Here is a 57671-nt window from a genome sequence, read left to right on the forward strand (position 1 = left end):
TCCTTCATGGCGCCGGGGAACATTCCGGACAATACTCGCATTTGGGCGTCGAATGTTTACAACGGCATATTACATTCATTGCTCCCGATCTGCGCGGATTCGGCAAGTCGGAAGGAATCCGGGGTTATGTCCGGCATTTCAAGGATTATCTAGATGACTTGGATGAATTGGTTATTCAACTGCAGCATCAGTTCTCGGATCTGCCGCTTTATTTGTTCGGCAACAGCTTGGGTGGTCTTGTTGCCGTCCGGTACGCCCAGCAGTTCTGCGACAAAGTGACCGGAGTCATATTGTCGTCTCCTGCACTGGGGCTTCGCATTAAACTTCCGTATTTCATTAAAAAAACCATTGATCTCGTTTCATTTGTGGCTCCCTCTTTGACGTTTGAACTTGTCAAGTGGAATGAATCTTTGAGAAAAATGAAATGGTTTCCACGGGGTTTGCCGGATTGGACGAACGAATTGCTAGAAGATCCGCTGTCAACGGATCGGTATACTCCCCGATGGTTCACAGAACTGCTGAATAACGGAACAGAGGCGTTAACGGAAGTGGGCAGGTTTCGTTCTCCGATCTTGTGCCTTTACGATAGATATGACAGTGTTGTCAACTCCAATCTGATTGAGCAATTTATCGAAAACATCGCCTCCAACGAAAAAGATTGCTTCGTGTTAACCGAAGGAAATCATCACATTCTGCAGGACGGAGAAGTGCTGCGGTATCTTTTTCGATGGCTGGACACACGATTAGGAGACCGGAAATGCCCGATAGGAAGCTCATAACCCGCGATATAGCCTGCGCCATTAAAGATGAGTTGAACTTGGTGCTGCTTTTTCATTTTCACGATCTCTCCTTATATGGCGGATAATTTTTGCTCAAAGGCAAAGACGGCTTGTGCCGCAATGTGATATTGCGGTACAAGCCGTTGTCTTGCATAAGGTACCGGCAAGGCCGTATTAGTGATTAGGCCAGCTGTCCGTCAGCCGCTTCCGGACTCGCCGGTTCCAAAGCGGCAACTTGAGAGACTCCGTAGCGCCGGGCCATTTCCTTCATTGACATTGCGATCCGTTTAGGCACGAGCATCTCCGGCCGTTCGCCGAGACGCTCCACCCCTTGCGGGTGTAAGACCGAGAGCAGGATACGCAAATACACGCGTGTAGCGGAAGCGAACCAGCTCTTGGGCAGCTCCGACACGGTAAATCCGAATTGCTCCACTCCCCGGTGAACCATGGTGATCCCCATGACCGCTTTGATGGATGCCGCATCGGCACGGGATAGAAGAACGGAAGCAAGCTGCGGCATCGTTTGCTCCATCGCTCGAATGAGCTGTATGGCCAGCTGCACCGGTGAACGCGACTTTTTGCCTAGGTCGTACAATAATGCGTTATCCATATGAAGCTCGACAACGCGATCGCCTTTCTTAAGGGTCTCGCCTTCATTCAAACGGATCTTTTCCCCATGATAGTCCGTCAACCGGAAATGCAAAAAGCTCCGGTTCCCCGCAGGATTTACCGGCTGCAAACGGAACAACGCGTGGAAACAGCGTTCCCAGACAAGCCAAGCGCCCACTATCAAACGTCTGCCTAAATCGACTTTCTTCTTTACCATGCGTGCTGTCACCTGCATTATATCGTCTACTCGCACAAAACGGAAACCTTTGTCCAAAGCGGCCGTCAAAAACTGTTCAAGCGCGGCGATCATATTTTTCGGCGCATCGGCGTTCGCCCCGAACGAGTTGCCGGAATCATGAAGCAAGTATATTTGGCCGCCCTTTAACCGCTTGAGCATCCGGTTTCTTATTTTTTCCGCGCCGGTCGACCTTCTCCAATCGTTGACCATCACGGACCATAAAATAATGTGAAGGTCGTTGCCGCTGGTGTAGTCGAATAAATTCAATACCCCCCAAGGCGGGCGGTATAATTGAGGCCTCTGGCCGGTTACTCCCTCGATAAATTTCGAGGTGCGGTGTACGTGTTTGATCACGGTTTGAGGCCGCATGAGCCAGTTCGAACGGTGGCGATAGTTATGTATTCCTATCGCATGTCCTTCGCGATGCATTCTGCGGATGATGTCCGGATGCTCTTCGGCATGCTTGCCGACAATAAAGAACGTAGCCTTGACATTGTAACGCTGTAGCAAATCCAGCAATTGAGGCGTATAAACCGGGTCCGGCCCGTCATCGAACGTCAAACATACGTCGGATGGCGATCGTCCTCTCTTGAATACCCGAAACCCGAACATTCCGCTGACCAACCCCGGAAGGAACGCGTACAACGAAAAAAAATAAAACAACCATAGCAGCAGGTTGCCCATCGCTCTCCCCCTAATTCCGTGTTCTATCCCTATTAATTTANGTACAACGAAAAAAAATAAAACAACCATAGCAGCAGGTTGCCCATCGCTCTCCCCCTAATTCCGTGTTCTATCCCTATTAATTTAAGAATCTGCCTTGAATAAGTTTCGGTTATTTTGCCTTTGCTTGTTCCGACTAAAATGATGGATAAGTAATATTTTGGTATTCCACATCAATCGATATTGCTGTTTTTGCGTAAATCGGTGAGTGTGATCGAGAGAGCAATTCCTGAAATTAAAAATTTTTTGTTTAACACAATAACCCTCCGTTATCAAACCTCCGTACTCCTACTTTAGGTTGCGCTGTTCAATGAACTTTTATTAATCTTTTCAAGATGTCCCATAACCAACCGGAAACAGCATGGCGTCGTCATGAACAGACCGCTCTATTGTGAATGAGGAAAGAAAATAATTGAAGTTTCTTGCGGGCAGGCGGTCTTCCGAATGAGGAATGAAATGCCGACGCTATCGATACCTGCTCATTGCAAAAAAATCGCACTTCGTTATGATTAACTCATTGTTCATCGTGAAATATTAGAAATTGGGGGTTACACGATGAGGCGATGGGTTTCTTTTTGTTCAAATTTAATTAAATGTTCCTTTAACGGAGTTCTTGCCTTAAAACACATACTTCGGAGAGGTTTTTTTAATACTCCCTTTTTTCTGTTTACGTTGTTTCTTACCATTAAATATTACGGCTTGCAATTCATTGTTTTCGACAACTTTAATCCGTTTCAGTGCCTCGCCGTCGCACTGCCGTCGCTTCTATTGTTTTTGATTCCGGTGGAGCTCAGCTTCCGGCGTAAAAAAACCGAAGCGTACCTGATGCTAAATGCGCTGCTTTCGGCGGCAATGCTGTCGGTTGTCGTGTACTACCGTCAATTCGGCATCGTCGTCACGTACCGCGCGTTCTCGCAAGCGCACCACGTGATCGACGTGAGAGACAGTATTTTGGATTTGCTGCAACCTCTTCATTTGTTGTTTTTCTTGGATATCATCGTTTGGATCATATTGAAAATATGGAAAGCGGCGCCGAGATTGTCCGGATTGCGCTTCAGCCGTTCCGGCTTGTCCTCCTTCTGGGCGCTCTCCCTCGCGACGCTCATATTGTTCGCGTATTGTTACGACGGCGTGCTTAACGAATTGAAGCAAGTGGAACGGATGGGTCTTGTAAGCTATCAAGCGCATACGCTTCTTGACGGCATGCGCGCCGAAACGGCTAATGCGGCGGCACAGCCGGTGACCCCGGACATCGTGCGCTCCGTTAAGAACTTGCAAGAACCTGAAGCGCTTCAATGGTTCGGAGCGGCAAAGGGGCGCAACCTTATTGTCGTGCAGCTGGAATCGTTCGAAAATTTTCTTATCGGGATGGAGGTCGGCGGGAAAGCGGTGACGCCGGTCTTGAACGAGTTGCTGAAAGACAGCTTCTATTTCTCCAACGTATATCATCAGACGAGCCAAGGAAACACGTCGGATGCGGAATTCATAATGAACACATCGTTCTACCCTCCGGCGAACGGAGCGGCCTCGCAAACTTACGGGTCGAAGCGGCTCCCGAGCTTGCCGCGAATATTGAAGAGCCTGGGCTATACTTCGATCACGCTGCATACGAATGATGTAAAATTTTGGAACCGAAATGAGATGTATCCTGCGCTCGGATTCGACAATTATTATGACAAACGGTTTTTCGGCGAAGAAGATAAAATTGCATTCTCAGCTTCTGATGAAGTGTTATACAGGAAAACGTCGGAACAGTTAATACAATTGAAGGAGCAAAACAAGCCGTTCTATGCTCACGTGATTTCAATGAGTTCCCACCATCCGTTCCTCCCTCCGCCGGAGAAAGAGATGCTCCGGCTGCCCGAGGAATGGGAAGGAACGGATGTTGGAAATTACCTCAAGATGACGAATTACGCGGACCGGGCGCTTGGGCAATTCATTGAACAACTGAAAGCGGCCGGCATATGGGATATATCGATGCTCGTCGTCTACGGCGACCACTTCGGTTTATCGTCCCACTCCTTAAAAGCAAACGAGCTCGAGCTGTTGGAAACGCAGTTCGGCCAAGAGTATGATTTGCGCACGGTGCATAACATCCCGATCATTATTGCGATCCCAGGTGTTACGGACGGCGGGAAACAGTTCGACAACGTCGGCGGTCAAGTCGATTTTATGCCGACCGTAGCGAATTTGCTCGGCATATCGCTTAAAAATCACGTATATTTCGGACAAGATTTGTTGAACTTCCGCAAAAACGTTCTCGGCGGCCGCCATTATTTGCCGACGGGCTCATTTATCAATAACGAAATCATGTACATCTCCGGCGAGACGTTCGGGGAAGGAACCGTACTACCGCTCCATGGCACCCATCCCGCGAATAAAGGGGATCCGCAACGGTACAAAGACGATTTCATTGAAGGCATTAAATTATTGCAGCTGAACGACGCTTATTTGGAGTCGCTCCCCGAGCGCCGCTCTTCGTTCTGACGGATACAGCAGATGCAAGCAAAAAAGGCGCGAAAAATCGCAGGCACGAAAACTAGCTGGCGCGAAAATTCGCGCCTTTTGCTGTCTGCCGGGTATACAACAAACGAGTAAAAAATCGTTTTATGGAAATACTTTTCAGAGAGAATGGGCCCCGGCAACTCTTACGCCGCACGTTTGTCGCCTTTCCTGACTATTAAGCTTACTTTCCTCAACTTATTGCACGGATTGGCTGACTAATGGACGATATTTGCGTGCAGATAGCCATAATAAGCAACTTTCCCCTGCTAATAAAACGAGTCAACCTGTCGATACCCAAATCAATAGTGACCACCGAGCGAATATGGGATTTCGATTTCAGGAACATTAAGTGCGGAAGGAAGGAGATCGGATCTAAATGAACACAAAAAATGAAATTAATCAATGTATTGAGGAGTGTGAACGAGCATTTGCGAATCTCCGGAATGCTTTAGGTCAGCTTCCTGATGGCCCGGGGAAAATAGCATTGGGGAGTGCTGCCGATCATTTAGGTGCTTGCATTCAGGAATGTCGCAATTCGCTGAATCAAATGTAATTCAACTCTGATCAAAGGAGCGGAGCATTTAGAAAATGCCCACAGGATCAATACCGTGGTCTTGGATAAAACAGGACGATTACGAAGGGCAAGCCGGAGGTAACCGATATCGTATGGAGCTGGGTGAGGTTTTTAGTAACCGAATGATAAAAAATGCGACCCTTATTAATATGAGGGTCCTTTCCGTTTTGAAGGGCATAAATTATATGGCAAAAAAGCGTTAAAAATAAGGGTTGTTATAACGAATGCAACGCATGATATCTCCCGCATAAGGCGATTTTCAAATAGATGACCCTTTTTGCCATAACGTTTCTGTTTTGATAAACAGTAGGAGGTGTCGCTTCATGGCTCAAGGATATACTGGACGAAATACACCTTGGGAGGGATTTTACGGTCCCAATCTCGGATATGTCCATCAATTGTACGACCAGTACCTCAATGATCCGGATTCGGTTGATCAGGAAACGAAAAATCTGTTCCACAGATGGGGACCCCCTCCATTTTACAACAGACGGGCCGATAATAATACGGCAGCATACGGTCCTGATACTGACGGAAAGATAGAGGATATGGCTAGCATGAAAAAAGTCGTAGCAGCTGAAAAACTGGCGCAGAGTATCCGTACTTACGGCCATCTGGCGGCACGAGTTAACCCATTCACCGAGGAAAATGAGCTGGATGACCGCCTGCTTGATCCGGCGGCATACGGGCTGAAAGAGAATGATTTACAGGCGATTCCAGCGGATATTATATGGCCGGAGGCGCCCAACCATATCCGTAACGGGTTGGATGTGATACGACATCTACGGGAGATTTACACCCGATCTATTGCGTTTCAGTTCACCCATGTGAATGATGTAGAAGAGCGCAGATGGTTAAACCGGATGGTGGAATTTGGCGGCATGAACCGTTCGATATCCGCCGAGGAGCGCATCGCTTTGCTCGGTCGTTTGACTCAAGTGGAAAGATTTGAAACATTTCTTCACCGCACCTTTACGGGACAAAAACGATTTTCCATCGAAGGGTTGGATATGATGGTGCCGATATTGGACCAAATCATTCGCCAAGGGGTGAGTGACGGTGCCGACCATGTAATGATAGGAATGGCCCATCGCGGCCGACTCAATGTACTGGCCCACGTGTTAGGTAAACCTTACGAAATCATTCTTTCCGAATTCCACCATTCCCCTAACAAAGAACTGGTTCCGTCGGAAGGATCGATAGGGATTAATTACGGTTGGACCGGAGATGTAAAATATCATTTGGGTGCGAACCGGGAGATTGAAGGCGAGGGAGGAGGAGTCCGTGCGCGGATTAATCTGGCCAATAATCCCAGTCATCTGGAATTTGTCAATCCTGTGGTACTAGGTTTCACCCGGGCTGCCCAGGAAGATCGCAATGTGAGCGGTCCTCCGATACAAGATGTGAGCAAAGCCTTCGCCATTATGATTCATGGGGATGCCGCATTCCCGGGGGAAGGAATTGTCGCAGAATCGCTTAATTTAAGCGGCCTGAGGGGATACCGGACGGGAGGCAGCCTTCATGTCATTGCCAACAACCAAATCGGCTTTACCACAGGAAGTTCGGATGCCCGCACAACTAAGTACGCCAGCGATCTGGCCAAAGGATTTGAGATTCCCGTTGTCCATGTGAATGCCGATGATCCGGAAGCGTGCCTTCAGGCAGCGTATCTTGCCTACGAATACCGGAAACGTTTTAAAAAAGATTTTCTGATCGATCTGATCGGTTATCGCCGTTTCGGTCATAACGAGATGGATGACCCGGCAGTGACCCAGCCGATCATGTACAGCAAAGTGGCGAAACACCCGAGTGTGCGCGCCCGATATGCCGAGACACTTAAATCAGAAGGGGTTGTCACCGGCGAACAAACTGAAGAAATGGAAAAAACATATGAGGATCAATTGAAGAATGCATACGAAAAACTGAAAGGCATTAGTCAACAGAGTGTGGAAGACAACTCCGTCCACGAGACGTCGGTTCACGCACTGCCGCCAATAAAAACCGCTATCCCCCTCGAAATCCTTCACAAGATCAACACTGATCTGCTGAAATGGCCGAAAGGGTTTAATGTCTATCCAAAATTGGAACGAATTTTAAAACGTCGAACCGAGGCATTTCAGGAAGGTGGAAAAGTGGATTGGGCATTGGCGGAAACTCTCGCTTTCGCTACTCTTTTACGGGATGGGACACCGATCCGCATCACCGGTCAGGATACGGAACGCGGGACCTTTGCGCATCGCAACCTGATTTTGCATGATGCACAAACCGGGGAGCCTTTTGCCCCACTTCAACACCTACCTGATGCCCGTGCTTCTTTTGCCATTTACAACAGCCCGCTTTCGGAGGCCTCCGTATTAGGATTTGAGTACGGCTATGATGTTTTCGCCCGCGATTCGCTTGTGCTCTGGGAGGCCCAATACGGTGACTTCGCCAATGCCGCCCAGGTTATTATCGATGCGTTTATTGCCGCAGGACAGGCGAAGTGGGGGCAAAAATCAAACCTCATACTGCTTCTCCCTCACGGATACGAAGGGCAGGGCCCAGAGCATTCCAATGCCCGGCCGGAACGATTTTTACAGCTGGCTGCGGAAAACAATTGGACTATTGCGAACCTTTCGAGCGCGGCCCAGTACTTCCACATCATTCGCCGGCAGGCCGCCTTAGCAGGTAAAGTAGGAGCACGTCCCCTAATTATTATGACACCGAAAGGGCTGCTCCGGAATCCCCGTGCTGCTTCGCCGGGTTACGATTTCACCAATGCAGCATTTTGTCCGGTAATCGAAAGTTCATTTACGCCGGTGAGGGGGGGCCGGAGTGAAGCCGATCAAGGTGAAACCGGCCGAATAGAACGCTTGATCCTGTGTACCGGCAAAATGGCGATTGACCTGGAAACGGAACTGGAATCCGAAGAGTTCCGAACGGATAGGCTTTACATTACGCGCGTTGAACAGCTCTACCCCTTCCCGGAGCAGGAACTTACAAAAATCATCGGCCGTTTTCGCAATCTGAAGGAAATTGTTTGGGTCCAAGAGGAACCACGCAATATGGGTTTTTGGAATTATATGGAGTCCCGGATCAAAGCTGTCGCCCCAGATGGCATGCCGGTGCGCTATATCGGGCGTACTGAGCGATCCAGTCCTGCCGAGGGCCTGTCGAATGTGCATAAAAAGGAACAGCGCCGTATTTTGAAGGAAGCGCTGGTCGTAACCATAAACCGAAGGAGGTAGTCGCCGTGATTGAGGTAAAAATACCCGAACTGGCAGAATCCATTACGGAGGGAACCATCTCCAAATGGCTGAAATCGGAGGGTGATGCAGTCAAAGAGGGAGATGTTCTGTTTGAGATAGAGACGGACAAAGTAAATGTAGAAATAAATGCTGAACACAGCGGGGTGCTAAAGGAAATTTTTTCACAGCCGGGCGATACGGTTCAAGTGGGGGAAGTCGTGGCACTGCTGAATGAAAATGCAGATGTTAACAATGTCAACGGCGGAGATATCAGTGTGGAAGAGAGCCGCGGTCGTAATCAAGAAAAAGCCGTTCGTAAGGATCCCGGTGATGAGGATTCTGATCAACCGGTGGAGGAACCCAAAGAACGGCCAAAAGCCGTTCAGGCTGAACAAGATCATCGCGCCCGTCGAATCGCAACGCCTGCCGCCCGAAAGTTGGCCAGAGAACAGGGCATTGATTGGAATTCCATAGAAAGCCAGGATCCCTTAGGCCGCATCACCGCAGATGATGTCAAATCCTATAAACTATCGGTAATTGCCCCTGACCAGAAGCCGAGCCACCCGGACGCAGATCCTGACAAACCGATCGAACGCATCCGTATGTCGCGGCGTCGTCAGACAATCGCCAACCACTTGGTACAGGCACAGCAATCGGCAGCCATGCTCACCACCTTCAATGAAGTGGACATGACAGCGATTCTGGATCTGCGCCGACGCAGGAAAAACCAATTTCAGGAGAAGCATAACGTACGTCTTGGTTTTATGTCCTTTTTCACCAAAGCGGTTATAAGCGCCTTAAAGGTATTTCCCATGCTGAACGCTGAAATTCAAAAAGATGAAATAATATTGAAAAAATATTACGACATCGGTATCGCCGTTTCCACCGATGAGGGGTTGGTTGTACCCGTATTACGCCATGCGGATCGTCTCAGTTTTGCACAAATTGAACATGAAATTGCTTCCCTCGCGGAAAAAGCGAGAAATAACGAACTTCGTTTATCCGATCTGCAAGGTGGGACCTTTACCATCACCAATGGAGGGATCTTCGGATCATTATTGTCGACCCCTATTCTTAATACCCCCCAAGTCGGTATTCTTGGGATGCATAAGATTCAAACTCGTCCGATAGCTATTGACGAACATCGCACGGAAAATCGCCCAATGATGTATATCGCTCTCTCATACGATCACCGTATTGTGGATGGGAAAGAAGCTGTCAGCTTTCTCGTAAGGGTAAAAGAATTATTGGAGGACCCCGAAAATCTGCTGCTGGAAGTGTAGAAAACTCATGGTGTACCGGCAAAAAAGACAGCCAACCATCTCTTGCAGCAAAAATACCCGGATGTGCTGGTGATGAGCGGCAGGCCGGATAAGAACCCGTCTAGAAAAAACTCGACACTATCCCCGTCATTCACTCCAAACGCTTCACACAACTCCTTGGGGAGAATGATTCTACCTAACTCATCTAATTTTCGTGAAATACCGCTCCATCTCTCGATAAAAATGACAAGTTCGAACTGCTCATTATTGATAACTGAAACTAAACAGTTAAGCAAACAAAATCTTCATAGGCATGTACGTCTGTTTGTCCGGCATTCGTCAGCCATCCCTCTTTTTTGTTCATACTATCTCCTTCTTTTCCGTCCGTATTCAGGAAAAGCGTTTGAGAAAAATGTATCCGCTCGTATACAGTATGTGCGATGATGGATATGTCGGATTTTCATTGGGAGAGAACGGCGCAACCGGGAGGAGAGTTGAGAGATGAGCGCTGAACATGCGATTAAAAGCCCGCAGCACAACAAACAATCGAAGCTTAAATTGCTAAGGAGAGCTGTATTTCTGACATTGGGGGCCGCTTTAGTATCCGTCGGCCTTGAAATATTTTTGGTTCCGAATCATATTATCGACGGTGGGATTGTAGGGATATCCATCATCTTGTCCGCGCTATCCAAAGTGCCTTTGGGTGCTTTCCTGCTTCTCTTGAACATCCCGTTCTTAATTTTTGGATACAAGCAAATCGGCAAAACGTTTGCCCTGTCAACGCTGTACGGCGTACTGATCATGTCAATCGGAACGACGTTGCTTCATCATACGCCGCCTATCACGATCGATCCGCTGTTGGCGTCCGTCTTCGGGGGGATTATTTTGGGAATCGGCGTCGGTATGGTCATTCGGTCGGGCGGCTCGTTGGACGGAACGGAAATCGTCGCGATCCTGTTCAGCAAAACAACCGCATTCTCCGTCGGGGAAATCGTGATGTTCATTAACCTGTTCATTCTCGGGAGCGCGGGATTCGTGTTCGGTTGGGACCGCGCAATGTATTCGTTAATCGCTTATTACATCGCATTCAAGATGATCGACGTTACGATCGAAGGCTTTGACGAGTCGAAGGCCGTCTGGATTATTAGTGAAAACAGCGACGATATCGGAGACGCCATTCTTAGCCGTCTGGGACGAGGAGTAACGTATTTGAACGGAGAGGGCGGTTTTACGGGCGGTGCGAAGAGAGTCATTTTTTGCGTTATAACGCGTCTTGAAGAAGCGAAGCTCAAGTCGATCGTGGAGGAATTGGATCCGGCCGCATTTTTGGCGATCGGCAATATCCACGACGTACGGGGCGGGCGTTTTAAGAAGAAAGATATTCATTAGGGCTCGGATTCGATTGCCGACTTGCTGTGCCGTGAAATAAAGCCGACCGGATGACGCTTACTCCGGTCGACAGACGCTGCAGAATGCGCCGAACCGCATGAGCTCAGGGCTTGCACGACATATGGACAAGTTGATGATTGCGGGAGAAGCCGAGGTTTTCCAACAAATCGACAAGCCCTCTTTGCGATGAAGGCGCTGCAAACACCATGCGTTTCAACGACGGTGACTCCGAGCGGACGGAGAATACATACCGCAAGGCGGCGCGCAGAACCTGATCCGCGTCGCTGCCGCCGGGCGCCGCCGCGCACTGAAGCAGCGACGTGGAGACGTGCGTTCCTTCAGCGTCGAAGCTGCGGCGGTAAAGAGCATACCCGGCGGTGTCCCCTGTGCTTTGGTCGACAACAACGACCGCTTCCCCGTCTTTGGCGCTCCTCCACTGGGTTTGCCAGGCAGCGTGCCGGGGATAGAACGGAAGCAAAGACAGCTCGCGGGGCGTGACGTGCCGAATGTCGTAACGGTGGCGTTCGTACGCGATATCGTCCCACACGGGCTCCGTTTCGCCGTCCACTCTGAATCCGGTTAAAGTATCGAACGTTTCGTAACCGAAGGAACGGTACAGGGCGATCGCTTTTTCGTTTTGCACGAATGCTTCGAGAAATGCCTTCTCGACTCCTAATTTGCGGTATGTTTCCAACGCTTTAGCCATAAGCGCTTTGCCTGCGCCCAGCCTGCGGAATTCGGGAACGACCGCCGTCCCTCCGTTCCAAGCGGTTTTTACCCCGCCGTCGACTCGGATCGCGCTCAGCAGAAAACCCGCCGGCCGATCCCCGGAGAACGCGATGAACGAATGCTCCGGTTGAATGTCTTCCAAGCCGTATTTTACCGACCCGAACGTTGCAGGCGTGATGCGCATCGGCACGTAGTAATCGCTGAATCCTTCGTTCCATGCTTCGACCGCTTGGTTCATCGTGCAGTCGGCCAATGCTTCTATCCGGATATTCGCGTTCGTCATAAACGATTACTTCCCTCCAAAAGTTTGATATCCATCGAACTCTATTTCTCAATATTTATATTATGCCGTCCGCGAATTGGTGTCAATTGGTATTTAAGAATGCCGTCGGCGGTTTTTCATATTATTAAGATAATTGCAAACTTATTAATAAAAAAGTTATAAGAAAAGCTTCTATCGAAGCTGCATTGCGTGTAAAATTATGCTTAGGAGAAAAAGAAAGTGCTTACATTTGATGTATGATGCATTAGAGAGGGGAGAAGAGAGAGAGTGATAGAGATGATACGCGCGCGCGGCGTCACGCGGGTTTTCGGCAGAGGAAGCGGAGCGGTCCATGCGCTCAAGGGCGTCGATTTGGCCGTGCCTGCCGGAAAGCTGGTGGCGCTGCGCGGCCGTTCGGGATCCGGGAAGACGACGCTCATCAATTTGCTGGGCACGTTGGATCGTCCGACGGACGGCAGCATCGCAATCGACGGCGAAGAGATAACAGGCTTGTCCGACCGCAGTATGGACGAGCTGCGCCGCAAGCATATCGGCCTCATCTTTCAATCTTACGCGCTTGTTCCCTATATGTCGGGGTTGGAGAACGTGGAGTTCGGCTTGAGGCTGTCAGGCGCGCCGTCGAAGCAATCGAAAGAGGTTGCGGAGAAGGCGTTGTCGCTTGTCGGTTTGAAGAAGCGAATGCATCACCGCCCGTTCGAATTGTCCGGCGGAGAACAGCAGCGGGTCGCGATCGCCCGCGCCATCGCGCACCGCCCGAAGCTTGTTTTGGCGGACGAACCGACCGCGGAGCTGGACAGCAAGACGGGACTGCAAATCGTCGGCTTGTTCCGGGAGCTGGTGGAGCGCGAAGGGTTAACGATCGTAATGACAACGCACGACCCGGCGATGATGGAAATTGTCGATCACGTGTATGCACTGGAGGATGGAATCATTGTTTAAAAAATACGGTAGACGGATATTGAAGATTTCTTCCGGCGCGATTGCCGGAATGGTGTTGGCCGTAACGGTATCGGGCTGCTCCTTGCTGCCCGAAGAAGAACAGGCGCTCGCTCCTCCGCTTGTAAAGCCCCGCGAGGACAACGTCCAGACCGTGGCTGCGAAACGAGGCACAATCGAGAAGTATGTCAGAGGCGTCGGGACATTCGAATCGACTTCTATCGCCTATCATTCGCTTTCGGTGCCGGGTGCGTCTGTGGAGGAAGTGAAGGTCAAGTCGGGAGACACGGTTCGCAAGGGGGACGTGCTGATCCAGTTTCAGATCGGCGATTTGGATTTGGCGGTGCAAGAAGACGAGCTGAAAGTGAGATACGCTGAGAAAAACTTAAAAGATGCGTTGGCCGCAAGGGACGACGACATGATTGAAATACGCCGGATCGAGCTGAATATAGCGAAAACAAAGCTGGAGAAGACGAAGAAAAAGCTTGAAAGCAAGCAGTTGGTTGCGAAGATGGACGGAACGGTCGTCTACGTTGAGGCTTTGCAGCGAAGCGAAGTCGTAAACGACGAAAGAGTGCTTGTTTCCATAGCGGATCCTTCGCAGTTAAGGCTTGTTTATGAAGCGATCAACCGGGCTGCCCTTAACGGCGTAAAGGTCGGAATGACCGCCGCATTCGATTTCGAGGGCAAACAGTATACGGGCAAAGTGACGCAAACGCCGGATTCCGCGCCGACTACGCTTAACGAGCAGCTGGCCGAGAAGTACGGCAGAACGCTTTACATCCAAGTGGATAATGCGCCTGAAGGCGTCGGTATGGGCGCTCTCGCCGACATCCGTGTTTTGGTCGAAAAGCGGGACAACGTTGTAATTATCCCCAAAGGCGCGCTCCGAAGCTATTTCGGACGCACATACGTGCAAATTCTCGACGGTGAGAGCCGGAAAGAGATGGATGTGGAAGTCGGCATCGAGACGTCGACGGAAGTTGAAATCGTCAGCGGCGTGAAAGAAGACCAGACCGTTATCATGCAATAAAACCGGAAATGGGGTGTAGCCCTTGCTGCGCATGGTATTACAGAAGATGATCAATAACAAGTGGCTGCAGTTATGTTTGCTGGCCGGGCTTGTTGCGACGGTTGCTCTCGTCAGCAGCATTCCTGTCTACATCGATGCCGTGCTTCAGCGCATGCTGATGAAAGATATGGAATTACTGCAGCAGGATAAGAATGTATACCCCGGATCTTTATGGGCTAAGATATACGCTTCCGCTTGGAGCGAGGATGATCGGGTCATGAACGCGGTAAACAAGATTGACGGCTTTATGGACGGCGTCGAGCAGCGCATGCCCTTGCCGATCATCCATTTCGTCAAGGAACGCGAAACGATCCAGTTCGGCCTCGAACCCGCGGACCCGTCGCGCGTGGATCCGACGAAGGAGCGTTACGCGAAAATCGGCGCAATGGAAGGATTGGAACAGAACGCCGTCTTGGTTGACGGACGGTGGGCAAACCCGGGAATGACCGACGGAGTGCTGGAAGCCGTTGTGTTCGAGCCGGCCCTTACCGAATTGAAGATGGTGCTCGGCAATGAGTTTGTTATTAAAACCAAGGATCCGGCCGCTCAGCGGATTGTGATCCGCCCCGTGGGGGTTATCGATCGAAAAGACGAACGCGACTTATATTTTTACGGAGGAGGAACGGGACGCTTCAAGAACGTCTTCCTCATCCCGTATAAAACTTACAAGACCGTGTTCGAAACGAAAGCCCCTCCCGTCAGACCGTCGTCCGCCGCATGGTACTACGCCGTCGATTACACGAAGATGACGCTTGACAACGTTAAATCGTATTTGGGTCTTACCTACCAAACAGACCGTTACACGGCGCGGTTTTTCGATACGCGCGCCGTTCACAATTCCGCGGGCGCGACGCTTGAGCAGTATTTTGAGAGGGAGAAACGCTTGCGGTCGCTGCTGTGGTCGTTGAATGTGCCCGTGCTTATCATGTTGGGCTGTTACTTGTTTATGGTGTCCAACTTAATCGTGTCGAGGCAAAAGACGGAAATTGCCGTGCTGCGAAGCCGCGGTGCGAGCCGGCTGCAGATTGTGGCCGGATACGCCGTGGAGGGATTGATTCTCGGCGGGATCGCCTTCGTACTGGGGCCGCTGTTAGCTTTAGCCATCACGACATGGCTCGGCGCCTCGAACGGTTTCCTTCAATTCGTGCAGCGGGCGGCGCTGCAAGTGAAGCTGGACGCGGAAGCGTACCGGTATGCGCTGTACGCCGTTCTTGCATCCTTCGTCATGACGATGATCCCCGCGGCGATTGCGACGAGGTCTTCCATTGTGGACCGCAAGAAGGAGCAGGCCCGAACGGGAAACCGTCCGCTTTGGCAAACATTGTTTCTTGACGTCGCATTGCTTGCCGTGTCGGTTTACGTGCTCCGCAATTTCCACAAGCAGATGGAGCAATTGACCGTGCTTGGACTCGATTCGTCGCATTTCGCCCCCGATCCGATGTTGTTTTTCATTCCGGCGCTGTTCATGCTCGGTTTCGGGCTGGCGATGCTTCGCGTGTACCCATGGTTCATCCGGCTCGTATATTGGATCGGCCGCAGATGGTGGCCTCCGTCGTTATATTCGATTCTGCTGGACATCGGCCGCGGAGGCGCACGATATCATTACCTTATGATCTTCCTAGTGCTGACCGTAGGTACGGGGATGTACAGCGCCAGCGCAGCGCGCACGATAAACCAGAACATGGAAGACGCCATCAGGTACGGGGTTGGCGCCGACATGATGCTGAAGGTGCTGTGGGAGAACGATGCGCCGCCTGCGGCAGGTCCGATGGGAGGCGGTCCGGGAGGAGCACCGGCCGATGGCGGCGCAGCCGTGACGCCGTCGAAAATTCAGTACAAAGAACCGCCGTTTGCTCCGTACGAGGCGCTCCCCGGCGTGGAGAGCGCAACGAGGGTGTTTATGGAAGACGAGGCGTATATGAGCAGCGAGACCGAGAACGCCACCGTTACGCTTATGGGCATTCATACGGAAGGCTTCGGAAAGACGGCTTGGATGCGCGATTCGCTGCTGCAGCATCATCTCAACGAATACTTGAACCTGATCGCCGATGAACCGTCAGCCGTCCTCATTTCCCGAACGTTGGCCGATCAGTACGGCGTCAAGACCGGAGACTCCATTCATATCAATTGGGCAAGCCATGAGAGTGCGGCTTTCACCGTTTACGGTATTATAGATTACTTTCCGAGCTTTTCTCCGCTTCCCGGGACACCCTCGTCATCAGGCGAAAAGCCGGTGTCGCCGATGCTCGTCGTAGGACATCTGTCTTACATCCAGAACCGTATTGCGCTTGAACCTTACGATGTCTGGATAAAGCTCGCCCCCGACGCGTCAAGGCAGGAGCTGTTCGATGCCATCAGCGAGAAGCGCCTGCCTATTCTCGAGATGCAGGATACGCGGGAGAAAGTGATCCGCATGAAGAACGATCCGTTCCACCTGTCGGTGAACGGCGTCATGACGCTCGGATTTTTGATTTCCGTCGCGATCAGTTTTATCGGATTCCTGCTGTACTGGATTCTCTCATTACAGGGCAGGGCGCTCCAATTCGGGTTATTCCGGGCGCTCGGCATGTCTTTCCGCAGTCTTCTCGGACTGCTTGCCGCCGAACAACTGTTGACGACGGCAGCGGCGCTGTTGTTCGGTCTCGGAACGGGCGCGGTCGCCAGCCGGTTGTTTGTGCCGCTGTTCAAGTTGTCCTTTAACTCGGAAGCGCAGGTGCCGCCTTTCCGTGTCATCATCGACGCTCGCGATACGATCGGACTGAACGCGATTGTGTTTTTAATGATCGTGATCGGTTTTATCGCGCTCGGCTCGATGGTGTCCCGAATTAAGATGCACCAGGCGCTCAAGCTGGGGGAGGATTGAGCCGATGATCGTATGCGAAGACTTGGTAAAGATCTATAAAAGCGCGGACTTGGAAGTATTCGCTCTCCAAGGGCTCGATTTAACGGTAGCGGAAGGCGAATTGATGGCCATTATCGGAAACAGCGGAAGCGGCAAATCGACGCTGCTCAACATGCTGGGCGGGCTCGACAAGCCTTCGGCGGGAAAGCTGTTTGTGAACGGCATCGATCTGCTGAAATGTTCCGGCAAGGACCTCATTCGGTATAAGCGCGAGACCGTCGGATTCGTATGGCAAAACAACGCGCGAAATCTCATTCCGTATTTAACGGCGCTGCAAAACATCGAGCTTCCGATGCTGCTCAAGGGCAGGAGGAAGCGGCTGCGGGCGCTCGATTTGTTGGAAGCGGTCGGCTTAAGCCACCGGGCTCACAACAAGCTTACGCAGCTGTCGGGCGGCGAACAGCAGCGGGTCGCGATTGCGATCGCTCTCGCGAACGAACCGAGATTGCTGCTCGCGGACGAGCCGACCGGATCGGTCGATTCGCGGATGGCCGAACAAATTCTCGATTTGTTCCGTCAGATCAATCGGGACTTCGGAGTAACGGTGGTCATTGTCACTCACGATCCGCAGCTGGCCCGCAAAGTGGATCGCGTTGTCGCGATCCGCGACGGCAAGACGTCTTCCGAAATTATTCGGAAAGTTTCTTATGCCGACGAATTGGCGGCAATTCAGTCCGAGACGGCGGCGGATGCGGAGAATACGCACGAGGAGTACGCCGTGCTTGACCGGGCAGGACGCCTGCAGCTGCCGGAAGCGTATGTGGAGGAATTGGGCTTGCGCAAATCGAATAAGGTGCTGGTAAAGATGGAGGAAGGGTCGATCCGGCTGCTCCCTCCCGAAGAAGAGTAGAATTGTCGCCCCGGTTTTTACCGCTACTTCATTCCCCGATCAAAGAAGAGGCTATCCCCTGTCATAATGCGATGACGTAAGGGATAGCCCCAAGACGGAAACTATTAGCGAGAATTGCGTTTTTTAACTATTATGACCTTCTGTACGGGTTTTACGACGACAACAATTTTTATTTTTTTTCGAATGCGTTTCGTCATGAGATTCACCTCCTTTGAAAGAAGAGCTGACCTCATTGCATTCTATGAAAAAACATTCATAGAGTGTTGGACTATTAATCTAGTAAAAATGTTTGATTGTTTCCCGCGGCGCACGCGGGACAAATAAGAGGCGGACGGCAATTTACAATTGCCGGTCCGCCTCTTTGCCTAGCCGCTTTAATAATTCGGCGGCCAATTGTTTCTCTTCGTCGTTGAGACCCGAAAGCGCTTTATGAAGCGCCAGCGCGTGTTTCGGAAATATGCGGTCCATCAGCTCCCGGCCCTTGCCGGTCACTTCGGCATAGATTACTCTGCGGTCGGTTTCGCAGTTGCGCCTGGACACATAGCCGGCCTTCTCAAGCTTGTCGATCGTATACGTAACCCCGCCGCTTAATATGAGCAATCTTGCTCCGATTTTCTGAAGCGGTATCGGTCCTTTATGATACAGCAGCTCTAACACCGCAAATTCGGTAGAATTCAAACCGTATGATTTGATGTCCCTGACGGAGATCTCCGATATGCTGCCGAAAGCTCGAGCCAGGACCCTGAAAAGATGCAAAGAGCGTTCGACCGATTCGTTCTGTTCATGCATGGGATCACCCTGGTTCTCTTATTTCTCTTAATGATAGAAAACGGAGCCGCCGCAGTCAAACGAATAGCGGACCGCACATCCGTCCGGCCAGCTGACTAAACGCCTGGATTAGGGGGGATACTGGAAAAAAACTTCCCGAAAGGAGCGAGAAAACACCCTATGTACGAAGATGCCATTCGCTTTTCATTCCCTAATCCGGACTCGGCATACGATGCATTCGATACTTTGCAGGAACTCGGCTACGCGCCGGTGATCGACGAAGAGGGGGCGCACCCGACGCTTCATATTCATGTAGAGCGGAGCGACGTGCGGTCCGCGCTTGAGATCGCGCAGATGCACGGCGGACAACTGCTCGAATCGGCGGCTGCCGGCGAAGCCGAGCGGTTCGAAGCCGTTAACCCGGGGATCGATATCGGGGCGATCGACATTCCCGCGCATACGATCAATGAAGATTTCACCGACGATTACGCCTCGGGGTTGTCCCAAGCATATTTGGGGGATGAAGCCGAGACGTTGACACACGGTTATATGGACAGCGTTTATGAGTAGACGGAAAGCGCGGCGTTCATCCCGGCGGTGTGGCCTGTGGCGAACGCCGCCGTTATATTATAGCCGCCTGTATATCCGTGAACATCGAGAATTTCTCCGCAAAAATACAGCCCCGGCATAAGCTTCGACTCCATCGTCTTCGGATCGACTTCTTTCAAATTTACCCCGCCCCCGGTGACGAATGCTTCCTCGATGGACAGCGTGCCGGACGCCCAAAGCTCAAACCGCTTGCACCATTCAGCCAGCGTAAAGATCGCCGATTTGGGCAAGCGCTCGCAAGCCGTTTCAGGCGGTACGCCGATGCGTTCCAGCAAAAACATCAGCAGCCTTTCTTGCAGCAACGTCCGGAATGCGTTCTTCACCGATTTTTTCGCTTCGGAACGAGCCGCAGCCTCGAACCGTTCTTTCAATTCGTCCAACGATTCGTCCGGAAACAGGTCAATGCTCATTAATACATGCTTAACATCGAATTTCTTGCGCGCTTTGACGACAAACTGGCTGCAGCGCAGCGCCGCCGGACCCGAGATGCCGAAATGCGTGAAGATCATATCGCCATCATGCGTGATGATCCGCTTGCCCTTCGGATCCCATACGGTCAGCGCGATACCGCGCAAGGACAAGCCCTGCAGCACGCGATCGCGAATCCACGGCTCCGCCGACGTAATCGGGACCTCGGTCGGATACAGCTCCGTGATCGTATGTCCGGCTTCCTCCGCCCATGCATATCCGTCTCCGGTAGAACCGGTATGGGGCACGCTTTTGCCGCCGGTAGCGATAATCACCGCGCCTGCGCGGATATGCTCACCGTTTCGCAGGAGAAGCCCGGAAACAGCGCCGCCCTCGTACAATACCCGTTCCACCGGCGAATTTACGCGAATGTCGACGCCCAACGCGCGCACGCGTCCGATCAAAGCGTCCACAACCGTCTTCGCCTTATCGCTCACCGGAAACATGCGACCGCGGTCTTCTTCTTTCAGCGCTATGCCCAAATCCTCGAAAAACCGGATGATATCCAGGTTGCTGAAATTGCTGAAGGCACTGTACAAGAAGCGTCCGTTACCGGGAATATGCTTCACGATCGTATCCAAATCTCCGGCATTCGTTACGTTGCACCGTCCGCCGCCGGAGATGCCGAGCTTGCGTCCGAGCTTATCCCCTTTATCTACGAGCAATACTTTCGCGCCGTGGGAAGCCGCGGCCGCGCATGCCATCAATCCCGCCGGACCTCCGCCGATCACCGCACAATCGTACATGAATCATTCCCCGATTTTCTTGCGTCATTTTGTAAGTAGTATACCAAATCGCCGTAATCTTCCCAAACAAGCATGAGGAGAATGATGTTGGCAAATACTAACGGGGAATTTTCGCCGGAAGGAGTGGTATCAGGATGACGAATCAAAATCACGATTCTAAAGCCCAACAGCGGCATGAACGGGAAAACGACAAACGTCTCGGCAATGAAGACCGGGTACCCGGCATCGACAAAAAATTGAACGGCCCGAACCGGCCGTCCACCTGACATCTCGCGGAGCCGGCATGAAAGGAGGGGGCGGGGACGCATGACAGACAAGAAAAAGGATTTCAAAGAGCAGGCAGAGACGATCAAAGCGCTGGGGGATCCCGAGCTCGACCCGTTCGAGATCGAATTTCTGCCGAGGTTCCAGGAAGGAAGAGGACCGCGAGGCGCTTTCATCAACGATTCGGGCGTCGTCATCGGGGACCACGATTACGATTCGCCGCAGTCGCCGTTGAACCAATGGACCGAAGATACCGATCCGACCGTGATGGCGGGTGACGAATGGGTGCATCCGTACAAGGACATCGGATTCAGAACGGAAGAAAACCGGGATTATTTCGAACGGGGCATTTCGCCGAAGGCCGGAGTATTCATGCACCCGTTTAATGACGTCGCTTACGAGGACAGTTTGGAAAATGCCGACGGGGAACCGCCTGAAGGCCGCGTGACCGATGATGAATCGTAAAAAGCGACAATACGTCGCAAGCATGGTATAATAAACTTTAGCAAAGCCAAAGTTTACTAATACCGTGTATAAGGAGTGAGTTTGCAAACATGTCGATCTCATTCGAGATGTATATGAACGATTACATCCAGCCGATGCGCGACGAATTGACGCGTCTGGGCATTACGGAGCTGCGTACGCCGGAGGAAGTGGAAGCGGCGTTTAACGACATGAAGGGAACCGCGCTCGTCGTCGTCAATTCCGTGTGCGGATGCGCGGCGGGCAACGCCCGTCCGGCGGTCGCGCAATCGCTGCGCAACGATGTGAAGCCGGATCATCTGTACACCGTGTTTGCCGGTCAAGACAAGGAAGCTACGGCGAAAGCGCGCGAATATTTCGCGCCGTACCCTCCGTCGTCCCCTTCGATCGCGCTGATGAAAGACGGCAAGCTCGTGTATTTCATCGAGCGCCATCAGATTGAAGGCCGTACGGCGGAGATGATCGCGGCGGATTTAAACGGCGCGTTCAATGAATACTGCAAGTAATTGTCGCGTAGTACCGGGCGAACTAAGCAGACCGCTTTTCGCCGACACCTAAAAATAAGTACATCGATTTTCCTTAATTGTCCGTAAACCCGGGATTAGTGCCGGTGAACGCGACTTTAGCGGAAAGACGATGTACTTATTTTGCTATATAATGCTGTTTGATGAAAATTAGCGGAAAAACGATGACCTAATCTCTTGAGAAAACGGATGCAGCCTATTTATAAATCGAAGATGCGACAATGAGTTCCATTCGATCGCGTATTTGCTTCGCGGCATCCGCGCCTGCCCGTTCCTCGACGAGCTTGTATCCGAGCGACAGGTTCGGTTTGCGCCGCAAGTTGTGCGCGTCTGTTGCCAGCGTGTGCGCCTGACCTTGATCGACGAGCGACAGCGCGAACGCCTCCGCCTCGGCGCCGTTGTTGCCGATGAGGCTGTCGACGGACACTTGCGTCCAGACGCCTATGCCAAGCAGTTCCTCAAGCAATTCCGGCTGCTGCCGGAAGAAGATGTGCCGCTCCGGGTGCGGAAGAATAACGGTGGTTCCCTGCGCGCGAAGCCGCTCGACAACGTCGGGAGTTTCCTCGTTATAACCCTCCCAAGATTGCTCCATTAGGACGTAACCCGGATTATCCGCCAAGTAACAGAACCGCTTTTCTTTCAGAGCTTCATATATGAATTGCGGTCTTTCCAACCGCAGCTCGTTGCCCGGAAGAATTGCAAGAGGAATATTCAACCGGTCGAGCTCCGCTTGCAGCTCGCTTACTTTCGCCCTCACGGTGCCGCTTTCCACCAAGAAAACACTGTTGAAGTGCGGCGTAGCTACTATCGTTCTAATGCCGTCTTCGTGCGCAAGCCGCGCCATTCCTACGGCCATGGCCATATCGATCGCGCCGTCGTCTACGCCGGGAAGGATATGGCAGTGAATGTCTATCATACGCGGTCTCCCTCCTCATGAATATTTAATTATGGACATAGTATCAGAGGGCAAAGGAAAAATCCACGCCATTAGACGAGCTTTTTTAGACGGCCGGGTTGGATTTTCCGTGCCGGAAGCGGTACAATCCTTGATAAGATAAAGTGAAGAGGTGGAGAGGATGAGCTTGCAGCAGGAAATCATTTCGCGGTTGGGCGTGAAGCCGGCGATCGATCCCGATCATGAGATTCGGCGCCGCGTCGATTTTTTGAAGGAATATGTGAAAAATTCGAAAACGACGGGGCTGCTCATTGCAATCAGCGGAGGCGTGGACAGCGCGGTCACGACGGGTCTGTGCAAGAAGGCGACCGATGAGCTCAGCCAAGAGACCGGTCTCGATTACCGCACCGTAGGCGTGCTTCAGCCATACGGGGAACAAGTCGATATTGAGGACAGCCGGTCGGTCGCCAAAGCGTTCGGCCTTCGCTACACGGTCGAGACGAACATTCTCGAAGCGGTGAACGAAATTGCGTTGGAAGCCGAATACGCCTTGAAGGCGCTCGGCATTCACCGCCATCTGAGCAAAGAAGGCAAAGGGAATGTGAAGGCGCGGACGAGAATGGTGCTGCAGTATGCGCTTGCTTTTGAAATGAATCTGCTCGTCGTCGGCACGGATCATGCATCGGAAGCGATTACCGGATTTTTCACGAAATACGGCGACGGCGCGGTCGATATCACGCCGCTGACTTCATTGAACAAGCGGCAGGTGCGAATGCTCGCGGAGCGGCTCGGCGTGCCGCAGCATATCGTTACGAAAGCGCCGACCGCCGGCCTGTGGGAAGGGCAAACGGACGAGGGGGAGCTCGGCATCACGTATGACGCGAACTCGGACTACCTCGAAGGGAAGGAGATCGATCCGGCGGTCCGGGAGAAGCTGGAGAAGCAATATTTGAAGACGGAGCATAAGCGCTCGCCGATTCCGGGAATTTAAAGCAGACGGCAGCCGGCAAAAACCCGAGATGAATCCCCTGCTGTCAGGGGGCTTCGTCTCGGGTTATGCGTGCTCGGCAAGACTTCATAAAGAGCCGAAGCGGCTCGACGTCGAAATGCAGCGATTCGTTCCGTTCGGGCCGCCTGTAAAATTGCAGCGCCATCGCAATCACTTCAATGTGAAACGGCATTGCCGCCAAACCCCATACGCCGGCTTCCTCCTTCGATACGACGGAGCCGTCCGACACGTATTTCACGACCCGGAGAAGATTGAGCACGTAATAAACCGGCTGCTTGGAAATTGCGCCGAACTCGACGTCTACATCGGACAAGATAGCGTCCAAATAATGTTCCGCCGGAACGGGAGGGAACGCTTCGGCGACCGGCCGTCCCCACATCACGATTCCCCGCTCGCGGACTACGGTGATGTGCGCCGCCAAGTCGGGGTCCTCGCCGCCGCTCATCACCGGAAGAGCTTCGGACGTTCCGGCGGATAAGCCGCTTGCCAATCTCCCGCGCCAACCCTCGCTATAATGCATGTCGAAAGGGTACGGATACTTCCACGGCTGCAGCTGATCGAACGCACATATATGAAGTTCAACCGGTATCGGATGCAATGAAAGAAGCAGAAGCTTTTCCGCGAGACGTTGTTTCACTTGAATATCCGTGCTTTCTTTCGTCACAACCAGAATATCCAGATCGCTCCGCTCCGGTTGAAAGCCGCCCAAGGCGAGGGAGCCGTGTAAATATATGCCCAACGCGTTATCTCCAAGCTCATGCAGCAGCGTCTCGACGAGCCGGCCGGCCAGATCTCTGACGTTGTCCGGCACATTCGGCCATTTCAATCCTGCCACTCTCCTTCCTTGTTACGGGAATATTGTATCCTTTTTCAAAAATGCATTTCCACTTTCATCACATTTCCGCTACACTGATAAATAATATTTTGAACAGGACGAGGGGCGTACAGGACATGATTGTCGGAATCGGTACGGATATTGCCGGAATGGACCGGATGGCGAGGCTGCTCGACGGCAGCCGCGGCGAGGCTTTCCTGAGACGGGTGTTGACGGAGGCCGAGAGGCGGATCGCTGTTGGACGAAGCGCCAACCGGAGGCGTTACGTCGAATTCATAGCGGGACGCTGGGCGGCGAAGGAAGCCGTAGTGAAGGCGCTCGGATGCGGCATTGGCGCGCTTGTCGGACTGCGCGACATCGAGATATTGCCTGGCGAATCCGGAAAGCCGGTATGCGTGTTGAGCGATTCCGCTTGGAACCGGTTGGGCTATGACGGAACGGTTCGGAGCCGTCCCGCGATACATATATCGATTACACATTCGGACGGGCTCGCCGCGGCGTTCGCCGTGGCGGAACGATTGGGGGAGTAGAGAGATGAGGCAAATCGACAAGGGCGTGCGTTGGCCGTTCGCCGATCGGGTGGAAGGCATGAAAGCGTCGGAAATTCGCGAAATATTGAAAGTGACGGAGCGGCCGGATATGATTTCGTTCGCGGGCGGCCTTCCGGATCCGGAGCTGTTTCCGATCGGGCGCATCGGCGAGATTAGCCGGTTGGTGCTCGAGCGGTTCGGGAAAGAAGCGCTCCAGTATTCGACTACGGAAGGATATGCGCCGCTTCGGCGAACGATCGCCGGGCGGATGAACCGTGTATTTGGCACACGGGCGGGAGAGAGCAACATCTTGTTAACAAGCGGCTCTCAGCAAGGGCTGGATTTAACCGGAAAGCTGTTCCTCGATAAAGGCGACACCGTTGTTTGCGAAAGTCCGACTTACCTGGGGGCCATTCAAGCGTTCAAGGCGTACGAACCGAGATTTGTAGAAGTCGTTACGGACGATGACGGGATGGACCCGGAGGCGCTGCGCAAAGCGCTCGCACGAGAACCGAATGTGAAGGTTATTTATGTCATTCCGGATTTTCAAAATCCGACGGGACGCACATGGACGCTTGAGCGCCGCAAACAATTTATGGACGTTGTTCGCTCTTCCGGAACGAACGCGGTCATTATCGAGGATAACGCATACGGAGAGCTGAGATTCGAAGGGGAGATTCTTCCTTCGCTTGCATCGATGGATGAGGAAGGCCGGGTCGTGTTTCTGGGGACGTTCTCCAAGACATTCTGCCCGGGTTATCGAGTAGGGTGGATTGTGGCTGATGAAGCATTGAGGGAAAAATACGTGCTTGCCAAGCAGGCGGCGGATTTGCATACGTCCTCGATTAATCAGCGCGAAATCAGTCTGTACTTGGAGCATTACGATACGGATGAACATATCGCGATGCTCCGCTCGGTGTACGGAAAGAGGCGCGATGCGATGGTCGGGGCGATAGCGGAGCGGTTTCCGGAAGGGATCCGGCATACGACGCCTCAAGGCGGTTTGTTCTTATGGGTGGAGCTGCCTGCCGGAGTCGATGCGAAGAAGGTGCTGCTGGACAGCGTCGGACAGGGCGTGGCGTTCGTGCCGGGAGGTCCGTTCTTCCCCTGCGGAGGGCATCAGAACACGATGCGGCTGAACTATTCCAATTGTTCCGAGGAACGAATCGCAGAGGGCATCGCGAAGTTGGGAAGCGTAATAAAGCTGCACATGCGGTAATTATTAGGGGCTGTTCCGCAAGTCATCCGAGGATGCGTGCGAAACAGCCCCTTGATGCGTCAACCCAGCCGTCCGGGCGCTTTCTTGTCGAAACCGGTCATGCTCTTCGGCGTTCCGGCGAGCTCGTTTTCGTAGTTGCCCGGTACGTCCGTTTCAAACCCTTGGTCGCCGAACCCTGCATTCGTCTCATGTGGGATAAACTCTTCACCTTGCTTAGCGGTATTTTCAGAGGGTTTTTCCATGATCGTCTCCTTTGTAATCGTTACTTGCGGCGAACATATTGTTTCCTAATAACCGGGTCGCATGCAAAAAGGAAACTTTCCGCCGGCTATCAACAATAGCTGCTCTCCTCCATTTCAAAGCGCCTATGCAGAGGCGATGATACGAGTGTACCAGTGCCGGAAAATGATAAGGTCAACTTTTGACCTTATCAACTCGCATAGGGCCAACCTTTGACCCTATCCGGCTCCGATCGGAACAATACGAAAGGTCTTAGCGATTATAAGCTCAATTTTTGACCCTATCTGGTTCAAAGTGCCGATCCCGGATTAAATAAGCTCAAAAAATGACCTTATCACATCAAATAGGGTCAGTTTTTGACCTTAAACCGGGTTTTCACGATATTTCTCCTCCAGTTAACCTTTATCGGCAATCCCCCTCGAATCAGTAGGGAAGAGGGCTGGGTGATCAGGATGATGCGCTCTTGGAAGCGGCATGAAGGCATGCTATGATCTTGTGGAGAGAGAGAGGGGAAGAGCAGGGAATGTACGAATCGGAAACTATGCGTTATTTCAGCCGGGAGCTGCTGGATTGGTACCGCGTGCAGAAACGGGATTTGCCGTGGAGACGCAGCCGCGATCCTTATCATATTTGGGTGTCTGAAATTATGCTGCAGCAGACGAGAGTGGAGACGGTCAAGCCTTACTACGAGCGGTTTCTGTCTTTATTTCCGACGGTAGGAGCGCTGGCGGCTGCTCCCGAGGAACAAGTGCTCAAGGCGTGGGAAGGGCTCGGTTACTATTCACGGGCCCGCAACCTGCAGTCTGCCGCGCGGGAAGTTGCGGAGCGGTACGGAGGTCGGGTCCCGGACAGGAAAGACGAATTTGCGGCGCTGAAGGGGATAGGCCCGTATACCGCGGGCGCGGTGATGAGCATCGCGTTCAACCGCAGGGAACCGGCGGTGGACGGCAACGTGATGCGGGTGTTTTCGCGGTTCTTCCTCATAGAAGAAGATATTGCGAAGGGCGCGACAAGGGCTTACATGGAACGACTGGCGTACGAGCTCATTCCGGAAGGGGAGGCCTCCGATTTCAATCAAGCGCTCATGGAGCTCGGCGCATTAGTGTGCGTGCCGAAATCTCCGAATTGTCTTATATGCCCTGTGATGGAACGGTGCGCAGGGCGCTTGGCGGGCAAAGAAGAATCGCTGCCGCTCAAGACGAAAGCGAAGCCGCCCCGGCCGGAGTACCGGGCATGTGCGCTCGTCATGGGCGAGGGCGAACTTCAGGGCCGCGTGCTCTTGCGTCAACGGCCTGCTGCGGGCTTGCTCGCGAGCATGTGGGAGCTGCCGCATGTGGAGTTCTCCGAGGCGGGCTGGCCGGCGGCGATCGCCGACGAACCGCTTGGGGAGCTGCTGTCCGAACGGCTCGCAGGCGACTCCGGCGTCGCAGCGTCGCCCGGGGGAACGCTGGGAGTCGCGGAGCATACGTTCAGCCACATCCATTGGCACATGCGCGTGCTGCGCTTGACCGCTTCCGGCGGCGGCGACTTGCAGCCGCAAGCGCCATACCGGTGGATAAGCGCCGGGGAGCTGGAGAACCATCCGCTGCCGAACGTGTTCATCCGCATTCTTCGCGATGCGGGGTTTATGCAGTAGGGCGCAGAACCGAAATTGCTAGGTATTACTCCATCTCCATACCGGTTCTGCGCAGCTTGATGTCATAGGAAACGTGGATATCGGCTTTCGGGAACTCCTTTTGCCAATCCACTTTCCTCCAAATATCCGGATGATACGCCTTTAACTGGCTCCCGAAGCCCAAGATGTCCGACTTATACTCTTTTTGCAGCTTGTCGAGCATCTTTCTCGTCTTTTCCTCCATATACTCCTCGGCGTCTTTCTGCAGCTGCCGGATAGCGCTTTGATCCGAAAAATTGGCGTCGACCGTTTTACCTATCAAATCTCCTTCCACAGTCACCTTCACATTGATTTTCACGCGGCCGTTTTCGTAACCGTAACGGTCTTCCAACTCAATGGTTTTCGTATTGAACGACAGGAACTGGCCGGGTTTTCCCTTATACTCGATTACGATGGGGCCGCCCTCTCTTTTTTCCTTGATGTGCATCATCTGCCATGTCAGGTTGTCGCTTAGAGTCCCGACCATGTTGTCCTGTCGAAAGACGGCGATACCGCGCCATCGGATATCGTTATTTTTCACCTCGATATAATTTAGAAATGGCTGCTCGGACGGTGAAGACAATGCGATGTAAAATTTGCCCAAATTCATATCGGGGATTCGCCCCGTTCTGCTGCCGTTCTCGATCATCGTCATAATAAACACTGTCGGGATTTGTTCGATTTCCGGTTTCGCCGTAAGGAGTTCTATGGCTTTGCCTTTTACTACAAGCGGCCATAACAGCCGGCGAAATTGAGGATTGCGGCGAAAAGTGTCCATGATGTCGTTCACTCCTTCGCGCGCCAACGGTTCGCCGATGGCGATGACCCGCGTGTGGCCGAAAAACAGCTGTTGATTCAACCGGGTTTGCAAATTTTCCAATGCCTCAACTACCGTGCGGCCGGAATCGCTCATCACTTTGACGGGATCGCCTCCGCCGCCTCCGCCGCCCGTTGAGCCGGCAATCTTGATCGGTATCGGGATTTGCACGGTTACCTGCATCAGTTTTTTTCCGTCTTTTTCAACCCGGTCTACTCCGATCGCAACGACGGAAATGCGCTCTTCAATTTCCCGCTGATCCCAACAGCCGGCCAGCAATTGAGCTGCGAGCAATAAGCATGCAATGATGAAGATCGCCCGCGCATTTCTCATGACGTCTCACCTTTCCCGCCGGATCCGCTTTCCGTTTCAAGAGGGTTGTACGGATCCCCTTTCCTTCGAATCACGGCAACGATCAACAGAATCAACGGAATAATAAGCGCTATGATCGCTCCCACAAAACTTAAATGCGTCTGATACTCGAACAAAGAGTGAATATTTTGCGGAAGCAGCGATATGTAATAATACGCAGGGAAGAGGACGAGCGCTATGATTCTGTGTCCTTTAAACCCTAACATCTGTTTAATGATTAAACATGAGGAGTAGTACAAATTTGCCGTCGTCGTAAACACCGCCGCGACCCAAACGCCGAGAAACGCCGATTCCAGCCGTTCCAATATGAGCCCGGGCACTTCCGTCACTTTAACCAGCTCCAATGTAGGCCATGCGAGGAGCCGCAGTTCGTCCACGCCGAATACGGCAATGCCGGAGAAGGCAATCAGCGTGTACACCAAGCCGGGGATGGCGATGCCGAGCAAATTTAACCGAAGCAATTTCCGGTCGGAATGCGTATGGGCCAGAAACAGCGTCAACACTTCGAAACCCAGATAAGAAAACGATGTGTACATGATCCCCGTCAAGAAGGACATCCAATCTACGCCCTCCCTCATAGGAAACAGATTGTACAGCTTCGCGCTCTGGTAGGACGAAAGGGCGATGATTAATACGGGAATGACAATAATCGGAAGCAAAATCTCGTTGACCCGGGCCAGAACTTCCACGTCTTGGAATATAAGCACCAGCGAGGTCAGCAGCATCGTAGTAATGATGACCTCAAGCGGCGTTTCCGTTAAAACCGTCGTAATGACGACTTCGCCGAAAATGCGCGCCACAATCACCGTGGTGAATCCCCAATACGCGAAATACAACAATAGAAAGGGAAAGCTGATAACCCTGCCGGCCGTTTTGTTCCTTCCTAAGCTTAATATTTCCGCGCTAAAAGCCACAATGCTTTTTCCCGGGAATCTTCTTGCCAAGGAAGTGATCACTGCGACTGCCACCATCGCGCAAATCGCCCCGAGGACGACGCTCAGCCAACCGGATTGCTTGGCGTATTCGGTTGTAGCTCTGGGCAAAGTGAGGACGCCGACCCCGATGATCGTGCTTGAGACGAGGGAGGACGATTGACGGGGGCTGATGACGGGCTTGTGCTGACTTTGTCGGTTCATCTGCTTTCCGCTCCTTTTCCGTCCTTGTCTGCGATGGCGCGCTGCTTGTCTTCAAGCTTTAAGAAGCTGGGCCTGTTCCTCAGCCTGTATAACGGAGCGCGAAAAAACGTGTCCTTCATATCTTTGCTGCGAAACGGCGTGAGCGGCGCCAAATAAGGCACGCCGAACGATTTCAACGAGCACAGATGGATAATGATAATGATGATAAGCAGCATAATGCCGTATAAGCCGAACATCGCTGCAGCCATCATCATCGGAAAACGCAGCATCCTCAATGCGATGGCGGCGCTGTAGCTGGGGGACGCGAACGAACCTATCGTCGTGAGCGCCACGACGATAACCATGATGGGACTGACGATTCCGGCTTCAACGGCAGCCTGTCCGACGACGAGCGCGCCGACAATTCCTATGGTCGGTCCGATCGGACCGGGCAGACGCACGCTCGCCTCCCGCAGCACCTCCATCGTCACTTCCATCAGGAACGCTTCGACGATAGAAGGGAACGGAACCGTGGAACGCCCGGCCGCCATTGCGATGACGAGACGGGATGGGATCATCTCGGGATGAAAGGAACTGAATGCGATATACAAAGAAGGCAGCAAGAGAGCCATAATCATGCTGATGACCCGGATGAACCGGATAAGCGTACTGATGAGAAAGCGCTCGTAATAGTCCTCCGGGCTGTGATAAAACTGGGAAAAGACGGCAGGGGCGATCAATACGAACGGCGTGCCGTCGCTGATGACGAGCACCTTGCCTTCAAGAAGATTCGCAACCGCTTTATCCGGACGCTCGGTGTTTTGAATGAGGGGAAAGGGACTCCAGTGCGAATCTTCGATAAGCTGCTCGATATAGCCGCTGTCGATGGCCGCATCGATCTTGATCGCTTCGATGCGCCGTATGACTTCATCTACGATGTCCTTGTTGGCCAAGCCCTCGATATACATAACGGCTACATCGGTGTTGCCCCGTTCTCCAACCGTCAAATTTTTCACCCGAAGATCCGGATCCTTCAATCGGAGCCGAACTTGTGCGGTATTGATTCTTAACGTTTCCGTGAATCCGTTCCGGGGGCCGCGTACGACCGCTTCCGTCCTCGGCTCTTCGACGCCGCGCTTCTCCCAACCTTTCGTATTCAGCAGCAGCGCCTGCGGCGTACCGTCGGTCAGCAGCAAAGAGTCGCCCGACAGAACGCTTTGCACCGCTTTATGAAGACGGTCGGTTTGTCCCGCTTCGTTCACCGGAACGCCGTAATTCTTTATGTACTCGATTATTTCTTGCGAGCCCGGATCGTTGCCGCTCCAGTCGATCATCGACGCTTTGAGAATAAAATGATCGATTATCGACGAATCGATCAATCCGTCAATAAACACGACGGCCGATTGACGGTTCAGGCCGCCCCCTATGTAAAATTGCCGCACCACAAAATCGTCGCTCTTGCCCAGAGTCTGTTCAAGCAATTCGAGGTTCGTCTTTAAATTGGCGGACAGCGGCAGTTCCTTTAAGGAAGAAAGCTTCTCGTTCAACTGGGACTCGATCGTTTGCCGCATTCTCGCTTTTCCGACCAGGAGCGGCGAATTTCTTTTTCTAAACATAGGCCCACCTTTCTTTCCTATGGTTAGAGATACCCTCGGCTATGAAAATTATGCATTGGAGAGCGCTTTGGAACTGATAGAAGACGAAAAAAAGGACGCTTCGTCCGAATGATCGGTCGATGCGTCCTTTGGTTGTTGGCGAGGATTACTTGCCGGCTTTCGCCGCTTGGTAGCGTTGGCCTACAGCGTTCCAGTCGATTACGTTGTAGAAGGCGTTGATGTAATCCGGGCGTTTGTTTTGATACTTCAAGTAGTATGCATGCTCCCATACGTCGAGACCGAGGATCGGAGTCATGCCTTCCATGACCGGGCTGTCTTGGTTCGGCGTGGAAGTGACGACAAGCTTGCCCGCTTTATCCACTGCAAGCCATGCCCAGCCGGAACCGAAGCGGGTCGTAGCGGCCTTAGTGAACGCTTCTTTGAATGCTGCGAAGCCGCCAAGCTCGGAATCGATCGCGGCTTTCAAAGCGCCTGTCGGTTCTCCGCCCGCGTTCGGAGCGATCGTTTCCCAGAAGAGGGAGTGGTTCGCATGACCGCCGCCGTTGTTGCGGACGACCGTGCGGATATCTTCCGGCACCGAGTTCAGGTCCGAGATCAAATCTTCCAAAGATTTATTTTGAAGTTCCGGATATTTCTCGAGCGCGGCATTCAAGTTGTTCACGTATGTCGCATGGTGGCGGTCGTGGTGAATCATCATGGTCGTCTCATCGATATGCGGTTCCAATGCATTGTTTGGATAAGGCAACGGTGGCAATTGATGTGGCATTAGCAGCAAACCTCCCAATAATATGTAATTTAGTAACACGATCATTATCCCCCATTTTCCATAATAAATCAACACTTATGTTTCGAAAGTCGGTCCGCCGATCCGCCTTTTCCGCTCGTCGATCACTTGGTGGTGAAGCGATACACCTTGCGAATTCAACCAAGGCGACACATCGCTTAATACCGAATCGTAACGCCGAAGCTCCTCGTCGGACCATTCGTTTAACACGACGTCCGTTAAATCCTGCAGCAAACGCACTTCACCCAATTCCCACCACCTCCAAAAGCGACCGTTTCGGGAGTTTTTCCTACCCAATGTATTAGGATGGCTAAAGTCATACCGTTTTATTCATGCGATTGAAAATCATATCTATCGGTAGAAAAAAGAGCATATTGGATGTAAACGCTTTAAAATAAGCGCTTTCATGAAAAAAATGAAGGTTTTCTCACTTTTTTAATGAAAATTTAAGAATTCGGGAGGAATTTGTGATTTTTTGTCGAAATTGTTACAAGCGAATTACGTGGATATGGGGAGAGAAGCAGATGAACGTTCGTACGTTTCAATTGTCGGATTGTGCTGCAGTAACGGAACTATTGCAAGCCTCTCTATCGGATCAGTGTTACCATGACACGATGGAGGCTTTCGCTCGACAGCTTTCTTGGGACAGCAGTCTTGTTTTTGTAGCCGAGAAACATTCCCAACTCGTGGGTGTGGTCATCGGAACCATCGATAAGAACGACGGTTATTACTACCGTGTCGCCGTCGCCCCCGCGCATCGCCGCCAAGGCATCGGCAAAGCCATGATCGAGGCGCTTCAAGAACGATTTCTCCAACGTAAAGTGAACCGCATATTCGTCCCGGTCGATATGCATAATGAACCGGTTCTTCCCTTGTACGAATCCCTCGGATTCGGCATTCAGCAATTCACGAAGAAATTCAATAAATTAAGCATTGTCACAGGGTCGTAATTGACGCGATCTTTATTTTAATGTACGTGTAGTGTATAATAATTTGAATCGGCTCCGAATGAAAAACTTCCTCTAACCGTCAACCGGCTACCGAAGAAGTTTTTCTTTTTTCACAAGCAACAAAGCGTATCTCCCGTTGCGGGGCCGCTTGCCGCATAAAGCGACGCCGCAAGAGGCAGCAGATATGCTTTTTGCCGCTTTGCGCACGCGAAAGGACACGGCAATGAATTCCGAGACCTATATAATGATAAAGAGTTTCAAACACGACGGCCACCTTCACAGAATGTGGTACGAGAACTGGCCGGTTCCCCGCAGCGAATTGCATCCCGATCATCAAGAGCAGGGCATGAAAGTGCTGATCAATCACGGCACCCGGATTCGCGAGGCGGACGGGAAAGAGTGGGTTTCCCGCATTCCCGGCGTGACGTATTTCATACCCGGGCAATGGTTCAACATCGTTGCGCTGTTGGAGACGGCAGGCGTCCGGTATTATTGCAATATTGCGTCACCATATTATGAATACGGCAATGTGATCACTTACATCGACTACGATTTGGATGTAATCAAGCTTTCGGACGGTTCGATCAACGTCGTGGATGAAGAGGAGTACCTTAGCCATCGGGTTTTATACCAATATCCGAATGTGGTGGAGACGAAAGTAAGGCAGGGACTGGAGCGCCTCGTGCAGTGGATGAAGGACTCCAAACCTCCGTTTCAAGACGATGAGGCACTGCGTTATTATGAATTATGGAAGAATAGGCAGTGTTAATGCCCGGACCGGCACACGGTGCGGGTTTTTATATAGAGTGTCGGATATTTGCCCGTCGGCACATAAGAAAATTGCTGCGACGAATAGACGAATCGAGCAGCAAAATCGTTAGCGGAATTTCTTGTGCTTAACCTGAACGGCATTGGATACGATTTGGAGGTTAACGGAATTTCGTGTACTCAATAGCCACTATTCGAGCGATATCCACAAGTTTCGTCACTGTTTAAGCACACAAAATTCCGCTAAGCTATTCCTGCCCCCAATCGATATGAAACTTAAGTACATGAATTTCCGTTAAGCAAATGGAAGAAGGCTTTACGGCGTGGACGGCCGGAGTATGCCGGCGCGTTAAGGTAAAAGCTACATCCAAGGGAATTCGAAGGGAGGTGCAAACATGCCGAATCGGTGGGAACTGCTGAAGGGCGAAATTCAAGAAGCCGCTCCGGAATTGGGTATCGACAAAATCGGTTTCGCTTCGGCGTATCCGTTCTTTGAATTGAAAGAGCTGCTGCAGAAGCATCGCGAAGAAGGGCGGGAGTCCGGATTCGAGGAGCCGGATCTCGATAAGCGTGTATATCCGCATCTCAGCTTCCCCGGCGGAAAGCCCCGGTCGATCGTCTCGATCGCCGTCGCGTATCCGTCAAAGATGAGCGATCCGCCGAAGTCGGAGCCGGGGGCGTACCGCGGCATATTGTCCCGGTCGGCATGGGGCGACGACTACCACGATGTGCTGCGCGACCGGCTTCGCCGGCTCGAGTCGTTCATCCGCGACCGGGTGCCGGAGGCGCGCATGGAGTCGATGGTCGACACGGGGGCGCTCGTCGACAGAGCGGTTGCGGAGCGGGCCGGCATCGGCTGGTATGGCAAAAACTGCGCCGTCATCACGCCCGAATTCGGCTCGTGGGTGTACCTCGGGGAATTGATTACGGATATTCCGTTTCCGCCCGACACCCCGGTGACCGATTCATGCGGCGATTGCACGCTGTGCATCGATGCATGTCCGACAGGGGCGCTCGTCGGACCGGGACAGCTCAATTCGTCGCGCTGCGTCTCCTTCGTTACCCAGACGAAAGGCTTCGTGGACGACGAATTGAAACGTAAAATCGGCAACCGTCTGTACGGATGCGATACGTGCCAAGTGGTATGCCCGAAAAACAGAGGGCACAACTGGACGCACCATACCGAGCTTCAGCCGGATCCTGAAATTGCGAAACCGCTCCTGAAGCCGCTGTTGACGCTTTCCAACCGCGAATTTAAGGAGCGGTTCGGCAAAAGCGCGGCATCCTGGCGGGGGAAGAAACCGATCCAACGCAACGCGATCATCGCTCTCGGCAATTTCAAAGACAAGTCTGCCGTTCCGCAGCTCATCGATTTATTGCGGCGCGACGAACGTCCGGTCATCCGCGGTACGGCGGCTTGGGCGCTCGGACGAATCGGGGGCGATGAAGGCAGGGAAGCTCTCATGGAAGCCGTGGGTCTGGAGACCGACGAAGAAGTGTTGAACGAAATAAAAAAAGCGCTAACCCCACAATCAGTTTCGTGATAATATAGTACTAACTTAAAGGGATATTTTTCCTAGTTAGACACGAGGTGCGCATCTATGAGGTACGTTTCGATAGACTCATTGGAGCCGGGGCAATTTTTAGGCAAGTCGATTTTTACAAACAACGGAACGGTCCTGTTGTCCGAAGGGGTGCAGTTGACCGTCTTCATGATCAATACGCTTCGCAGAATAGGCGTGGCGTTCGTATATGTGAAGGACGGGCATTTTGACGACATTGAAATTACGGACGTTGTGTCCGATGAGACGAAACGCGCCGTAATTAAACAAATGAGCGACTTGTTCGGTTCGGTGCGTTCGGGAAAAGAGTTCAACACGAAGCGGGTTAGCGCCGCTATCGATTCGCTGCTTGACGACATAATGAAAAACAAAGACGTTCTCATTCATCTCTCAGACATACGTTCGAGCGACAATGCCGATTACATGCATGCGTTGAACGTATGCATGATGTCCTGCGTCGTCGGCATGAACATGGGGCTCCCGTACACGCAATTGAAAGAACTTGCGATCGGCGCGCTTTTGCACGATATCGGCAAAGTAAACGCCGCGGCGGAAGACGACGAAGGTGCGGATCCGAAGCGTCACCATACGTGGATAGGATTCGAGACGCTGAAGCTGAAGCGGGAGTACAGCTTGCTGATCGCCCACGTCGCGTTCCAGCATCACGAGCACGCCGACGGTACGGGCGTTCCCCGCGGATTGACGTCGGAAGCGATTCATCCGTATGCGAAAATCGTCGCCGTAGCGAATACGTACGACAATTTGCTCTCCGGCCTTGGCGAGTCCGGGAAGCGCATGCTGCCTCATGAAGCTTGCGAACGCATAATGGCGATGGCCGGCAAGCAGCTGGATAAAGATGTCATCGTTGAATTTCTGAAGACGGTCTCGGTGTATCCGACAGGGACTTCCGTGCGCCTCACCAATAAGGAGACCGGAGTAGTCGTAGGCCAGCACCGCGGCTTGCCCGGACGTCCGGTCGTGAGGGTCGTAGCCCATGATGAAGGACAACTCGATATTAAAGAGTTCGATTTGGCGAAATTTCCGACATTGTTTATCGATGCCGTACTAACTTAGCGAATGCGATGCTTGCCCCGGACAGGGGCTTTATTTGTGGCAAAATATAGATTGACACAAACAAATGTTCCTATATAATAGATAATGCAGGTGTATTTCGTTTGTATCGGCGTGTTCCGGCATGCTATGATGGGTGGGAGTTTGCGACAATTTATTTTTGCTGAGGTGACCTCCATATGGATATTCTGATTCCGATTATTACGCTTGTCGTCGGGCTCGTCGGCGGCTTCTTTATAGGCGTGTATTATTTACGCAAACAGATGGAATCGATGCAGAACAATCCGGAAATGCTGCGCGATATGGCCAAACGGATGGGCTATAACGTGAACCAGAAACAGATGAACCAGATGCAGCAAATGCTGAAAAACCAGCAGAAGCGAAAAAGATAAGCATTGTCGGCAACCCGATCATAGATATGATGGTCGCATACAAGCAGGCAAGCAGGGAGGAAGAGAATGAGGGCGAATGAATTCGAGCCGCGGAATCCGAATGCGGATGTAAAAAACTATATCAACTCGCGGGTGAATGAAAACCGGGAACTGGTCGAGCACCATATCCGCGAAATTTTGCGGCTGATCGGAGAGGATCCCGACCGTGAAGGACTGGAGGATACTCCCAAGCGCGTCCGCCAAATGTACGAGGAAATATTCGCCGGATACGAGGTGGACCCGCGGGAAGTGCTCGGCGTCACGTTCGACGAGAATCACGAAGAGCTTGTAATCGTTAAGGACATCGTATATTACTCGCAATGCGAGCATCATATGGCCCCGTTCTTCGGGAAGGTGCATATCGGCTACATTCCGAGCGGACGTATTGCCGGATTAAGCAAGTTTGCAAGACTGGTAGAGGCGGTGTCGCGGAAGCTGCAAGTGCAGGAGCGTATAACGTCGCAGATCGCGGACATTTTCGAGGAAGTGCTCCATCCGCACGGGACGATGGTCGTCGTCGAAGGCGAGCACTTGTGCATGTGCTCGCGAGGCGTGAAGAAGCCGGGCGCCGTAACAGTCACTTCCGCCGTGCGCGGACGGTTCCGGACGGATGCGGCGCTGCGCGCGGAGTTTATGTCGCTTCTGCAGCGGGGCGGGATTTAACATGAGGAGGGCCTTCCTGGCGATAGCGGATCCTATCGGCAAGGAAGGCCCTTTATTAACGATAAAGAATTTATAAGTTTTCTGCTTCAGCAGGAAATGAGTAAATTCTTTACCAAGAAAAACTTCCTCTTACTCGCGGTCGCTCATCCTTGAATGTACTTCGATAGAAGTTTTTCTTATTTAAGCCGGAAGCTTCTCCGGGTTCAAGACTAGATAAATGTCCGCAATCTGTTCGCCCTCAAACCGGAAGGCGACGGTGCCGGTCATCGCATCGCCCTGGAAGAGCACGAGCCCGGGTTGGCCGTTGATGACGTCCGGAAGCACGCGGAAGCCTTCGGGAGTTTTCGACACGATACCCAACAAGAAAGCCATGGCTCGATCGCGTCCGATGAGAGGCTTGACGGCGGCGCGAACTTTGCCGCCTCCATCCGAGACAACGGATATGTCCTTGTTCAAGAGTTGGGACAATAACCCCACGTTGCCGCTGCCGAGCGCGTGCAGGAATCGCTCGACCAGCGCGCTCTTAGCCGGTTCGCCGGCCGCAGCCGCACCCGGTCTTGTGTCGCCGTGCGGTGCCGCGTTCCGCGCGGAATCGATGCGCAGCTTCGCTCTCCGGTATATTTGTCTGCAGTTGGGCGCCGTTTTCCCGGTTGCATCCGCGATTTCATCATAATCGAGAGCATATGCCTCTCGCAGCACGTAGACAGACCGCTCTACCGGCGAAAGCCGCTCCAGCAGCAAAAGAAACGCGATGGACAGCGTCTCTTTCATAACGGCGCTGCGCAGCGGATCTTCCGCCGCAAAGCTGTCGTCAGCGGAGTGCCGCGACTCGATCCACGGCTCCGGCAGCCACGGTCCGACATACGATTCGCGCCGTACCCGCGCCGAACGCAGCTGGTCAATGCACCGGTTTGTAACGAGTCGGCACAAGTAAGCTCTCGGATTTTGAAGTGAGGGAAGCGCCGAAGCATCCAGAGTCAGGAACACATTGTGCACTACATCTTCGGCGTCCATGACGGATGAAAGCATCCGGTAAGCGAGCGACACCAAGAACCCTTTGTGCGCCTGGTACAACTCTTCAATGCTCATTGCGGCATCCACTTCCCGTTTCGCGTTTATAATGCTTTCGCAGGTGCGAATAAGCCTCCGGTCGCCCGGACGATCGCCAATGCCGACGCCCTGCCGCTCGCAAGAGATGCGTCAGCGAGCATTCCTTCTTCGCCGACCCAATCGCCGGCCACATACAGCCCTTCGATCTCAGGGACTGACGGTCCGGGCCGGCTTAGCCGGGCGTCATCCGTCGTGTGAAGCCGATGGCTGACGGTCATATTCGGCAGAAACCGCTCATACACCGTAACTTCGCGCCAACCGGGCTGCACGCAATCCAGCATTTTCTCCAGCTCGTTTCGGACCGATTGCGGATCGGAGTCGTGATTCCGGCCAAGATACTTCATAAGATGCAATACTATTGTACCATCTTCCGAAAGCCGGGCAGCATTGGAATGGTTCGAGTAATAGAGCGGACGGTCGACACCCATGGCAAAGTGAACGTCGGGAACGGGCAGCTTCCTAACCACAACGTCGAAGCAGGCAGCCCGAACCGGCACGCTAGTTTCTTTCCATCTCCGCACCGACGCGCTTTCGGCACCGTACACAAGCCGGCACGCTTCTTCCGGACTCGCGGCAATAACCGCGGAGCGAACGTCGAACGCTTCATTATCACCGGCAATCACACTCCGAACCGCCGCCTGACCGCCGCCGCAGTCCACCCGTGTCACTTTCTTGTCCTGCACAATCGACACTCCAGCCTTCAAAGCCGTCTCCCGCAGCGCATCAACAATTGTTTGCCAGCCGCCGTCCACATAGAGCACTCCGCCTTTGAGAGCTTGCTGCATCTGCTTCACCGCCGCTTCGGCGCTTTGCAGGTCCGGGTCATTGGCGTAAGTGGAAACCCGGGAGAACGCATAGAGCACCTTGCGGACGCCTTCGTGCCGAACGCCGCGCTCCATCCATTCGCGCAGCGACAAAGAGCGCAAGGCTTTCGCATCGGTCCCCGGGATCGCGGACATCACTTTAGCCAGCTCCAGCTTTTCGGGCCAGGACAGAAGCTTCGTCTTAAAGAGCGACCCGATGTTTGCCGGAAACGGGTACACTCCGTCCGCCGTTACCGCCGTCGCCTTGTACCCGGACGGTTTCCCGCCTTTCGGACGTACGCCGAGCTCCGCCAATACTTGCGCCCCGGGGCCAGTTAAGTACAGCGCATGCGCGCCAAGATTCAACATTGCGCGTTGCTTATACTCCGTCGCCGCCCGTCCGCCGAGCCGCCCTTTCTCGAACAATACCGTCTTGCGTCCGGCCTTCGCCAAATAAATCGCCGCCGTCAGCCCAGCCAATCCGCCGCCGACAACCGCCGCATCGTAACCTTTTAATTCTCTCGTCTCACTCATCTTTTCAGCCATCCTCTCATATTGTTCTACAAGCATGACGAGATAGGATTCTTTTTTGTGACAAAAAAGCCGATCCCCGCACAAATGCGGGAAAATCGGCTTAGAGCGCCAGAGCTCCGGTTATTGCGAAACATTGTCCAAGAAAGCGAAAGTTTTCTCCAAATACTGCTCTTTCCCCGCCCGATACACAAGCTCATGAGTCGCGCCGGGAACGAGCCACATGTCCGAATAAGGCGAGCCGGTCTGCAGCTTTGCAATCGACTCGATAATTTCGTAAGGAGACCTTTCGTCCTGCGTCCCGTGGATAAAGAAGATCGGAACGTTGTAGGATGCGTTCTTCACTTTATCGTACGGCACCTCATCGATGCCGGAACCGTTGACCATAGGATATAACCACTTCAACAGCGTCAATGACGGCTCTTTCGGCAAATCGGCATACTGCTTCAAATTGTGATAGAGCGTATCGGGCTCGAGGACAAATGTGCTGTCCAATATCATTGCATCAATCTCATGCGTACGTAGAGCGGTTTGCAGCGCCGTGCCGGCTCCCATCGAAAATCCCCACACGTATACTTCTTCCGCGCCGCGGGAGCGGGCGTACTTCACGGCGCCCAATAAATCGTAGGATTCGTTGAAGCCGCCGGTAACTACTCGGCGCTCGTTGTAGACGTATCCGTAATCAAACATGAGCACATTATAGCCGTGCCGGTTCGCGTTCGATGCGAGCTCGTATATCGGAACCCATATTTCTTCCCTGTTGCCGCCGTACCCGTGAGAAAACACGATCGTCTTCGTTGAACCGGTTGAAGAGGGGATATACCAGCCCTCCAACGGTTTGGGATCGCCGAGTTCGTTCAAGAACGCCACACTCTCATAGCCGAGACCCGCGGCTTCCCGGGGGTTCGATTGCAGCGGAGCTACGGCCGGCCGTGCCAATACCCATGCGATATAACTGTACAGAGAGACCACGGTAAGTATTGCAATAATGATAACGGCAAGGCATAGGGCAATAATGACGGGCCACCAGCTTCTTCGCCCGGTTCGTTGGTCCGCAATGGGGCGGTAGGGAACGGGCAATGATATGGAAGCGGTTTCAACGGGTGTTGGCGAAAGAGGCAAACTAGATGTCGTAACGGGTTCCATGAGAAGTCCTCCTTGCTTGGCGCCGTCGCGGCTTGTCTGTCATTTGTAGATTAATTAGGTTAATTATAATAGTAAGAAAGCCCCGCAAATCCGTCAATGTCCCCCGACGTTTTGTTAACCGAATGTAATCTGGCTGTAACAATAGGGAAGATTTTATCAGGCTTTACGGCTGATAGTGGATGGGATATACTGATTTTATGAAAAATGGTTTCACTATACGAAACAGACGGGCGATGGGGGGACCAGCGATGGAGGACGGTAAACTAACGGTTCGCGCAGTGGAACGGGCGCTAGACATTTTGTTGGTGTTTACTCAGCATGGCAGCCTGGGATTGACGGAAATCGCCGAGAAGGTCGGGCTCCATAAGAGCACCGTGCACCGGCTGCTTGCGTCGTTGGAAGGGAAAGGCTTTCTAGTGCGCGATGCGGTAACGGAAAAATACCGACTCGGATTTCGCGTGTGGGAATTGTCCGCCCAGCTCGCCGGACAATCGGACGATCCCGCGACGCTCCTCCTCCCGGAGATGGAACGTCTTCGTGATCTTGTAGGCGAAACGATCTCTCTTTACATTCGCGAGGGGAGTGAGAGGATCCGCATCCAAGCGGTACAAAGCAACCAGGCAATACGAAGGGTCGCTCCGATAGGCGCGCGTCTGCCGCTCTATGTCGGAGCGTCGAGCAAAGTGCTGCTCGCGTTCGCCGACGACGAGGTGCGCGACCGTATCATGAACGACGCCGCTTGGCCGGAATCGGTCGATCGGGGCGCATTCTTGGCGCAGCTGGCGGATATACGCCGGCTCGGCTACGCAACGAGCGTGGAAGAGAGGGAGCCGGGAGCCGCGGCCGTATCGGCTCCGATTATGAACAATAGCGGGCGTCTGGCGGCGGCGCTGGCCGTATCCGGCCCTTCGAACAGGCTCCACTTGGAGATGATGCGGGACATCGCTCCGCAGGTGATGGAGACCGCCAGCCGTATGGGTAAGATGCTGAAGTGACGCTTACAAATCCTTGCGCCGAGGGCTGCGAGGCCGACATGCTTCATAATCGTGCGCTCCAAGACGAAGTTCCACTTAACAATAAACACATAATCGGGTACTTTTTCAAACGTAATTACTCTACACGCTTCACCGCGCGGGGAGAAGAGGTGCGATATACAGTTGCGAGATACAACTATATAGTTGTATAATACAACCAAATGAGGGGGTGCACGATGAGCGACACATTGCAAGAATTAGTTATACAATTCGTTCGCACATTCGGGCTGCACCAGCCGGACCGGACGCCGTGCGGTCAGCCGCTGTCGGTATCCGAAGCGCATGCGCTAAGCGAGCTGCGCAAGGCGCCAGGGTTGAGCCAAAACGAGCTCGCGGCTAAGCTCCAGCTGGAGAAAAGCACCGTCAGCCGCCTCGCAGCCTCGTTGGCAAAGCGCGGTTGGCTCACCCGGCGCAAGGACGAAACAGATTCGCGCGTGTGGAGGCTGTACCTTACCGAGCAAGGCGAGAAGACCGCGACCCGCATCGAGGAATCCCGAAAGGAGAAATTCCGCGCCGTTGCAAGCGCCTTAACGGACGAGCGGATGGAAATCGTGGAGGAAGGTCTTAGAGAATTGATTGGTGCGTTGAAAAGAGAAGGAGAGTCGGATCATGGCAAAAAATAACGTATACATCGCAGGGCTGGCGGCACTATTGTTGATTTCGGCGGGGTGCGCGGCAAACGAACAAGAAGCGGCGGCGGACCGGACGCCGTATGCCGGATACGAGGAACGGGAGATCGCCGCTCTTTCCCTCGAGAAAACCGGCGACTTGCTTGGCGGCAAAGGCGCGGGTTACGCGCTGGCCGCCGAAGTAAACGGGTATCCGGGACCGCGTCATGCGCTTGATATGGAGAAGGAATTGGAGCTGACCGCGGAACAGAAGGAAGGGACGGAGCGGTTGTTCGCCGGAATGAAACAAGAGGCTGTGGAGCTAGGGGAGAAGATCGTCGATCTCGAGCGCGAGTTGGATCACGCGTTCAAATCCGGCGAAGCGACCGATGAGCAGCTTCAGCGCCTTACCGATGAAATCGCGAAGACGGAAGGCCGTTTGCGGTATACGCATCTTACAACCCACCTTGAGATGAAGAAGCTTCTCACTGCGGAGCAGGTTGAACGGTATAACGAATTGAGAGGTTATACCGGTGAGCATGGTGCAAGCGGGGGCGGACATGATCAAAAGCATGGGGGGTATTAAGCAGCTGGCGGTGGAACAGGATATTTCTATTATAATGTGTAAAATCGGCTTCTGAGGCTGCGCAACCGAAGTTTCTTCGCTTACAGCGCATAAATCCGGCGTTCGCGACCGCTCCACGGCATCTGAATCAGACTTTCGCGGCGGCCACAAAAAAACGCCCGACCCAAGCAACTGCTTGGAATCGGGCGTTTTTTGCACTTTCTTACTGCTTACCGGCCATTATTTGGCGGAGCACCGTCTGAAGAATGCCGCCGTTGCGGTAGTAATCGACGTCGACCATCGAATCCAGACGCACGACCGCGTCCAACTCGAAGGAGGAGCCGTCGGTGCGTGTCGCTTTCACTTTCACCGTTTGACCCGGCTTCACGTCGTTGGAAAGCCCGCTAATGTCGAACGTTTCCGTACCGTTGATGCCGAGCGTGCCGGCGTTCTGCCCTTCGACGAACTGAAGCGGAAGCACTCCCATGCCGACGAGGTTCGAACGGTGAATACGCTCGAAGCTCTCCGCGATGACCGCTTTCGCGCCGAGAAGGAACGTGCCCTTCGCCGCCCAGTCGCGGGAGGAGCCTGTGCCGTACTCTTTGCCGGCGATGACGACCGTCGGTGTGCCGTCCGCTTGATACTTCATCGCCGCATCGTAGATCGGCATCACTTCGCCGGTCGGCAAATATTTCGTTACGCCGCCTTCGGTACCAGGCGCCACTTGGTTGCGGATGCGGATGTTGGCGAACGTTCCGCGCATCATGACCTCGTGGTTGCCCCGGCGGGAGCCGTACGAATTGAAGTCTTCCTTCTTCACGCCGTGCTCGATCAAGTACTTGCCTGCCGGGGAATCGGCTTTAATGTTGCCCGCCGGCGAGATGTGGTCGGTCGTTACGGAATCGCCCATCAACGCAAGCGCGCGAGCGCCCCGAATGTCGGAGACGTCGTCCAACTGCTCGCTCAAGTTCGTGAAGAACGGCGGGTTTTGGATGTACGTCGACTTGTCGTCCCATTCGTACAATTCGCCTTCGGCCACCGGGATGGCGTTCCAGCGCGGGTTGGAGCGGAATACGTCGCTGTATTTCGCCTTAAAGATCTCCGGGTTCATCGCCGCGGAAATCGTGTCTATAATTTCTTTCGAGGACGGCCAGATGTCCTTCAAGTAAACCGGCTGGCCGATCTTGTCGGTGCCGATCGGCTCGCTCGTCAAGTCGATATCTACCGTTCCCGCCAGCGCATATGCGACGACAAGCGGCGGCGAAGCAAGGTAGTTTGCTTTGACTTGCGGGTGCACGCGGCCTTCGAAGTTCCGGTTGCCGGAAAGAACCGACGCGACCGTCAAGTCGTTGTCCGCGATCGCCTTGCTGACTTCGTCCGGAAGCGGACCTGAGTTGCCGATACACGTCGCGCAGCCGTAACCCGCCACGTGGAAGCCGAGCGCTTCAAGCGGTTCGACAAGGCCTGCGTTCTTCAAGTACTCGGTAACGACGAGCGAACCCGGGGTAAGCGAGCTCTTCACGTAACCCGGTTTCGTCAATCCGCGCTCGACCGCTTTCTTAGCGAGCAAGCCGGCGCCGATCATAACGCTCGGGTTCGACGTGTTCGTACAAGAAGTGATCGCGGCGATCACGACGGCGCCGTTCTTCATCTTCGACGTTTCGCCGTTCTCATGCTTCACTTCCACGGCTTCGGCGAGCTTCTCTTCGCTCAGTCCGTAGCCGCCTTTGTCCACAGGCTGGCGGACGATCGTATTGTACGTCGACTTCATCGCGGTCAATTCTATACGGTCTTGCGGACGCTTCGGGCCTGCAAGGGACGGAACGACCGTGCCGAGATCGAGCTCGATCGTGTCGCTGAACACCGGATCCGTCATGTCGTCCGTGCGGAACATGCCTTGCGCCTTGTAGTATGCTTCAACAAGAGCCACTTGCTCATCCGTCCGGCCCGTGCCGCGGAGATAATTCAAAGTCTCGTTGTCGACCGGGAAGAAGCCGATCGTTGCGCCGTATTCCGGCGCCATGTTCGCTACCGTCGCACGGTCGGCAAGCGTGATCGCGCTCAAGCCGGAGCCGTAGAACTCGACGAATTTGCCGACGACGCCTTTCTTGCGGAGTATCTGCGTGACCGTCAAAGCCAAATCGGTCGCCGTTGCGCCTTCCGCAAGCTTGCCCGTCAGCTTGAAGCCGATGACGTCGGGCGTTACGAAATAAAGCGGCTGACCGAGCATGCCCGCTTCCGCTTCGATGCCGCCGACGCCCCAGCCTACGACGCCGAGGCCGTTGATCATCGTCGTGTGTGAGTCGGTACCGACCAAGGAATCCGGGAATACTTCGGTCTCGCCGTCAACGGCCTTCGTCGCCGCCACGGACGCCAAATATTCAAGGTTAACTTGGTGTACGATACCGGTGCCAGGAGGAACCGCGCGGAAGTTGTCGAACGCGGTTTGCGCCCAACGAAGGAAGCGGTACCGTTCTTCGTTGCGCTCGAACTCGACTTTCGTGTTATATTCAAGAGCGTTCGCCGTGCCGAATGCGTCGACCATAACGGAGTGGTCGATGACGAGGTCAACCGGTACGAGCGGGTTGATCCGTTTCGGGTCTCCGCCTTTCTTCTTCATCGTGTCGCGCATGGCGGCCAAGTCGACGACGACCGGTACGCCCGTGAAGTCCTGCAATACGATGCGCGCCGGAATGAACGGAATCTCCTTGTTATGGTCGCGTCCTTGCGCCCAACCGGCGATTTGCGCCACATGCTCCTCCGTAATCGCGCGTCCGTCGAATTGGCGCACCGCCGCTTCAAGAAGCACTTTAATGGAGAACGGAAGACGCGAAACGCCCGCAAACTTGCCCTCCAAATCGGCTAGTGAAAAATAATTGTAGTGTTGGTTGCCGACCGTCAGTGTTTTCCGCACCGAGTAATGGTCACGTCTAGCCATATTCACAACATCCTCCCTGTAAAAAATGACCTGCCAAAAAACGAAACCGCGTCTTGCTGCAGCATATTTGCCATAGCGGACAACCTTCGGTTGCCTCGGCGCACCCGAGAAACATTTTAGACCAAGCCGAAGCGAGTTTCTCTTGTTTCATGTAGTGAAACGCGATTTCATAAAATGCATCTATCATTAGTATATCCTCTCTGCGGCGGAAGGTAAAGGGCAATTTTTACTCATTGTTCCCTGTTCCGGCGCATATATATTTCGGTACAGCAAGGTGCGTCCGGGACATTAGTTCGTTCGGCGAAGGAGGATTAACAATGGACTGGAAACAGATTTTATACGAATACGTACGTGCCGCCAATGAACGGGAGACGAGTTTTTCGGCCGTGCTTGACGAACGGCTTATCGCCGATCAGAGGCACAGGCAGCTGGAGAGAAAACGGCAGAACAGGCTCTGGTCCTGGTTCGAGCAGCGCGGTGCGAAACCGCTTGAAAGCGAGACGAAATTGACGGTCCGCGAGCGCCGGGAGTCGGAAAAATCGGTCGTGGCGGATATCGATATGAGAAAGACGATTAAACTGCGTACAGGACGCCGCATCCATACGGAAGAGCGGCTGGAGCGGGAGCGTTTGACATTGGAGAACCTCGGGGACCGGTGGACGATTACGCGCGTCGAGCCGGTCACACCGGAGCTGTACGGAACCGGCGTGGCTAGCGCCGACGCCGAAGATAAAGCGGCGAACGGAAGAGGGGCATTCCGTTCCGTGCCTTATTTGAATGAGCGCGTTCTGGTGCGTCCGTATCCGGATGGTTGGGAGCGCGCGTACTTGTATGACAGAGATGCGGCCAAAGCGTATGCGGACCGTCATTGGAACGATCCGAGCCCGAATTTCATCACGTTCGACGTCGATTGCACCAACTACGTTTCACAATGCCTCTATGCAGGGGGAGCGCCTATGAACTATACTGATAGGAGGGAAACGGGCTGGTGGTACAAGGGCAAATCCGGCGGCAAGGAATTGTGGAGCTACAGCTGGAGCGTCGCCCATGCATTATTTTGGTACTTAATGAACAACCGCTCGGGGCTGCGGGCCGAGCTTGTGACGACGCCTCAAGAATTGAAGGTGGGCGACGTTATCATATACGATTTCGACGGCGACGGGAAATTTCAGCACAGCACGATCGTTACCGGAGCCGACGGGACCGGCATGCCGCTTGTGAACGCCCGCACTTCCAACAGCAAAGCGCGTTACTGGGATTACCAAGATTCATATGCCTGGACGGAGCGGACGCAATACCGGTTTTTCCGCATTCAGGATACGTTTTAGGACATCTGGGAGGTTCTAATGAAGAAGATTAAAATCGGACTTATTTACGGAGGGAAATCGGGGGAGCACGACGTGTCGTTGTCGACCGCGAAAGCGGTGATCGGAGAGTTCGACTTCGATAAATACGATATATTTCCGTTCTATATTACGAAGACAGGCGAATGGCGAGCGGGAGGGCAATTGCCCGGTCCCGTCGATGACGTTCGCCTTTTGACTTTTGAAGAAGGCGGTTTGGCGGGCGAAAACTCGAAGGCGTTGACGCCTTTGTTCGGCGCGTTGTCGGCAAAACCGGAGGAGAAGGCAGTCACCGTGTCTTCCGCGGCGTCCGGGAAAGAAGCCTCCCCGTCGGTCGACGTCGTATTCCCGCTGCTGCACGGAACGTTCGGCGAAGACGGCACGATTCAAGGCATGCTTGAGATGCTGAACGTTCCGTATGTGGGCGCAGGCGTGCTCGCGTCCGCCGTAGGCATGGACAAAGTCGCGATGAAGAAGATGTTCGCGCATGAAGGGCTTCCCCAGTGCGTGTACCGGCATTTCACGCGGAAGCAATGGGAGAAGGACCGTTCTTACTTCATCATGGAAATAGAGGTATCGCTCGGCTACCCTTGCTTCGTCAAACCGGCCAATCTCGGATCGAGCGTCGGCGTCTCCAAAGCGCGAAACCGGGAAGAGCTCATTGAAGCGGTGCGCGGCGCGTTCCGGTACGACCGGAAAGTGATCGTGGAGGAATTTGTCGACGCGCGCGAAATCGAGGTGAGCGTGCTCGGGAACGATTCGCCGAGGGCATCCGTGCCGGGTGAGATTTCGTCTTCGAGCGAGTTTTACGATTACAAAGCAAAATACGTCGACGGCAAATCCGTAATGACGATCCCGGCCGATATTCCGCTTGAGACGGCACAAGCCGCGCAAGAGATGGCGATTCGGGCTTTCCAGGCGATCGAAGGCACCGGGTTGTCGCGCGTCGATTTCTTCTTGCGGAAAGAGGACGGAAAGCTGTTGATCAACGAGATCAACACGATGCCGGGATTCACCCCGTTCTCAATGTATCCGCTGCTGTGGAAAGAGTCCGGCGTCCCTTACCGGGAGCTGCTCGACGAACTTGTTCGCCTTGCCGTCGAGCGCCACGAGGAAAAGAATGCCATCGTTTACGGTTTTGAAGCATAGCATAAAGACAATATTGTCTGCGGTCGGGGGTGCCCGGCCGCTGTTCTTTTTCATCGGGCGCAATAATATACTATCATCGACGCTAGAACCGTAAAAATATGACCTGTTCAGTGTTGAGAAAAGATGGTAACATGTTTTTAAAGCGCTTACATTTTGCAACATGACAGCACTTGGTGTTATTATCACCAATGTTGTTTTGTTTTGTTTTCAACAAACAGTTGCATACTAAAGAGACAATTCAAGGAGGAAGCTATTGAATGGAAAAACGCGAACAATGGGGCAGCAGGGCAGGCTTTATACTTGCCGCGGCCGGATCGGCCATCGGTTTGGGTAACATCTGGAGGTTTCCGTATATCGTCTATGACAATGGAGGGGGAGCATTCCTCATCCCGTATTTCTTCGCGTTATTGACGGCGGGCATTCCGATCTTGCTGCTCGAGTTCGGAATCGGCCGCTTGGGTAACGGATCCGCGCCGTTATCGTTGAGCAGGCTGTCGCGCAAGTTTGAGTGGCTCGGCTGGTGGCAGGTCATGATTTGTTTCGTAATAACCACATATTATGTTGCAGTCGTCGCCTGGGCTGTCAGTTATTTCTTTTACTCGTTCAATTTGAGTTGGGGAGAAGATACGGGATCGTTTTTATTCGGAACGTATTTGGGCGTGCCGGGTGATGTCGTAACCGCATCGGGATGGAATTTGGGCGGAATAAAGCTGCAAGTGCTGCTCCCCCTGATTGCCGTCTGGGCGGGCGTATATTTTATATTGTATCGCGGAGTACGCAAGGGCATTGAGAAGATAAGCAAGTTATTCATGCCCGTCTTGTTTGTTCTTATGATTTTGTTCGTCATTCGCGCGATAACGTTGCCGGGAGCGGCTGTAGGCCTGAATCACCTGTTAACCCCGAACTTCGGGGAAATATTGCCGGCCTTCCTCGGCGGAACGAATCCGGAATGGTTTAGCGTGTGGATGGCGGCGTACGGACAAATATTTTTCAGTCTTTCGGTAGCGTTCGCCATCATGATTACCTACAGCAGTTATATGGACAAAAAGCAGGACGTAAACAACAGCGGCTTTATAATGGCGTTCAGCAACAGCGGCTTTGAGTTTCTTGCCGCAATCGGCGTGTTCGCGGCAATCGGCTTTATGGCGGTGACTACAGGCAGCGACGTAAAGGACGTGGCTAAGGCCGGCGTCGGTCTTGCTTTCGTTGTATTCCCGCAAATTATTAACACGTTCCCTATGCTAAACGGTTTCTTTGGCGCGCTCTTTTTCTTGTCGCTCGTTATTGCCGGTTTCACGTCTCTTATCTCCATTATTGAAGTGCTGATCGCCGCTGTGATGGACAAATTCCGCTTGTCGCGCAAAGGAGCAGTCAACGCGGTAGTCGGCGTTTGCGCGGTCGTGAGCATTTTGTATACGACGGGCGCGGGTGTGGTGCTGTTGGATATCGTGGATCATTTTATCAACAACTTCGGTATCGTTATTTCCGGTCTGCTGGAACTGGTACTTGTCGGCTGGTTCTTCAAAGTATCGCGAATTCGGGAGGAAAACAATCTCGTTTCCGACTTCCGGGTGGGCGCATGGTGGAACGTAATGATCATGGGCGTAACGCCGCTTATGCTGCTCATCATGACGTATCAAAATTTCGCGCTGGAACTTACGACGGCGTATGAGGATTACCCGTTCCATGCGTTGCTTACTTTCGGGTGGATAATGGTTGCCCTCACATTGGTGATCGCTGTCACGCTTGCTTACGTGTTTAAATGGAGAACAGACATCAATCAGGAGGTGTCCCGGACATGAGCGGAGCCGCGATCGGTATGTTTCTATTTGGGGCGGTCTTATTGTGGGGCGGGCTCGCTCTTACGATTGCAATTGCAATTAAGAAAAGTAAGAAGGTGTAGCACACGACTTCCTTCAACGATTTGGGGCATGCCTGTTGTTGGGCTGCAGCTTGGAACCTATACAACGTAGCCGCCTTTCCCGACTATTAGTCAGGTCCAAGCTGCTTCTTTTTGCCATCTTTCACACGCGACAAGAGTGCAAATAGGTTCTTGCTTTTGAAGGCGTTTTCGGTTACGTTGGAAGTCGAGAGCTCGTACAAGAAAGGTGTGTCAAATGTAATGGAACCGTTGTTGACAGGGAAAAACATACTCGTCATGGGCGTTGCCAACGATCGAAGCATCGCTTGGGCGATTGCGCAAGCGCTTGCCGGACAAGGAGCGCGAATCATCTTTACATACGAAAACGAACGAGTCGAAGAACGCGTGCGAAAGCTGGCGGACACGATCCCGGGATCCGCCATCCTGCCTTGCAATGTGACGGTGGACGAAGAAATCGACCGGTTGGCGTCCGCGGTGAAGGAGCAATTCGGTATATTGCACGGGCTTGTACATAGCATCGCATTCGCGAAAACCGAAGAATTGGAAGGGATGTACGTCGACACGTCCCGCGCCGGATATGCGCTCGCGCAGGACATCAGCGCCTATTCCCTTGTAGCGGTTGCGCAAAGATTGTACCCGCTGATGACCGAGGGAGGCAGCATTATGACGATGACATACCTCGGGGCGGAGCGCGCCATGAAGAATTACAACGTAATGGGCGTAGCGAAAGCGGCGCTCGAAGCGAGCGTGCGTTACTTGGCGGCGGACCTGGGCCAATTCGGCGTACGCGTGAACGCGATCTCCGCCGGCCCGATCCGGACCCTTGCGGCGAAAGGAATTCGCGATTTCAATTCGATCCTCAGGCAAGTGGAGGAGAAAGCTCCTCTTCGCCGGACGACCGACGTGGAGGAAGTGGGGGATACGGCGGCGTTCTTAATGAGCCATTGGTCCCGCGGCATCACGGGCGAAGTCATTTACGTGGACAACGGTTACCATATCGTCGGAGTATAAAGTAAATTCGGTAAGAAGGTTCGTCGCTAATGGCGGGGAACCTTTTTGCATAATGTCAGGTTTTCTAATGACTCTACGAAAATAATTCGATAGAAACATTTCATATAGTCAAAAGTACGAAACGAAAAGAACGATTGCGGCGTATAAATGAAAAGAAGAAAAAAGAAGCGCGGAAAAAGAGAGAGTGATGAACGTCCCATGACAAACGAAACAAACGATAATTACCAGGTTGGGGGAAAAAGCTTCACCGCGGTCGCCGTCAACACGGCGTCGAAAGCGGGGGAGTGGATTCAGACCAAGTCAAATCAAGCAAACCGGTTTACGTCCAAAGGATCGGCAAGCGATTTGGTGACTGAAGTGGATAAAGGGGCGGAAAAGCTCATCCGCAATTTGATCCAGACCTATTTTCCAACACATTCGATACTTGGCGAGGAAGGCGCCGATCCCGGAGCGGAAGGAGCCGCGAAGGCGTTGCAGGCGGTAAAGGACGATGAATACGTTTGGATCGTCGATCCGATCGACGGTACGACAAACTTTATTCACGGTTTCCCATTCTATTCCGTTTCAATAGCGCTGGCTTACAGGGGCGAGGTGATCGTCGGCGTTATTTACGATCCTTCCAGGGATGAGCTGTTTGTCGCCGAGAAGGGAAAGGGCGCATACGTGAGGGGCAAACGGGTGACCGTTTCCGGTGAGGAGCGGCTCGCCGACAGTTTGTTGGCAACCGGTTTTCCGACCGAGCGCCAAGCGATGCTGCCGCTCAACATGAATCAGCTGTCCGCGATTATTCCCGGCGCGCGCAACGTGAGGGCCGGAGGATCTGCGGCACTGCATCTCGCGTACGTGGCGGCGGGACGCTTGACCGGTTTTTGGGAAATGAACTTGAACGCATGGGATATTGCGGCAGGCATGCTGCTTGTGCAGGAGGCCGGCGGACGCGTTACGGATTTGTCCGGCAAACCGTACAATCTTGCCGTCCGCAACGTTGCCGCCACAAACGGACTCATACACGACGAGCTCATAACCGAATTGAGCAAAGCCAATAAATGATCGATCGGCGCTATCAGGTAACGTATCAACGGCTATTTTTTAAGCGGTGGCAGCTTTGGGCAATGTCACGATAAAGGTCGTGCCTTCGCCCGGGCGGCTTTCCGCTTCTATAGTACCGTTATGGGCGCCCACGAATTCCTTCGCAATCGCCAGTCCCAGTCCCATTCCGCCGGTGTTGCGGGTACGCGCCTCATCCGTCCGGTAAAAGCGGTTGAAGAGAAACGGGAGATGTCCGGGGTCGATGCCGATTCCGGTATCGCTGACGGTGATGCGTACAAGCCCTCCATCTCCATCCGGCGCCGGTCGTTCGTCGACGGCAATTTTCACGGATCCGCCTTTGGGGGTATAACGGATTGCATTGACGAGCAGGTTAAGGAACACCTGCATCATTCGATTCGGGTCGACATTGAGCGTGGCGTTGCCGGTATTGCAAGTCAGCGTGACCTCTATCTCTTTGCTTTCGGCATCCGGGGCGACGCGCTCCACGATCCGGCGGAGCAGGGCGCACATATCGGTCGGTTTCCTTTCGAGCGGAAGCTTCTTCGCCTCGGCGAGCGACAATTGATGGAGGTCGTCGACAAGCCGGGATAAGCGAATCAATTCGTCCTGCAGAGGAAGCAGGCTCTCAGGCTCGATGCGTTGTCCGTGTTGTTGAACGAGATCAAGCTTCCCCCGAATAATCGTCAGCGGAGTTCTGAGCTCATGCGCAACGTCCGCAACCAAGTTTCTTCGAATTTCTTCGGAACGCTGCAATTGTATGGACATCCCGTTGAACGTTTCCGCGACTTTGCCGTATTCGTCTTTGCTGACAGCGGGGACTTGAACCCCGAATTCACCTTTCCCCAACCGGTCGATCGCGGAAATAAGCAGTTTAAGCGGCGCAGTCAACCGCTTCGACAACCAATAAGCGACCAAAAGCGAGATCAAAACGAGCGCGACGGACCCGACAGCGAGCAGGACCATAGTAGAATCAAGAATCCCCAACCGCAATTTGGACATTCGGTCAACGTCTGCGTCGTAATAGTACAGAAAACCGATTGTTTCGCCGTTTCGTAACAGCCTGCTCCGGATGCCGAAATTCATCACCGATGTGTACCTCGCATCTCCGGCTGTATATAAAACTTGGTTTTTGCGGGATTTTAAAACAAAACTCGCGTCCCGGCCGCTGCTTTCCCCAAAAATCGTTCTTGCGTCAATTTGTCCGATACCTTCCCACGAGCTGTTGTTTTTTTCATAATAGTCTGTAAAAAATGCCGACAAACCGCCGATCTCATCCCTTCTGGCCGCCTCGACCATGACATCGAGCACATCCCGGAGAACGACCTGAGTGACAAAGGTAAATACGAATCCCATTCCTATAATAAACGATGCGATTGCGATAAACAGTTTTCGCCGAACGCTCATAGACGGTCACCGAACCGGTAGCCGAATCCGTATACGGTTTGTATGTACACGGGCTTGGACGGATCATCCTCGATTTTTTTGCGAATATGGCTGATATGGGCGTCCACCGTTCGCTCGTCGTTGAGAAAGTCGTCGTCCAATGCTCCTTGCAGAAGCTGCAGCCGGCTGTATACGATGCCGGGCTTGGCGGCAAGGGTGAGGAGGAGCTTGAGCTCGGTCGGAGTAAGCTGAATTTCTTCCCCTCGTTTCCATACCCTGCACTGTGCTTCCGAGATCGTCAATTCACCGCGCCGCATCGTTTCCTCAAACTGCTGCTGCCCCTCCATCCGCCTCAGCACCGATCGAATGCGGGCCGCCAATTCGCGCAAAGAGAAAGGCTTCGTGATATAGTCGTCGGCGCCGACCTCCAAGCCGATGATTTTGTCGGTTTCATCCGTTCTGGCGGTAACCATGATAATGCCCATCCTGCTCATTTTGCGCAGCTCCCGGCATACGTCGATGCCGCTCATTTCCGGCAGCATCCAGTCGAGCACGACGAGCTCGGGCTTATTTTCTTTGGCTGCTTTTAGCGCGTCTTTTCCGGTTTTTGCCGTGACGGTTTGAAATCCTTCCTGACGTAAAAACGGCTCCATAAACTCGAGCACCTTTTCCTCATCATCCACCAACAGCAATGTATGCGGCAACGTACTTCTCTCCCTTCTCCTGCGATTGTTCCCTACATTATATCCTGTCCCGATGCGCGTAGAGAAACATTCATGGAAATCGCAACAGTAATTCACAAGTTCACAACATTCCGCTGATAAACTGAGCATGTTCCGACGTTCAACGGCTCCACACCGGGACCGGAGCTGCGCGTCCGGGAAGGTGACCGGGTCGTCGTCAAGCTGGCCAACAAGGATATTGATAAAGGTGTGACTATTCATTGGCACGGCGTCGTTCTGCCCTGCTCTCAAGACGGAGTGCCCGGCGTGACGCAGGATGCCGTATGGCCCGGCGAACGGTATACGTATGAATTTATCGCGAGACATCCCGGAACGTACTGGTATCATTCCCATCAACAAAGCTCCGAGCAAGCGAAGCGCGGATTGATCGGGCGCTTGATTGTGGAGCCGAAGGAGGACACGTTCCGGTATGACCGCGACTATGCCGTCACCCTTCAAAAGCTGAACGACCGGGATTATTTGGCCAACGGCTTGGCAGGCGGCGTTACGCTGGACGCCCAGCCCGGAGAAACGGTCCGCCTGCGGCTCATCAACTCCTATAACCGCATTCAATGGATGGGCGTCGCCGGAGCTTCCTTCCAGGTCATATCGATCGACGGACAAGGTTTGAACGGGCCGGGGGACATCCGCAACGAATGGGTGCCGGTCGGAGGAGGGCAGCGGTACGATCTGCTGTTCACAATGCCTGACAACGGTCAGGTGCAGGTGTACAGCAAAGACATTAAAGAACTGCGGATAGCATTGGGTGACGGAGGTGCGCCTGAAAAACTTCATAAGGAGGGACGGGTGTTCGATTTCACCGATTACGGCACACCGAAAGAAGACGGGATATCGCCGGATATGAAGTTTGACCGCACGTACGATTTGGTTCTCGGAGCAATTGATATTAACGGAAAACAGTCACATCACATTCCGCCGATGATCGTGAAAGAAGGAGAATGGATCAAAGTTCGCATGGAGCATAAGCTGGGCTCGGAGCATCCGATGCATCTTCACGGTCATCTGTTTAAGGTACTGACGAAAAACGGCAAGCCTTTGACGGGAAGTCCGATTTACGCCGACAGCATTTTGCTGTTCAGGGGGGATGTTTATGAAGTCGCGTTTCAAGCAAATAATCCTGGTTTGTGGATGCTGCACTGCCATAACTTGGGGCACGCGGCGAACGGCATGTCGATGATGTTGAATTACGAGGGCGTGACGACGCCGTTTCGGGTCGGGACGAAGCCGGGGAATCTCCCGGACTGATTACAAGGGAGGGTGTTGAAATGAAATCGGTTCTTTACTGCGTGCTCGGGTTAATCGTAGGCTTCATTGGCGGCCTCGTGGCGTCCGAGGCCGTCGCCGTAATCGGCGTAATGCTGTTCGACCGTCCGATCTGGCTGCGATGGCTCAGGTTCGTCCCGTTTATTGCCGCAGTCGCGTGCGCGGTCGCGGCGCCGGTCATGCTGCGTCGCAGAGTTAAATAGTTTACCGGCGGTCGGGCGGTCCTGCGGGACCGTCTTTTTTCGCCGGGAAGTACAAGTTTTACGGCAAAACGGGTTGACTCTCTTGATCGAAGCCGCCGTGACATGTGTTTCGAACTCCCTTACGAGCGCTATCCCCATAGTTCAGATTTGATTCCCTCCCCCTATTAACTCTCATGCGTGCACTATCCCTGTGGTTTAGAAAATGGCAAGGGTCGCAGCCGAAACGCAGTCAGTCGAAAAAAGTCAGGCTAGCGCGGGACAAATTTACAATACATGAGCTATGGGGAGAGTGTGCGCAAGGGGAGAATAGTAAAAAGTGAAGTCGGGGAGAGCATCAGACGCAGGATCGGACAATCTGAAGCTAAGGGAGGGACGTGCGCTTCCCCCTTGGATCATCTCTCCAAACCTGCTATAGTTGTACTAGTTTTATTGTTAACT

General features: G+C 53.2%; 54 protein-coding genes and 1 pseudogene. 36 read left to right on the forward strand and 19 right to left on the reverse strand.

The window, feature by feature from the left end; translation table 11 throughout:
• The coding region (locus JET16_RS25855; protein WP_199622272.1) for an alpha/beta fold hydrolase at window positions 1–779 on the forward strand (779 nt) is incomplete at its 5' end.
• Between the two features lie 181 nt (window positions 780–960).
• On the opposite strand, the gene JET16_RS25860 is transcribed toward JET16_RS25855, so the two are convergent.
• Window positions 961–2310: a polysaccharide deacetylase family protein gene (locus JET16_RS25860; RefSeq protein ID WP_199622275.1), complete on the reverse strand. Its 1350-nt coding sequence runs from the start codon at window positions 2308–2310 to the stop codon at window positions 961–963.
• Between the two features lie 738 nt (window positions 2311–3048).
• On the opposite strand from JET16_RS25860, the gene JET16_RS25865 reads away from it, so the two are divergent.
• From JET16_RS25865 to odhB, 4 genes are all read left to right on the forward strand, one after another.
• Window positions 3049–4836: an LTA synthase family protein gene (locus tag JET16_RS25865; protein WP_199622278.1), complete on the forward strand. Its 1788-nt coding sequence runs from the start codon at window positions 3049–3051 to the stop codon at window positions 4834–4836.
• A 394-nt stretch (window positions 4837–5230) separates the two neighbouring features.
• Window positions 5231–5407 (forward strand): hypothetical protein, encoded by a 177-nt coding sequence (locus tag JET16_RS25870; protein WP_199622281.1) that lies wholly within the window; start codon window positions 5231–5233, stop codon window positions 5405–5407.
• Between the two features lie 344 nt (window positions 5408–5751).
• A complete protein-coding gene (locus tag JET16_RS25875; protein WP_199622284.1) occupies window positions 5752–8655 on the forward strand; it encodes a 2-oxoglutarate dehydrogenase E1 component in 2904 nt (967 codons plus the stop codon).
• Between the two features lie 5 nt (window positions 8656–8660).
• Window positions 8661–9938, forward strand: coding sequence for a 2-oxoglutarate dehydrogenase complex dihydrolipoyllysine-residue succinyltransferase (odhB, locus tag JET16_RS25880; RefSeq protein ID WP_199622286.1), 1278 nt, complete (start codon window positions 8661–8663; stop codon window positions 9936–9938).
• A gap of 5 nt (window positions 9939–9943) precedes the next feature.
• Here odhB and JET16_RS31195 read toward each other — a convergent pair whose 3' ends face one another.
• Window positions 9944–10213 carry an AbrB/MazE/SpoVT family DNA-binding domain-containing protein gene (locus JET16_RS31195; protein ID WP_407673196.1) on the reverse strand — a complete coding sequence of 90 codons (270 nt, stop codon included), beginning with the start codon at window positions 10211–10213 and terminating at the stop codon, window positions 9944–9946.
• Window positions 10214–10418: 205 nt separating this feature from the next.
• On the opposite strand from JET16_RS31195, the gene JET16_RS25885 reads away from it, so the two are divergent.
• Window positions 10419–11306 (forward strand): YitT family protein, encoded by an 888-nt coding sequence (locus JET16_RS25885; protein WP_199622288.1) that lies wholly within the window; start codon window positions 10419–10421, stop codon window positions 11304–11306.
• Between the two features lie 103 nt (window positions 11307–11409).
• Here JET16_RS25885 and JET16_RS25890 read toward each other — a convergent pair whose 3' ends face one another.
• On the reverse strand, window positions 11410–12318 hold the full coding sequence (locus tag JET16_RS25890; RefSeq protein WP_199622290.1) for a GNAT family N-acetyltransferase: 909 nt from the start codon (window positions 12316–12318) through the stop codon (window positions 11410–11412).
• Window positions 12319–12594: 276 nt separating this feature from the next.
• Between JET16_RS25890 and JET16_RS25895 the strand changes: the two genes are divergently transcribed.
• The 4 genes from JET16_RS25895 to JET16_RS25910 are packed head-to-tail and all read left to right on the forward strand — an operon-like array spanning window position 12595 to window position 18078.
• Window positions 12595–13257 carry an ABC transporter ATP-binding protein gene (locus JET16_RS25895; RefSeq protein ID WP_199622431.1) on the forward strand — a complete coding sequence of 221 codons (663 nt, stop codon included), beginning with the start codon at window positions 12595–12597 and terminating at the stop codon, window positions 13255–13257.
• Window positions 13250–14287: an efflux RND transporter periplasmic adaptor subunit gene (locus tag JET16_RS25900; RefSeq protein ID WP_199622292.1), complete on the forward strand. Its 1038-nt coding sequence runs from the start codon at window positions 13250–13252 to the stop codon at window positions 14285–14287. The genes JET16_RS25895 and JET16_RS25900 overlap by 8 nt, the downstream gene beginning before the upstream one ends.
• A gap of 31 nt (window positions 14288–14318) precedes the next feature.
• Window positions 14319–17189, forward strand: a complete 2871-nt coding sequence (locus JET16_RS25905; protein WP_199622435.1) for an ABC transporter permease — start codon at window positions 14319–14321, stop codon at window positions 17187–17189.
• Between the two features lie 4 nt (window positions 17190–17193).
• Window positions 17194–18078 carry an ABC transporter ATP-binding protein gene (locus JET16_RS25910; protein ID WP_199622295.1) on the forward strand — a complete coding sequence of 295 codons (885 nt, stop codon included), beginning with the start codon at window positions 17194–17196 and terminating at the stop codon, window positions 18076–18078.
• A gap of 339 nt (window positions 18079–18417) precedes the next feature.
• Here the strand turns inward: JET16_RS25910 and JET16_RS25915 are convergent, their stop codons facing one another.
• Window positions 18418–18867, reverse strand: coding sequence for a MarR family winged helix-turn-helix transcriptional regulator (locus JET16_RS25915; RefSeq protein WP_199622298.1), 450 nt, complete (start codon window positions 18865–18867; stop codon window positions 18418–18420).
• 159 nt (window positions 18868–19026) lie between these two features.
• On the opposite strand from JET16_RS25915, the gene JET16_RS25920 reads away from it, so the two are divergent.
• The gene (locus JET16_RS25920) at window positions 19027–19416 is read left to right on the forward strand and encodes a DNA/RNA helicase (protein ID WP_199622301.1); all 390 of its coding nucleotides are present in this window, start codon (window positions 19027–19029) and stop codon (window positions 19414–19416) included.
• Here the strand turns inward: JET16_RS25920 and JET16_RS25925 are convergent.
• A complete protein-coding gene (locus JET16_RS25925) occupies window positions 19407–20669 on the reverse strand; it encodes a BaiN/RdsA family NAD(P)/FAD-dependent oxidoreductase (protein WP_199622304.1) in 1263 nt (420 codons plus the stop codon). The genes JET16_RS25920 and JET16_RS25925 overlap by 10 nt on opposite strands.
• A gap of 134 nt (window positions 20670–20803) precedes the next feature.
• Here JET16_RS25925 and JET16_RS30685 point away from each other — a divergent pair, with 134 nt between their 5' ends.
• The 3 genes from JET16_RS30685 (at window position 20804) to JET16_RS25935 (ending at window position 21922) form a co-directional block, all read left to right on the forward strand.
• On the forward strand, window positions 20804–20935 hold the full coding sequence (locus JET16_RS30685; protein WP_267908757.1) for a hypothetical protein: 132 nt from the start codon (window positions 20804–20806) through the stop codon (window positions 20933–20935).
• Between the two features lie 40 nt (window positions 20936–20975).
• On the forward strand, window positions 20976–21398 hold the full coding sequence (locus JET16_RS25930; RefSeq protein WP_199622306.1) for a DUF3905 domain-containing protein: 423 nt from the start codon (window positions 20976–20978) through the stop codon (window positions 21396–21398).
• Window positions 21399–21487: 89 nt separating this feature from the next.
• Window positions 21488–21922, forward strand: a complete 435-nt coding sequence (locus JET16_RS25935; RefSeq protein WP_199622308.1) for a BrxA/BrxB family bacilliredoxin — start codon at window positions 21488–21490, stop codon at window positions 21920–21922.
• Between the two features lie 214 nt (window positions 21923–22136).
• On the opposite strand, the gene JET16_RS25940 is transcribed toward JET16_RS25935, so the two are convergent.
• Window positions 22137–22856: a tyrosine-protein phosphatase gene (locus tag JET16_RS25940; protein WP_199622310.1), complete on the reverse strand. Its 720-nt coding sequence runs from the start codon at window positions 22854–22856 to the stop codon at window positions 22137–22139.
• A 160-nt stretch (window positions 22857–23016) separates the two neighbouring features.
• Between JET16_RS25940 and nadE the strand changes: the two genes are divergently transcribed.
• A complete protein-coding gene (gene nadE, locus JET16_RS25945) occupies window positions 23017–23826 on the forward strand; it encodes an ammonia-dependent NAD(+) synthetase (protein WP_199622320.1) in 810 nt (269 codons plus the stop codon).
• A 43-nt stretch (window positions 23827–23869) separates the two neighbouring features.
• Here the strand turns inward: nadE and JET16_RS25950 are convergent, their stop codons facing one another.
• A complete protein-coding gene (locus tag JET16_RS25950) occupies window positions 23870–24670 on the reverse strand; it encodes an aminoglycoside adenylyltransferase domain-containing protein (RefSeq protein WP_199622322.1) in 801 nt (266 codons plus the stop codon).
• A gap of 125 nt (window positions 24671–24795) precedes the next feature.
• Between JET16_RS25950 and acpS the strand changes: the two genes are divergently transcribed.
• Window positions 24796–25209, forward strand: a complete 414-nt coding sequence (acpS, locus tag JET16_RS25955) for a holo-ACP synthase (protein WP_199622324.1) — start codon at window positions 24796–24798, stop codon at window positions 25207–25209.
• A gap of 4 nt (window positions 25210–25213) precedes the next feature.
• Window positions 25214–26428, forward strand: coding sequence for an aminotransferase-like domain-containing protein (locus tag JET16_RS25960; protein WP_233532281.1), 1215 nt, complete (start codon window positions 25214–25216; stop codon window positions 26426–26428).
• Between the two features lie 59 nt (window positions 26429–26487).
• Here the strand turns inward: JET16_RS25960 and JET16_RS25965 are convergent, their stop codons facing one another.
• Window positions 26488–26670: a hypothetical protein gene (locus JET16_RS25965; RefSeq protein ID WP_199622326.1), complete on the reverse strand. Its 183-nt coding sequence runs from the start codon at window positions 26668–26670 to the stop codon at window positions 26488–26490.
• A gap of 521 nt (window positions 26671–27191) precedes the next feature.
• Between JET16_RS25965 and mutY the strand changes: the two genes are divergently transcribed.
• Window positions 27192–28304, forward strand: coding sequence for an A/G-specific adenine glycosylase (gene mutY / locus JET16_RS25970; RefSeq protein WP_199622441.1), 1113 nt, complete (start codon window positions 27192–27194; stop codon window positions 28302–28304).
• Between the two features lie 25 nt (window positions 28305–28329).
• On the opposite strand, the gene JET16_RS25975 is transcribed toward mutY, so the two are convergent.
• The 5 genes from JET16_RS25975 to JET16_RS25995 form a co-directional block, all read right to left on the reverse strand.
• Window positions 28330–29472 (reverse strand): Ger(x)C family spore germination protein, encoded by a 1143-nt coding sequence (locus JET16_RS25975; protein WP_199622329.1) that lies wholly within the window; start codon window positions 29470–29472, stop codon window positions 28330–28332.
• Complete coding sequence (locus tag JET16_RS25980) at window positions 29469–30647, reverse strand: GerAB/ArcD/ProY family transporter (protein ID WP_199622332.1); 1179 nt, start codon at window positions 30645–30647, stop codon at window positions 29469–29471. The genes JET16_RS25975 and JET16_RS25980 overlap by 4 nt, the downstream gene beginning before the upstream one ends.
• The gene (locus tag JET16_RS25985) at window positions 30644–32242 is read right to left on the reverse strand and encodes a spore germination protein (protein WP_199622334.1); all 1599 of its coding nucleotides are present in this window, start codon (window positions 32240–32242) and stop codon (window positions 30644–30646) included. Before JET16_RS25985 ends, JET16_RS25980 begins: the two co-directional genes overlap by 4 nt.
• 145 nt (window positions 32243–32387) lie before the next feature.
• Entirely contained in the window at window positions 32388–33008 is a 621-nt protein-coding gene (locus JET16_RS25990) for a superoxide dismutase (RefSeq protein WP_199622336.1), read from the reverse strand.
• A gap of 75 nt (window positions 33009–33083) precedes the next feature.
• On the reverse strand, window positions 33084–33275 hold the full coding sequence (locus tag JET16_RS25995) for a hypothetical protein (protein WP_199622338.1): 192 nt from the start codon (window positions 33273–33275) through the stop codon (window positions 33084–33086).
• Between the two features lie 275 nt (window positions 33276–33550).
• On the opposite strand from JET16_RS25995, the gene JET16_RS26000 reads away from it, so the two are divergent.
• From JET16_RS26000 to folE, 6 genes are all read left to right on the forward strand, one after another.
• Window positions 33551–33976: a GNAT family N-acetyltransferase gene (locus JET16_RS26000; RefSeq protein ID WP_199622339.1), complete on the forward strand. Its 426-nt coding sequence runs from the start codon at window positions 33551–33553 to the stop codon at window positions 33974–33976.
• A gap of 244 nt (window positions 33977–34220) precedes the next feature.
• The gene (locus JET16_RS26005; RefSeq protein WP_233532283.1) at window positions 34221–34745 is read left to right on the forward strand and encodes a DUF402 domain-containing protein; all 525 of its coding nucleotides are present in this window, start codon (window positions 34221–34223) and stop codon (window positions 34743–34745) included.
• A 394-nt stretch (window positions 34746–35139) separates the two neighbouring features.
• A complete protein-coding gene (queG, locus tag JET16_RS26010) occupies window positions 35140–36288 on the forward strand; it encodes a tRNA epoxyqueuosine(34) reductase QueG (RefSeq protein WP_199622341.1) in 1149 nt (382 codons plus the stop codon).
• Between the two features lie 57 nt (window positions 36289–36345).
• Complete coding sequence (locus JET16_RS26015; RefSeq protein ID WP_199622343.1) at window positions 36346–37380, forward strand: HD-GYP domain-containing protein; 1035 nt, start codon at window positions 36346–36348, stop codon at window positions 37378–37380.
• A gap of 176 nt (window positions 37381–37556) precedes the next feature.
• Window positions 37557–37769 (forward strand): YneF family protein, encoded by a 213-nt coding sequence (locus JET16_RS26020; RefSeq protein WP_199622345.1) that lies wholly within the window; start codon window positions 37557–37559, stop codon window positions 37767–37769.
• A 66-nt stretch (window positions 37770–37835) separates the two neighbouring features.
• Window positions 37836–38471 (forward strand): GTP cyclohydrolase I FolE, encoded by a 636-nt coding sequence (gene folE, locus JET16_RS26025; RefSeq protein ID WP_199622348.1) that lies wholly within the window; start codon window positions 37836–37838, stop codon window positions 38469–38471.
• A gap of 180 nt (window positions 38472–38651) precedes the next feature.
• Here folE and sigJ read toward each other — a convergent pair whose 3' ends face one another.
• The 3 genes from sigJ to JET16_RS26040 all read right to left on the reverse strand — a co-directional run bounded on the left by sigJ (window position 38652) and on the right by JET16_RS26040 (window position 42061).
• Complete coding sequence (gene sigJ, locus JET16_RS26030; RefSeq protein WP_199622351.1) at window positions 38652–39560, reverse strand: RNA polymerase sigma factor SigJ; 909 nt, start codon at window positions 39558–39560, stop codon at window positions 38652–38654.
• Between the two features lie 26 nt (window positions 39561–39586).
• On the reverse strand, window positions 39587–40918 hold the full coding sequence (locus tag JET16_RS26035) for a phytoene desaturase family protein (protein ID WP_199622353.1): 1332 nt from the start codon (window positions 40916–40918) through the stop codon (window positions 39587–39589).
• A 120-nt stretch (window positions 40919–41038) separates the two neighbouring features.
• Entirely contained in the window at window positions 41039–42061 is a 1023-nt protein-coding gene (locus JET16_RS26040) for an alpha/beta hydrolase (RefSeq protein WP_199622356.1), read from the reverse strand.
• 248 nt (window positions 42062–42309) lie between these two features.
• Here JET16_RS26040 and JET16_RS26045 point away from each other — a divergent pair, with 248 nt between their 5' ends.
• The 3 genes from JET16_RS26045 to JET16_RS26055 all read left to right on the forward strand — a co-directional run bounded on the left by JET16_RS26045 (window position 42310) and on the right by JET16_RS26055 (window position 44289).
• Window positions 42310–43056 (forward strand): IclR family transcriptional regulator, encoded by a 747-nt coding sequence (locus tag JET16_RS26045; RefSeq protein ID WP_199622359.1) that lies wholly within the window; start codon window positions 42310–42312, stop codon window positions 43054–43056.
• 215 nt (window positions 43057–43271) lie between these two features.
• Window positions 43272–43718, forward strand: a complete 447-nt coding sequence (locus JET16_RS26050) for a MarR family winged helix-turn-helix transcriptional regulator (protein ID WP_199622361.1) — start codon at window positions 43272–43274, stop codon at window positions 43716–43718.
• On the forward strand, window positions 43705–44289 hold the full coding sequence (locus tag JET16_RS26055; RefSeq protein ID WP_199622364.1) for a Spy/CpxP family protein refolding chaperone: 585 nt from the start codon (window positions 43705–43707) through the stop codon (window positions 44287–44289). The genes JET16_RS26050 and JET16_RS26055 overlap by 14 nt, the downstream gene beginning before the upstream one ends.
• Before the next feature lie 202 nt (window positions 44290–44491).
• Here the strand turns inward: JET16_RS26055 and acnA are convergent, their stop codons facing one another.
• Entirely contained in the window at window positions 44492–47206 is a 2715-nt protein-coding gene (gene acnA / locus JET16_RS26060) for an aconitate hydratase AcnA (protein WP_199622367.1), read from the reverse strand.
• 317 nt (window positions 47207–47523) lie between these two features.
• On the opposite strand from acnA, the gene JET16_RS26065 reads away from it, so the two are divergent.
• The 6 genes from JET16_RS26065 to JET16_RS26090 all read left to right on the forward strand — a co-directional run bounded on the left by JET16_RS26065 (window position 47524) and on the right by JET16_RS26090 (window position 53641).
• On the forward strand, window positions 47524–48534 hold the full coding sequence (locus JET16_RS26065) for an amidase domain-containing protein (RefSeq protein ID WP_199622370.1): 1011 nt from the start codon (window positions 47524–47526) through the stop codon (window positions 48532–48534).
• Window positions 48535–48552: 18 nt separating this feature from the next.
• Window positions 48553–49698 carry a D-alanine--D-alanine ligase gene (locus JET16_RS26070; RefSeq protein WP_199622373.1) on the forward strand — a complete coding sequence of 382 codons (1146 nt, stop codon included), beginning with the start codon at window positions 48553–48555 and terminating at the stop codon, window positions 49696–49698.
• Window positions 49699–49955: 257 nt separating this feature from the next.
• Entirely contained in the window at window positions 49956–51500 is a 1545-nt protein-coding gene (locus tag JET16_RS26075; RefSeq protein WP_199622376.1) for a sodium-dependent transporter, read from the forward strand.
• A complete protein-coding gene (locus JET16_RS26080) occupies window positions 51497–51601 on the forward strand; it encodes a MetS family NSS transporter small subunit (protein ID WP_199622380.1) in 105 nt (34 codons plus the stop codon). Before JET16_RS26075 ends, JET16_RS26080 begins: the two co-directional genes overlap by 4 nt.
• 219 nt (window positions 51602–51820) lie before the next feature.
• The gene (gene fabI / locus JET16_RS26085) at window positions 51821–52591 is read left to right on the forward strand and encodes an enoyl-ACP reductase FabI (RefSeq protein ID WP_199622383.1); all 771 of its coding nucleotides are present in this window, start codon (window positions 51821–51823) and stop codon (window positions 52589–52591) included.
• A 198-nt stretch (window positions 52592–52789) separates the two neighbouring features.
• Window positions 52790–53641: an inositol monophosphatase family protein gene (locus JET16_RS26090; protein ID WP_199622386.1), complete on the forward strand. Its 852-nt coding sequence runs from the start codon at window positions 52790–52792 to the stop codon at window positions 53639–53641.
• Window positions 53642–53680: 39 nt separating this feature from the next.
• Here JET16_RS26090 and JET16_RS26095 read toward each other — a convergent pair whose 3' ends face one another.
• Window positions 53681–55045, reverse strand: a complete 1365-nt coding sequence (locus tag JET16_RS26095; RefSeq protein WP_199622390.1) for a sensor histidine kinase — start codon at window positions 55043–55045, stop codon at window positions 53681–53683.
• Window positions 55042–55728 (reverse strand): response regulator transcription factor, encoded by a 687-nt coding sequence (locus tag JET16_RS26100; protein ID WP_199622393.1) that lies wholly within the window; start codon window positions 55726–55728, stop codon window positions 55042–55044. Before JET16_RS26100 ends, JET16_RS26095 begins: the two co-directional genes overlap by 4 nt.
• Before the next feature lie 135 nt (window positions 55729–55863).
• Here JET16_RS26100 and JET16_RS30690 point away from each other — a divergent pair.
• The 3 genes and pseudogenes from JET16_RS30690 to JET16_RS26110 all read left to right on the forward strand — a co-directional run.
• Window positions 55864–56466, forward strand: a pseudogene (locus JET16_RS30690) (multicopper oxidase family protein); the annotation flags it as partial.
• Window positions 56449–57012, forward strand: a complete 564-nt coding sequence (locus JET16_RS30695; protein WP_407673200.1) for a multicopper oxidase domain-containing protein — start codon at window positions 56449–56451, stop codon at window positions 57010–57012. The pseudogene JET16_RS30690 and the gene JET16_RS30695, both read left to right, overlap by 18 nt.
• Window positions 57013–57032: 20 nt before the next feature.
• The gene (locus JET16_RS26110; protein ID WP_199622399.1) at window positions 57033–57233 is read left to right on the forward strand and encodes a DUF5957 family protein; all 201 of its coding nucleotides are present in this window, start codon (window positions 57033–57035) and stop codon (window positions 57231–57233) included.
• Window positions 57234–57671: the final 438 nt, after the last annotated feature.

The organism is Paenibacillus alkalitolerans, assembly GCF_016482785.1.
GTDB classification, from domain to species: domain Bacteria; phylum Bacillota; class Bacilli; order Paenibacillales; family YIM-B00363; genus Paenibacillus_AE; species Paenibacillus_AE alkalitolerans.

Coding starts and splice junctions, on each gene's coding strand:
- JET16_RS25860 (WP_199622275.1), bottom strand. CDS start 2,310: ATGGGCAACCTGCTGCTATGGTTGTTTTATTTTTTTTCGTTGTACGCG.
- JET16_RS25870 (WP_199622281.1), top strand. CDS start 5,231: ATGAACACAAAAAATGAAATTAATCAATGTATTGAGGAGTGTGAACGA.
- JET16_RS25875 (WP_199622284.1), top strand. CDS start 5,752: ATGGCTCAAGGATATACTGGACGAAATACACCTTGGGAGGGATTTTAC.
- JET16_RS25885 (WP_199622288.1), top strand. CDS start 10,419: ATGAGCGCTGAACATGCGATTAAAAGCCCGCAGCACAACAAACAATCG.
- JET16_RS25890 (WP_199622290.1), bottom strand. CDS start 12,318: ATGACGAACGCGAATATCCGGATAGAAGCATTGGCCGACTGCACGATG.
- JET16_RS25895 (WP_199622431.1), top strand. CDS start 12,595: ATGATACGCGCGCGCGGCGTCACGCGGGTTTTCGGCAGAGGAAGCGGA.
- JET16_RS25905 (WP_199622435.1), top strand. CDS start 14,319: ATGGTATTACAGAAGATGATCAATAACAAGTGGCTGCAGTTATGTTTG.
- JET16_RS25910 (WP_199622295.1), top strand. CDS start 17,194: ATGATCGTATGCGAAGACTTGGTAAAGATCTATAAAAGCGCGGACTTG.
- JET16_RS25915 (WP_199622298.1), bottom strand. CDS start 18,867: ATGCATGAACAGAACGAATCGGTCGAACGCTCTTTGCATCTTTTCAGG.
- JET16_RS25920 (WP_199622301.1), top strand. CDS start 19,027: ATGTACGAAGATGCCATTCGCTTTTCATTCCCTAATCCGGACTCGGCA.
- JET16_RS25925 (WP_199622304.1), bottom strand. CDS start 20,669: ATGTACGATTGTGCGGTGATCGGCGGAGGTCCGGCGGGATTGATGGCA.
- JET16_RS30685 (WP_267908757.1), top strand. CDS start 20,804: ATGACGAATCAAAATCACGATTCTAAAGCCCAACAGCGGCATGAACGG.
- JET16_RS25930 (WP_199622306.1), top strand. CDS start 20,976: ATGACAGACAAGAAAAAGGATTTCAAAGAGCAGGCAGAGACGATCAAA.
- JET16_RS25935 (WP_199622308.1), top strand. CDS start 21,488: ATGTCGATCTCATTCGAGATGTATATGAACGATTACATCCAGCCGATG.
- JET16_RS25940 (WP_199622310.1), bottom strand. CDS start 22,856: ATGATAGACATTCACTGCCATATCCTTCCCGGCGTAGACGACGGCGCG.
- nadE (WP_199622320.1), top strand. CDS start 23,017: ATGAGCTTGCAGCAGGAAATCATTTCGCGGTTGGGCGTGAAGCCGGCG.
- acpS (WP_199622324.1), top strand. CDS start 24,796: ATGATTGTCGGAATCGGTACGGATATTGCCGGAATGGACCGGATGGCG.
- JET16_RS25960 (WP_233532281.1), top strand. CDS start 25,214: ATGAGGCAAATCGACAAGGGCGTGCGTTGGCCGTTCGCCGATCGGGTG.
- JET16_RS25965 (WP_199622326.1), bottom strand. CDS start 26,670: ATGGAAAAACCCTCTGAAAATACCGCTAAGCAAGGTGAAGAGTTTATC.
- mutY (WP_199622441.1), top strand. CDS start 27,192: ATGTACGAATCGGAAACTATGCGTTATTTCAGCCGGGAGCTGCTGGAT.
- JET16_RS25975 (WP_199622329.1), bottom strand. CDS start 29,472: ATGAGAAATGCGCGGGCGATCTTCATCATTGCATGCTTATTGCTCGCA.
- JET16_RS25980 (WP_199622332.1), bottom strand. CDS start 30,647: ATGAACCGACAAAGTCAGCACAAGCCCGTCATCAGCCCCCGTCAATCG.
- JET16_RS25985 (WP_199622334.1), bottom strand. CDS start 32,242: ATGTTTAGAAAAAGAAATTCGCCGCTCCTGGTCGGAAAAGCGAGAATG.
- JET16_RS25990 (WP_199622336.1), bottom strand. CDS start 33,008: ATGCCACATCAATTGCCACCGTTGCCTTATCCAAACAATGCATTGGAA.
- JET16_RS26000 (WP_199622339.1), top strand. CDS start 33,551: ATGAACGTTCGTACGTTTCAATTGTCGGATTGTGCTGCAGTAACGGAA.
- JET16_RS26005 (WP_233532283.1), top strand. CDS start 34,221: ATGATAAAGAGTTTCAAACACGACGGCCACCTTCACAGAATGTGGTAC.
- queG (WP_199622341.1), top strand. CDS start 35,140: ATGCCGAATCGGTGGGAACTGCTGAAGGGCGAAATTCAAGAAGCCGCT.
- JET16_RS26015 (WP_199622343.1), top strand. CDS start 36,346: ATGAGGTACGTTTCGATAGACTCATTGGAGCCGGGGCAATTTTTAGGC.
- JET16_RS26020 (WP_199622345.1), top strand. CDS start 37,557: ATGGATATTCTGATTCCGATTATTACGCTTGTCGTCGGGCTCGTCGGC.
- folE (WP_199622348.1), top strand. CDS start 37,836: ATGAGGGCGAATGAATTCGAGCCGCGGAATCCGAATGCGGATGTAAAA.
- sigJ (WP_199622351.1), bottom strand. CDS start 39,560: ATGAGCATTGAAGAGTTGTACCAGGCGCACAAAGGGTTCTTGGTGTCG.
- JET16_RS26035 (WP_199622353.1), bottom strand. CDS start 40,918: ATGAGTGAGACGAGAGAATTAAAAGGTTACGATGCGGCGGTTGTCGGC.
- JET16_RS26040 (WP_199622356.1), bottom strand. CDS start 42,061: ATGGAACCCGTTACGACATCTAGTTTGCCTCTTTCGCCAACACCCGTT.
- JET16_RS26045 (WP_199622359.1), top strand. CDS start 42,310: ATGGAGGACGGTAAACTAACGGTTCGCGCAGTGGAACGGGCGCTAGAC.
- JET16_RS26050 (WP_199622361.1), top strand. CDS start 43,272: ATGAGCGACACATTGCAAGAATTAGTTATACAATTCGTTCGCACATTC.
- JET16_RS26055 (WP_199622364.1), top strand. CDS start 43,705: ATGGCAAAAAATAACGTATACATCGCAGGGCTGGCGGCACTATTGTTG.
- acnA (WP_199622367.1), bottom strand. CDS start 47,206: ATGGCTAGACGTGACCATTACTCGGTGCGGAAAACACTGACGGTCGGC.
- JET16_RS26065 (WP_199622370.1), top strand. CDS start 47,524: ATGGACTGGAAACAGATTTTATACGAATACGTACGTGCCGCCAATGAA.
- JET16_RS26070 (WP_199622373.1), top strand. CDS start 48,553: ATGAAGAAGATTAAAATCGGACTTATTTACGGAGGGAAATCGGGGGAG.
- JET16_RS26075 (WP_199622376.1), top strand. CDS start 49,956: ATGGAAAAACGCGAACAATGGGGCAGCAGGGCAGGCTTTATACTTGCC.
- JET16_RS26080 (WP_199622380.1), top strand. CDS start 51,497: ATGAGCGGAGCCGCGATCGGTATGTTTCTATTTGGGGCGGTCTTATTG.
- fabI (WP_199622383.1), top strand. CDS start 51,821: ATGGAACCGTTGTTGACAGGGAAAAACATACTCGTCATGGGCGTTGCC.
- JET16_RS26090 (WP_199622386.1), top strand. CDS start 52,790: ATGACAAACGAAACAAACGATAATTACCAGGTTGGGGGAAAAAGCTTC.
- JET16_RS26095 (WP_199622390.1), bottom strand. CDS start 55,045: ATGAGCGTTCGGCGAAAACTGTTTATCGCAATCGCATCGTTTATTATA.
- JET16_RS30695 (WP_407673200.1), top strand. CDS start 56,449: ATGCCTGACAACGGTCAGGTGCAGGTGTACAGCAAAGACATTAAAGAA.
- JET16_RS26110 (WP_199622399.1), top strand. CDS start 57,033: ATGAAATCGGTTCTTTACTGCGTGCTCGGGTTAATCGTAGGCTTCATT.